The sequence below is a fragment of the Streptomyces sp. NPDC093568 genome, assembly GCF_044764945.1.
Lineage (GTDB): Bacteria > Actinomycetota > Actinomycetes > Streptomycetales > Streptomycetaceae > Streptomyces.
This window is the reverse complement of record NZ_JBIWJD010000005.1, coordinates 445,860-501,704: the sequence shown is the minus strand read 5'-3', so window position 1 is coordinate 501,704 and position 55,845 is coordinate 445,860. Positions and strand designations below refer to the sequence as shown.

Sequence of the window (55,845 nt, the reverse complement as noted above, 5' to 3'; positions counted from 1 at the left end):
CGCGCTCAGCCTGGTGCTCATCACCCTCGGCTCCGCGGCCCTGGTCTTCCGCCGCATCGCCCCCATCACGGTGCTCGCCCTCACCGGAGCCGTCTCCCTCGTGGAGTCCGTCACCGGCGACCCGCGCGCCCCGGTCGCCATGTCCGCGGTGATCGCCCTCTACACCGTCGCCTCCACCACCGACCGCACCACCACCTGGCGCGTCGGCCTGCTCACCATCACCGTCCTGACCGGCTCGGCGATGCTCGCCGGCCCCCTGCCCTGGTACGCCCAGGAGAACCTCGCCATCTTCGCCTGGACCGGCATCGGCGCCACCGCCGGCGACGCCGTCCGCAGCCGCCGCGCCGTCGTCCAGGCCATCCGCGAGCGCGCCGAGCGAGCGGAACGCACCCGCGAGGAGGAGGCCCGCCGCCGCGTCGCCGAGGAACGCCTGCGGATCGCCCGGGACCTGCACGACGTCGTCGCCCACCACATCGCCCTGGTCAACGTCCAGGCGGGCGTCGCCGCGCACGTCATGGACAAGCGCCCCGACCAGGCCAAGGAGGCCCTCGCCCACGTCCGCGAGGCCAGCCGCTCCGCGCTCAACGAACTGCGCGCCACCGTCGGCCTGCTGAGGCAGTCCGGCGACCCCGAGGCCCCCACCGAACCGGCCCCCGGCCTCGACCGCCTCGACGAACTCGCCGGCACCTTCCGCAGCGCGGGCCTGCGGGTCGAGGTGGCCCGTGCCGACCAGGGCACCACGCTCCCGGCGGCCGTGGACCTCGCCGCCTACCGCGTCATCCAGGAGGCCCTGACCAACGTGCAGAAGCACGCCGGCGCCGAGGCCAAGGCCGAGGTCAGTGTCGTCCGCGTCGGCCCGAACGTCGAGATCACCGTCCTCGACGACGGTGCCGGCGAGGACGACACGGGCGACGGCGGCGGCCACGGTCTGCTCGGCATGCGCGAGCGCGTCACCGCCCTGCGCGGCACCCTCACCACGGGCCCCCGCTACGGAGGCGGCTTCCGCGTCCATGCGATCCTGCCGGTCAAGAGCCGTACGCGCGCCGCGGAAGAGGCCGTATGACCACCGAGGGCGCGTTGGGCCAGCCGACAGACGAGGACCCCGCATGAGCATCCGTGTCCTGCTCGCCGACGACCAGGCCCTGCTGCGCAGCGCCTTCCGGGTACTGGTCGACTCCGAGCCCGACATGGAGGTCGTCGGCGAGGCGTCCGACGGGGCGGAGGCGGTGCGGCTGGCCAAGGAGCAGCGGGCGGACGTCGTGCTGATGGACATCCGGATGCCCGGCACGGACGGCCTCGCGGCGACCCGCATGATCAGCGCCGACCCGGCCCTCGCCCAGGTCCGCGTCGTCATACTGACCACGTTCGAGGTCGACGACTACGTGGTGCAGTCGCTGCGCGCCGGCGCCTCCGGCTTCCTCGGCAAGGGTTCCGAACCCGACGAACTCTTGAACGCCATCCGTATCGCGGCCGGCGGTGAGGCCCTGCTCTCCCCGGCCGCCACCAAGGGCCTGATCGCCCGCTTCCTCGCCCAGGGCGACGGCGCGGACGCCGACCGCGACCCGGCCCGCGCCGAGCGGCTCGGCGCCCTCACCGTGCGCGAGCGCGAGGTCCTCGTCCAGGTCGCCGCGGGGCACTCCAACGACGAGATCGCCGAGCGGCTGGAGGTCAGCCCGCTGACCGTGAAGACGCACGTCAACCGGGCGATGTCCAAGCTCGGCGCCCGTGACCGGGCCCAGCTCGTGGTGATCGCCTACGAGTCGGGGCTGGTACGTCCAAGGGTGGAGTGAGCTCGAGGGCGCGTACTGCGCCCGGAGTATGCGCCGTATAAGGAAATGGACCTGGGGTCTAGGAAATCCCGGGTCTCGATGGATCAGGGTGTTAGGGCGGGCGCTCACCTGTGTGCGGCGCTCATAGGTGTGCCACAGACACAGACGCCCTTGCCACTTCTGCCGCTCACAGAAGAGAGACCCTGACCCATGTCCTGGCTGTCCCGATTCAGCCTCGCCCAACGTGCCCTGATTGGCCTGATGTCGATCATCGCGATCGCCTTCGGAGCCATCGCGATACCCCAGCTCAAGCAGCAGCTGCTGCCCTCCATCGAGCTTCCCATGGTGTCCGTCCTCGCCCCTTACCAGGGCGCGTCGCCGGACGTCGTCGAGAAGCAGGTCGTCGAGCCGATCGAGGACAGCCTCGAGGCCGTCGACGGCATCACCGGCGTCACCTCCACCGCCAGCGAGGGCAACGCCGTGATCATGGCGTCCTTCGACTACGGCCCCGACACCCAGCAGCTCGTCGCCGATGTCCAGCAGGCCGTCAACCGGGCCCGCGTGCAGCTGCCCGACGACGTGGACCCGCAGGTCATCGCCGGTTCCACCGACGACATCCCGACCGTCGTCCTCGCCGTCACCTCCACCAAGGACCAGCAGGCCCTCGCCGACCAGCTCGACCGGACCCTGGTGCCGGACCTGAAGGACATCGACGGCGTCGGACAGGTCACCGTCGACGGTGTGCGCGACCTCCAGGTCACCGTCACGCCCAATGACGCCAAGCTGGCCAAGGCCGGCCTGACCTCGGCGGCGATCTCCCAGGCCCTCCAGGCCGGCGGCGCCACCGTGCCGGCCGGCTCCTTCGACGAGGACGGCAGCAACCGCACCGTCCAGGTCGGCGGCGGCTTCACCTCGGTCCAGCAGATCGAGGACCTGATGGTGACCGGTGAGCCCGGCTCCGGCAAGCCGGTCCGCCTCGGCTCCGTTGCCTCCGTGAAGCAGGAGCAGGCCCCGGCCGACTCCCTCACCCGCACCGACGGCAAGCCGTCCCTCGCCGTCGCCGTCACGATGGACCGCGACGGCAGCGCGGTCGCCATCTCCGACGCCGTCGAGGACAAGCTTCCGGAGATGCGCAAGGACCTGGGCTCGGACGCCACGGTCACCGTGGTCAGCGACCAGGGCCCGGCCGTGAAGAAGTCCATCGACGGTCTGACGACGGAGGGCGCGCTCGGCCTGCTCTTCGCGGTCCTGGTCATCCTGGTCTTCCTGGCGTCGATCCGCTCGACGCTGGTGACGGCGGTGAGCATCCCGCTGTCGGTCGTCCTCGCCCTGATCGTCCTGTGGACAAGGGACCTCTCCCTCAACATGCTGACGCTCGGCGCACTCACCATCGCCATCGGCCGGGTCGTCGACGACTCGATCGTGGTCCTGGAGAACATCAAGCGGCACCTCGGCTACGGCGAGGAGCGCCAGGCCGCCATCCTCAAGGCGGTCCGCGAGGTCGCCGGCGCGGTGACGTCCTCGACGCTCACCACGGTCGCGGTGTTCCTGCCGATCGGCCTGGTCGGCGGCATGGTGGGCGAGCTGTTCGGCTCGTTCAGCCTGACCGTGACGGCCGCGCTGCTGGCATCGCTGCTGGTGTCGCTGACGGTCGTCCCCGTCCTGTCGTACTGGTTCCTGCGCGCCCCGAAGGGCACCCCCGAGGACGCCGACGAGGCGCGCCGGATCGCCGAGGAGAAGGAGGCGAAGAGCAGGCTCCAGCGCCTCTACGTCCCCGTCCTGCGGTTCGCGACGCGGCGCAGGCTGACCAGCGTGCTGCTCGCGATCGTCGTGCTCGTCGGCACGTTCGGCATGGCGCCGCTGCTGAAGACGAACTTCTTCGACCAGGGCGAGCAGGAAGTCCTCACCGTCAAGCAGGAGTTGAAGCCGGGCACCAGCCTGGCCGCGACCGACGAGCAGGCGAAGAAGGTCGAGCGGCTGCTCGCCGACACCAAGGGCGTCAAGGACTACCAGGTCACCATCGGCTCGTCCGGCTTCATGGCGGCCTTCGGCGGCGGCACCGACACCAACCAGGCGTCGTACCAGGTGATGCTGGAGGACTCCGCGTCCTTCGACGACGTGCAGGACCGCATCGAGGCCGGCCTGAAGAAGCTGGACGGCGTCGGCACCACCACGATCGCCGCCGGCGACGGCTTCGGCGCCCAGGACCTGAGCGTCGTCGTGAAGGCGGCCGACGGGGATGTGCTGCGCAAGGCGTCCGAGCAGGTCCGTGAGGCGGTCGCGGGGCTGGACGACGTCACCGACGTCACCAGCGACCTGTCGCAGAGCGTGCCGCGCATCTCGGTCAAGGCCAACGACAAGGCGGCCGCGGCGGGCTTCGACGACCAGACCCTCGGCATGGCCGTCGCCCAGGCGGTCCGCGGCAACACGGCGGCCCGGGCGACCCTCGACGACACCGAGCGGGACGTGGTCATCAGGTCGGCGAAGCCGGCGACGACCCTGAAGCAGCTTCGGGACCTGCGTCTTGGCCCGGTGAAGCTGCGTGACATCGCGGACGTGAAGCTGGTGGACGGCCCGGTCTCGATGACCCGGATCGACGGCCAGCGCGCGGCCACGATCAGCGCGAAGCCGACCGGTGACAACACCGGCGCCGTGAGCGCGGACCTCCAGTCGAAGATCAACCAGCTGACGCTCCCGGCGGGCGCGACGGCCTCGATCGGCGGTGTCTCCGAGGACCAGGACGAGGCGTTCGTCAACCTGGGCCTGGCGATGCTCGCGGCCATCGCGATCGTCTTCATGCTGCTGGTGGCGACCTTCCGTTCGCTCGTCCAGCCGCTGATCCTGCTGGTCTCGATCCCGTTCGCCGCGACCGGTGCGATCGGCCTCCTGATCGCCACCGGCACCCCGATGGGCGTCCCCGCGATGATCGGCATGCTGATGCTGATCGGCATCGTGGTGACGAACGCGATCGTGCTGATCGACCTCATCAACCAGTACCGCGGGCAGGGTTACGGCGTCGTCGAGGCCGTGATCGAGGGCGGCCGCCACCGGCTGCGCCCGATCCTCATGACGGCCCTGGCGACGATCTTCGCCCTGCTGCCCATGGCCCTGGGCGTCACCGGCGAGGGCGGGTTCATCGCCCAGCCGCTGGCGGTCGTGGTGATCGGCGGCCTGATCACGTCCACCCTGCTGACCCTGCTCCTCGTCCCGACCCTCTACGCGATGCTGGAGCTCCGCAAGGAGCGCCGGGCGAAGAAGCGGGCGGCGAAGCGGGCGAAGAAGGCGGGCGAGAAGGCCGAGCCGGACTCGGCCTCGGACGAACCGGAGCCCGCGTCGGTCTGAATCGCGCCATCCCTGGCCGAATGACCACGGCGGCCGGGTCCCTAACCGGAAAGCACGGTTCGGGACCCGGCCGCCGCCGTTTTCCCGTTACGTATCCTGAGCCCCGGACTGCATCACGGGGGAGGGGATTCGGGCGTGCCGCTGCACAGGGACGATCCGAAGTCGATCGGCGGCTACAAGCTGGTCGACCGGCTCGGGTCCGGGGGCATGGGGATCGTCTACCGGGGCAGGTCGCGCTCCGGGCGTGAGGTCGCCGTCAAGGTGGTGCACGGTCAGTACGCCGAGGACCCGGTCTTCCGCGCCCGTTTCCGCCAGGAGATCGAGGCCGTCCGCAAGGTGAGCGGCGCCTTCACCGCGCCGGTCGTGGACGCCGACCCGGAGGCGGTACGGCCCTGGATGGCGACCCAGTACGTGCCCGGACCCTCGCTCGCCGCGCTGATCCGCGACCGGGGCCCGCTGAAGGGCACCGAACTGCGGAGGCTGGCCCTCGGGTTGGTGGAGGCGCTGCGGGACATCCACCGGGCGGGGGTGGTCCACCGGGACCTCAAGCCCGCGAACGTCCTGATGGCCGACGACGGTCCGCGCGTCATCGACTTCGGCATCTCCCGCGCGGCCGAGAACCACCACACCCTGACCGAGACCGGCCAGATGATCGGCACCCCGCCCTTCATGTCCCCGGAACAGCTCACCGACGCCCGCTCGGTGGGCCAGGCCTCCGACGTCTTCTCCGTGGGCGCCCTGCTCGTCTACACGATCACGGGCCGGGGCCCCTTCGACGCGGACAGCCCCTATCTGACGGCGTATCAGGTGGTGCACGACGCCCCCGTCCTGGACGGTGTGCCGCAGCCCCTCCAGGGGGTCCTGGAACGCTGCTTGGCCAAGGAACCAGCGGAGCGGCCCGGACTGGACGAACTGGCGCGGGAGTTCGTGGCCGTGCTGCCGGAGCCGGGCGAGGACGACGGGCCCACCGTGACGTTGCGCACGGACGATGTCGCCGTGGTCCGCACCCGGCCCGCCGCGGTCGACGAGCCCGTGGCTCCCGTTCGACGCCGCAGACGAGTACGCCCGTGGGCCGCGGCCGGCACGATCGGCGCCCTGGCGCTCGGGCTGACGGGATACCTGCTGATGGGGCCCGAGTTGGGGGACGACGCCGCCCGCAGGGGCGCCGACACCGCCGCCCCCTCCCGTTGGGCGGCGCTGCCGTCCGGCTGGAAGCCCTGGCAGACGACGGTGGACGCCACCGCCGTGCGCGGTGTGAAGCAGGGCACAGGCAGTGGAAGCGGGCTCGGCGGCGGTCCTCAGTGCCGACTGTACGAGGGTGCCCTCTACTGTGCGGGTGACAGTGTCCTGCCCATGCGCCTCGACGGGCCGACCGGACGGACCGCCTGGCGGGCCGACGCGTTGCCGTCCGGCCGGCGCCAGGGCACGTACACCTTCTCGGTCCTCGGTGTCGTGGACGACGCGATGCTGGTCCAGCAGGAATACACCCCCGTCGCGGGGGGCGACTCCGGCACCACGGTCGCCGCCCTCGACACCGGGACCGGTGAGCCGCTCTGGCATCGCACCCTGACCGCCGGTTCCATGGGCGCGACGGTCTCCGGCGGTCTCGTGGTCATGCCGACCGGCAGCGAGGGCGCGGTGGCCGCCCGCTCGCCGCGCACCGGCGCCGTGCGCTGGACGGCGGCGCTGCCGGCCGGGCAGTACTGCGACCCGACAGGCGTCGGTGCGGACCTCCTCCTGCGGTGCGTCCCGGAGATGACACCCTCCAAGGACGCGCTGCTCCTGACACTGGACCGGGCGGACGGCACGGCACGGCGCCTGACGGTGCCCAATCGCGGCAGCCTCGTCGGGACGTACGAGGGCCGCCTGCTCTTCCTCGACTTCGCCGAGGACGAACAGGGGAACGTGTCCGCGGGCGGCCTCCAGGGGCCGTTCTCCCGGATCCGGCTGGTCGACCCGGACACCGGTGAAAGCAGGTCGACGGAGCTGGCGGAGGAGTTCGAGGGCCGTGTCACGCTGGCGGGCGGCACGCTGTGGTTCGCCTCGTCGTCCGGCCAGGTGACGGCCGCTTCGGCTCGGACGGGCGAGCGGCTGTGGCAGACCCGGACCAGCCTGGAGCAGCCGAGCGCCGTGACGTACGACTCGCGCGCCCGCGTGGTCTACCTGGCCAGCGCGAGCGGCCGGGTCGCCGCCCTCGACACGAAGAAGGGCACGCCGTTGTGGGAGACCCTGCCGCGTGCCCGGCGAGTGACGAGTCAGGGAGCTCTCTCGCATGCCAGGTTGCTGCTCCACGAGGGCGCCCTGATCGCCGCCACTCCGGACGGCGACATCTTCACCCTCGACCCCGCTCACCCCGACCGGAAGCCCGTATCGGGGTGAGCGCTTCCGGCGCCGGCTACGGCAGCGCCAGCATCCGCTCCAGCGCCAGCTTCGCGAACGCCTCGGTCTCCTTGTCGACCTCGATCCGGTTGACCAGGTTGCCCTCGGCCAGCGACTCCAGGGCCCACACCAGGTGGGGCAGGTCGATGCGGTTCATGGTCGAGCAGAAGCAGACCGTCTTGTCGAGGAAGACGATCTCCTTGCCCTCCGGCGCGAAACGGTTCGCCAGCCGGCGTACGAGATTGAGCTCGGTGCCGATGGCCCACTTGGAGCCGGCCGGGGCGGCCTCCAGGGCCTTGATGATGTACTCGGTCGACCCGACGTAGTCCGCCGCGGCCACGACCTCGTGCTTGCACTCGGGGTGGACCAGGACGTTCACGCCCGGGATGCGCTCGCGCACGTCGTTGACCGAGTCGAGGCTGAAGCGGCCGTGCACCGAGCAGTGGCCGCGCCACAGGATCATCTTCGCCGCGCGCAGCTCGTCGGCCGTCAGCCCGCCGTTCGGCTTGTGCGGGTTGTAGACGACGCAGTCCTCAAGGGACATGCCCATGTCCCGGACGGCGGTGTTGCGGCCGAGGTGCTGGTCCGGCAGGAAGAGCACCTTCTCGCCCTGCTCGAAGGCCCAGTCCAGCGCGCGCTTGGCGTTGGAGGAGGTGCAGATCGTGCCGCCGTGCTTGCCCGTGAACGCCTTGATGTCCGCGGACGAGTTCATGTACGACACCGGCACGACCTGCTCGGCTATCCCGGCCTCGGTCAGCACGTCCCAGCACTCGGCGACCTGCTCGGCCGTGGCCATGTCGGCCATCGAGCAGCCGGCGGCGAGGTCGGGCAGGACGACCTTCTGGTCGTCGGACGTCAGGATGTCCGCCGACTCGGCCATGAAGTGCACACCGCAGAACACGATGTACTCGGCCTCCGGGCGCGCGGCGGCGTCCCGGGCCAGCTTGAACGAGTCACCGGTCACGTCCGCGAACTGGATGACCTCGTCGCGCTGGTAGTGGTGGCCGAGCACGAAGACCTTGCTGCCGAGCTTCTCCTTGGCCGCGCGGGCGCGCTCCACCAGGTCCGGGTCGGACGGCGAGGGAAGGTCGCCGGGGCACTCGACGCCGCGCTCGCTCCTGGGGTCGGCCTCACGGCCGAGGAGCAGCAGGGCGAGGGGCGTCGGCTGTACGTCGAGCTCCTGGGTCTGGGCGGTGGTCACGACACGCACCCTTTCTGTTCTGCGGCTCGCCGGCCCCGTGGATCCGGGTCCGGCGGGTCAAGCGGGACACCTTCTTCGACTTCTCGTCGAATTGACGCTATCTATCATAACTGGTTCACGTCAGTTTGACGATGGCCATCGTGTCGATGTGACGTGAATCCCGACACCTGGACGTCGATCCGCGTTACCGGGGTGTCGGCGGGCGTTGTCAGGTTGTCCACAGGGCGCTGTCCGCTCTGCCACGCATGTGCGAGCATGAAGACGACGAGCACGATGACGACAAGCATGAAGGCGACGAGTGTGAGTGCGCCGAGTGTGAAGGCGCCGAGCGTGAGGCATAGGCAATTCACGTGCCCGGCCCGGAATGAATCCGCGGCCCGGCCGGTTGCACTCGTCGGCAAGCAGTCTCCGTACAACCCGGGAGAGATGTAGATGTCCGTATCGGACGAGACCAGCACCGCCACCGACGGCATCATCCTGAGCGACGCCGCCGCGGCCAAGGTCAAGGCCCTGCTCGACCAGGAAGGCCGTGACGACCTCGCCCTGCGTGTCGCCGTTCAGCCGGGTGGCTGCTCGGGCCTGCGCTACCAGCTCTTCTTCGACGAGCGCTCGCTCGACGGCGACGTCGTCAAGGACTTCGGCGGCGTCAAGGTCGTGACCGACCGCATGAGCGCTCCGTACCTGGGCGGCGCGTCCATCGACTTCGTCGACACCATTGAGAAGCAGGGCTTCACGATCGACAACCCGAACGCGACGGGCTCCTGCGCCTGCGGCGACTCCTTCAGCTGAGTCCCGCTCACCCGCAGAAAGGCGGCGACCCCCTCCGACGGGGCCGCCGCCTTCCCGTGTCCATGGGCCCTTACCGGGCCCCGGACGTCTGCGGTTCGTCCGGGAGCCGCGTCCCGGGCTTCTCCAGCGGGACCTGCCGACCGTCCGAGCCCACGACCTCACGGTCGCCGAGCGGCTCGTCCAGCTGCACGGTCTTGTGGAACACCTTGGCGATCTGGATGCAGATCGTCTCCGGCTCCGTGGTCGAGGTCACCCGGACCGTCACCCGGTCCCCGCTCTCGCTCGCCGTCACCTCGTACTCGGAGCACACACCGCCCGTGAAGGCCACGGTCAGCTCCTTGCCGTCGGCGGTGTAGGCATCCACCGGCACGTTCTCCGTGATCGGCGACGACGTCGGCTCGTCCTTCGGTCCGGTCGGCCGCGGAGACGGCTGGTCCGTCGGCTCCGCAGGGGGCGTGGGCGCGGCCAGGTACTTCGGGTCGACCGCCGGATAGGTCACCGTGAAGCTGTCCTGCGCGCCCTGCGCCTTCACCTCGAACAGCCAGGACGGCACCAGCGCCTGCCGCGCGTTCACATAGTGCGCGGCCAGCCCGAACACCGCCTTCTCCACCGTGATGACCTCCCGCGGCGGCGCACTGGCCGAGGCCGCGGTGTCCGGCGAGGTCTCCGCACCGGTCGACGCCTGGTCACCACAGGGCGCCTCCAGGCGGTCCTTCAGCGGTACGGGGCTGGCGCAGCCGCCGATCCCCATGCGGTGGTCGGTCCCCGGCGCCGCGTTCATCAGATCGAGCGTCTTCTCGGCGTCCAGCACGGGGTACGTGTCCCCCTTCACCGGCGCCTTCAACTGGCCGCTTCCGCCCACCACTTCACCCTGGGCGTTCACGGTCACGCCGGTCGTCCAGCCGTACGTGGGCAGCCCGTCGACCACGGGGCTCGCGTTGACCACCCGCTGGGCGCCCATGACCTGGCTCGCGTCGAGCTTCGCGTCGTCCTGACCCACCGCCTTGAGCACCGGCGCGGCGGCCTTGCGCGCGACGGCCTCGCTCACCGGGTCGCCGGCCGGGTCGGCGGTCTTCGCGCAGACGGTGGTGCTCTGGCAGGCGTCGGGGCCGGCCGCGTACCGGTAGAACGTCCAGGTCCCCGGCGCCTGCTTGTTCACCTGCAGGCTGGGCCCCGACCCGTCGTTGGCCCCGACCTTCCAGGTCTGCCCCTGCGCCACCGGCTTCCCGTCCACGCCGAGCGCCTCGGCCAGCCGGGCCACCTCGGCCGCGCCGACCTCGCCCCCGGCCCGGTAGACCGGCGCCGACCCGGGCCCGTCCGGCAGGTCGCCGTCGGCCTTGTAGGTGACGCCGTAGGGGTTGGGCTCCCCGGGCGCGATGCCGTTCGTACCGCCGCCGCTCTCGGAGTAGCCGTCCAGCCGGAGCGGCGGGGGAGTGTCGTCGCCGGCCGCCCCGGACGACGTGTCGCCGCCGGACCCACCGGACGCGGTCGTGGCGAGGTAGGCACCTCCACCACCGACGAGCAGCACGGCGGCGGCGACGGAGGCGATGATCGCCGGCGACCGGCGCCGGGATCCGCCATGGGCGTCGTCCGGGCCGTCGTGCCGGACGCCGTGCCGGGCGCCGTGTCGGCCATCGTGCCGCTCGTCGTCCGGAGCGTCGTGACGGGCGCCGGTCTCGGGCAGCGCGCCGGAGGCGGGCTCCGGTTCGGCCGTCGTGTCGGAAGCGGCCTTCGGCCCGGCGGTCGTGTCGGGAGCCTGTTCGGGTGCGGCCGCGGTGTCGGAGGCCTGCTCCGGTTCGGCCGTCGTGTCGGAAGCGGCCTTCGGCCCGGCGGTCGTGTCGGGAGTCTGCTCGGGTGCGGCCCTCGTGTCGGGGGCCTGCTCCGGTTCGGCCGCCGTGTCGGAGGCGGCCTTCGGTTCGGCCGCCGCGTCAGGAGCACGCTCCGATCCGGCCCCCGCGTCGGAGGCCGGCTCCGATTCGGCCCCCGCGCCGGAGGCCCGCTCCGGCTCACCCGCCGCCTCCGGGGCCTGCTCCGGCTCCGGCCCGTCCTTCTCGGCGTCCGGTGCCTTCTCCGCCACGGGCTCGCGGGCTTCAGCGGCTTCGTCGGCCCCGGCGGAGTCGGGGGCGGACTCGGCGTCCTGCTCCGCCCGTGCCTCCTCCGGGTCCCTGCCGGAGGCGCCCGCGTCGTCGTTGTCGGGTCGCTCGGTGTTCACCGCATCGCTCCTTCGGCTGCGCACATGTCCCATGACCCTGACCCGGCCCTGTCAAAAAGCCGCCCATTGGGTCGTATCCCGCATCCCCTTTACGGGGGACAGCGATGGGACGCAGCGGGGGAGCGCACGGTTCCCTCAACGGCGCCGATTCGGCCGGACCGCGCCGGTCCGGCCGCCGGAGTTCACTCGATCGCCGGAATCAGATCGCCGGAATCGGATCGCTGGAATCAGTCGCCGTAGTCGGACATCGCGTCCAGCAGCCGCGCCGACTTCGACGGCACCGTCACTCCGTGGATGCGTGACGGGGAGACCGGACGGGAAAGGACCCGGTCAGGAGCGGCCCAGTGCGGAGCCATCCGCGCGCAGTCGCCGAGCAGTGACGCCAGGTCGACCTCCAGGTCGGCCGGAGCGGGCGCGCGGACCTCGAATTTCGTCATGGCGGCACCGTACGCACGCCGGAGCCCGCGAAGAAAGATCTACTATCGGGTAGTTTTGGCCACTTCTGCGTCCCGGTCACGAACGGTAGCGTGGAATGTCAATTCAACCTCCCCGCAGGAGACTCCACGCCGTGCGCATCGCAGTCACCGGCTCCATCGCCACCGACCACCTCATGACCTTCCCCGGCCGCTTCGCCGACCAGTTCGTCGCGGACCAGCTGCACACGGTCTCGCTCTCCTTCCTGGTCGACAATCTGGACGTACGCCGGGGCGGCGTAGGCGCGAACATCGCCTTCGGCATGGGCCAGCTGGGCACGAACCCGATCCTGGTCGGCGCCGCGGGCTCCGACTTCGACGAGTACCGGGCCTGGCTGGACCGGCACGGCGTCGACACCGGCTCGGTCCGTATCTCCGAGACCCTGCACACCGCCCGCTTCGTCTGCACCACCGACGCCGACCACAACCAGATCGGCTCGTTCTACACGGGTGCGATGAGTGAGGCCCGGCTGATCGAGCTGAAGACCGTCGCGGACCGCGTGGGCGGCCTCGACCTGGTCCTCATCGGCGCCGACGACCCGGAGGGCATGCTCCGCCACACCGAGGAGTGCCGCTCCCGCTCGATCCCCTTCGCCGCCGACTTCTCCCAGCAGATCGCACGGATGAACGGCGACGAGATCCGGATACTGCTGGACGGGGCGACCTACCTCTTCTCCAACGAGTACGAGAAGGGGCTCATCGAGTCCAAGACCGGCTGGAGCGACGAGGAGATCCTCGCCAGGGTCGGCCACCGGGTCACGACCCTCGGCTCGCGGGGCGTGCGGATCGAGCGCAAGGGCGAGGACCCGATCGAGGTCGGCTGCCCCGAGGAGGAGCGCAAGGCCGACCCCACGGGCGTCGGCGACGCCTTCCGCGCCGGGTTCCTGTCGGGTCTCGCGTGGGGCGTCTCCCTGGAGCGGGCCGCGCAGGTCGGCTGCATGCTGGCGACGCTCGTCATCGAGACGGTCGGCACCCAGGAGTACCAGCTGCGCCGGGCGCACTTCATGGACCGGTTCACCAAGGCGTACGGGCATGACGCGGGCGAAGAGGTCCGGGCTCACCTGAGCTGACGTCCGCCCCGGCGGATTCGCCGTCGGTAGGGGGCGCGTGGGAGCTGTTCGCACTCCCCGCGCCCCTGATCGCGTTCAGCTCACCCGGCGCACCAGGTACGCGGTCCCCCGCTCCGCCGCCTCCTCACCCACGTACTCCTGCCCCCGCATCGCGCACCACGCCGGGATGTCGAGGCGGGCCGCCTCGTCGTCGGCGAGGACCCGGACCAGTCCGCCCACCGGCACCTCGCCGATGACCTTGGCGAGTTCGATGACGGGGATCGGGCAGAGCTTGCCGAGGGAGTCGACGACCAGGACGTCGTCGCGTACGACCGTCTCGGCGACCGGCGCGCCCAGCTTCTCCCGCACCCCGGCCACCGCACCCGGCAGCACCTCGAGGAACCGCTCGACATCCGCCGCCGCCGTCCCGGCCGGCAGGGACACACGCACGTTCCCCTCGCTCAGCACCCCCATCGCCTTCAGCACATGGCTGGGCGTCAGCGTGCTGCTCGTACAGGACGAACCGGACGAGACCGAGAACCCGGCGCGGTCCAGCTCATGCAGCAGTGTCTCCCCGTCGACATAGAGACAGGAGAAGGTGACGACGCCGGGCAGCCGGCGCACCGGGTCGCCCACGACCTCCACATCCGGCACCAGCTCCGGCACCCGTGCCCGGATCCGCTCCGTCAGCTCCCGCAGCCGTACCGCCTCTTGGGCCGCCTCGGCCTGGACGGCCCGCAGCGAGGCCGCCGCCGCCACGATCGCCGGGATGTTCTCGAACCCGGCCGCCCGCCCCGACTCCCGCTCGTCCGAGGGCCCTTGCGCGGCGAACCGCACACCCTTGCGCACGACGAGCAGCCCGATGCCCGCCGGCCCGCCCCATTTGTGCGCACTCCCGGTCAACACCGACCAGTCGCCCTCTACACGCCCCCACCCGAGCGACTGCGCCGCGTCCACCAGCAGCGGCACCCCGGCCTCCCGGCACACGGCGGCCACCTCGGCCACCGGCTGTTCGGTACCCACCTCGTGGTTGGCCGACTGAAGGCAGGCGAGCGCGGTGTCCGGGCGAAGGGCATCCGCGTACGCCCCCACGGCCACCGCCCCGCCCCGGTCCACCGCCACCTGAGTGACCGAACCCCCGCCGGCCTCGTGCGCGTCAGCCGCATGGAGCACAGAGGAGTGTTCGACGGCGGACACGATCAGGTGGCTTCCGATCCGGCGACGGCCCGCCAACACGCCCGCGATGCCCGAGTGCACGGCCCGCGTGCCGGACGACGTGAAGGTCAGCTCGTCCGGTCGGCTGCCCACGGCCTCGGCAGCCGCTTCCCGAGCCGCGTCCAGCAACAACCGCGCCCGCCGTCCCTCCTGATAGAGGCGCGCGGGATCGGCCCACCCCTCGTCGAGGGAGGCCAGGAGCGCCTGCCGGGCAACGGGATGAAGAGGAGCACTGGAAGCAGCGTCGAAGTAGCCCACACGGCAACGCTAGACCGCCGCCGACTGCAACGCCCCAAAAGGGGCGCGGGGAACTGCGCGACCAGCCACGAACAACCCGCAGCCGCCAATTCAGCGAACCCCCCACCCCACTAGGCACCCCTCCCCGCGAACCCCCGGAGGGCGTCGGCTAGGGTTTGGTCCGCATAAACATCCAAACCCCTGCCCGACGCAGGGCGGCGACCGACCAGCGAGAAGGCCAGGCCGCAGCCGATCCGCGCGGGCGAGACTCTCGGGAAGGCGCTACGTGAGTCCCAACGGCTCCGACCGCTCGCCGCGGCGCCCGATGCGGCGGAAGCTGCTGCAAGGCATGACCGCGGGCCTGGTCCTGGCGACAGCCACCGGTTGCTCGTACAACTGGGAAGACTTCCCCCGCCTTGGTATGCCCACCCCGACCACGGAAGAGGCTCCGCGGATCCTCTCCCTGTGGCAGGGTTCCTGGGCGGCTGCGCTCGCCGTCGGCGTGCTGGTGTGGGGTCTGATCCTGTGGAGCGCCATGTTCCACCGGCGCAGCCGCACCAAGGTCGAGGTACCTCCGCAGACCCGGTACAACATGCCCATCGAGGCGCTGTACACGGTGGTCCCGCTCATCATCGTCTCGGTCCTGTTCTACTTCACGGCCCGCGACGAGTCGAAGCTCCTCAGCCTCAAGGACAAGCCCGACGTCACCGTCAACGTCGTCGGCTTCCAGTGGAGCTGGTGCTTCAACATGATCGCCGACGTGGAGGGCTCCACCGGCGACGCCAAGACCTCCAAGGAACTGTCGGCGATTCCGAACCGGTTCAAGGAGGACTTCCCGGCGAACGCCGGCGGTGTGTACGACTGCGGCACCCCCGGCACCCGGAACCCCCAGACGGGCAACCCGGGCCCGACCCTGTGGCTGCCCAAGGGCAAGACGGTCCGCTTCGTCCTCACCTCGCGTGACGTCATCCACTCCTTCTGGGTGGTGCCGTTCCTGATGAAGCAGGACGTCATCCCGGGCCACACCAACGCCTTCGAGGTGACCCCCAACCGGGAGGGCACCTTCCTGGGCAAGTGCGCCGAGCTGTGCGGCGTCGACCACTCCCGGATGCTGTTCAACGTGAAGGTCGTCTCCCCCGAGCGGTACGAGCAGCACCTCAAGGACCTCGCCAAGAAGGGGCAGACCGGTTACGTTCCCGCCGGCATCGCGCAGACGAGCCACGAGAAGAACCGGGAGACGACAAACCTGTGAGCATCCTCAACGAACCCCAGGGTGCCGCGGCAGCTGAGGACTCGTACGAGAACGAGCTGCCGGTCCGGCGCAGGCAACCCGGCAACGTCGTGGTCAAGTGGCTCACCACCACCGACCACAAGACGATCGGCACGCTGTACCTCGTCACGTCGTTCGCGTTCTTCGTGATCGGTGGCGTGATGGCGCTCCTGATGCGCGCCGAGCTCGCCCGGCCCGGTCTGCAGATCATGTCGAACGAGCAGTTCAACCAGGCGTTCACGATGCACGGCACGATCATGCTGCTGATGTTCGCGACGCCGCTGTTCGCCGGCTTCGCGAACTGGATCATGCCGCTGCAGATCGGCGCGCCCGACGTGGCCTTCCCGCGGCTGAACATGTTCGCCTACTGGCTCTACCTGTTCGGCTCGCTCATCGCGGTCGGTGGCTTCCTCACCCCGGACGGCGCGGCCGACTTCGGCTGGTTCGCCTACTCCCCGCTGTCGGACGCGGTCCGCTCGCCGGGCGTCGGCGCCGACATGTGGATCATGGGTCTGGCCTTCTCCGGCTTCGGCACCATCCTCGGCTCGGTCAACTTCATCACCACGATCATCTGCATGCGTGCCCCCGGCATGACGATGTTCCGCATGCCGATCTTCGTGTGGAACGTGCTGCTGACCGCGGTGCTGGTCCTGCTCGCCTTCCCCGTCCTCGCGGCGGCGCTCTTCGCGCTGGAGGCGGACCGCAAGTTCGGCGCCCATGTCTTCGATGCCGCGAACGGTGGAGCCTTGCTGTGGCAACACCTGTTCTGGTTCTTCGGGCATCCAGAGGTGTACATCATCGCGCTGCCGTTCTTCGGCATCATCAGTGAGGTCATCCCGGTCTTCTCCCGCAAGCCGATGTTCGGCTACATGGGTCTGATCGCGGCGACCATCGCGATCGCGGGTCTGTCCGTGACGGTGTGGGCCCACCACATGTACGTCACCGGCGGTGTACTGCTCCCGTTCTTCTCCTTCATGACGTTCCTCATCGCCGTCCCCACCGGCGTGAAGTTCTTCAACTGGATCGGAACGATGTGGAAGGGCTCGTTGTCCTTCGAGACACCGATGCTCTGGGCGGTCGGCTTCCTCATCACCTTCACCTTCGGCGGTCTGACGGGCGTCATCCTGGCCTCGCCGCCGATGGACTTCCACGTGTCCGACTCGTACTTCGTGGTGGCGCACTTCCACTACGTCGTCTTCGGCACCGTCGTCTTCGCGATGTTCTCCGGCTTCCACTTCTGGTGGCCGAAGATGACCGGCAAGATGCTCGACGAGCGCCTCGGCAAGATGACCTTCTGGACGCTGTTCGTCGGCTTCCACGGCACGTTCCTGGTCCAGCACTGGCTGGGCGCCGAGGGCATGCCGCGTCGTTACGCCGACTACCTCGCGGCCGACGGCTTCACCGCCCTGAACACGATCTCGACGATCAGCTCGTTCGTGCTCGGCGCGTCGCTGCTGCCGTTCTTCTACAACGTGTGGAAGACGGCGAAGTACGGCAAGAAGGTCGAGGTCGACGACCCGTGGGGCTACGGCCGCTCGCTGGAGTGGGCCACGTCCTGCCCGCCGCCGCGGCACAACTTCCTCACCCTGCCGCGGATCCGTTCCGAATCCCCGGCGTTCGACCTGCACCACCCTGAGATCGCCGCTCTCGACGAGCTCGAGAACGCGCCTCACGGTGACAAGGCTCTGGCTGGTGGCAAGGAGGTCGGCAAGTGAAGACTCAGGGCACGATGTTCACCTGGCTGAGCGTCTTCATCCTCGCCATGGCGGTCGTCTACGGCGTCTGGTCGAAGGAGCCCGCCGGTACCACGGCGCTCTTCCTGGCCTTCGCCCTGTGCATCATGATCGGCTTCTACCTGGGCTTCACCGCCCGGCGGGTCGACGCGGGCGCGCAGGACAACAAGGAAGCGGACGTCGCGGACGACGCCGGCGAGGTCGGGTTCTTCAGCCCGCACAGCTGGCAGCCGCTCTCCCTCGCCATCGGAGGAGCGCTCGCCTTCCTGGCGATCGCGGTCGGCTGGTGGCTGCTGTACTTCTCGTTCCCGCTGATGCTGGTCGGCATCTGGGGCTGGGTCTTCGAGTACTACCGCGGTGAGAACCGCACCCAGTAACACGAGCTGAGCTCACAGCGGAGCCCGGACACTCCATAGGAGGTCCGGGCTCCCTCGTTTGCAGCAACAGGCATCACCCGTACGTACCACTCGGCGCGCCGCCGCCGACGCCGCTTCCTAGCGTGAAGCCATGAGCAAAACACCGCGCACGAGCACCGTCATAGGCTGCACGCTCCTGCTGATCGCGCTCGGCGCGACCGCCGTCGGGTGCAGCAGCGACGGCAACCCGCTGGCCGCCGACCCGTACGACGCGGCCGACCAGATCGCCTTCAACGGCCCCTCGGGCGACGGCAAGAAGGCCGACCCCGACAAGCCCCTCGAGATCACCGCCGAGGACTCCGACGGCCGCATCACGGACGTCACCGCCAGGGACGCCGCAGGACGCTATGTCGCGGGCGAACTCTCCGCCGACGGCACCCGGTGGCACAGCACCTCTCCGCTGGCCGCCAACGCCCGCTACACGGTCCGCGTGAGCACCGAGGACGAGGACGGCGCCCCCGGCCGCAAGGTCCTCACCTTCGAGACCAGCAAGCCGACCTCCAAGAAGCACCTGACGGTGAAGTTCGGTCCCAAGGCGGGCAAGTACGGCGTCGGCCAGCCCATCACGGCCGAGCTGAGCCGCCCCGTCAAGGAGAGGAATCAACGCGCGACAGTCGAGCGGGCCCTCAAGGTCGAGTCCATACCCGCGGTCGACGGCGCCTGGCACTGGGTGGACGACAAGGAACTCCACTACCGGCCCAAGGAGTACTGGCCGGCCGGAGCGACCATTCAGGCCCGCAGCAACCTGGACGGCATCAAGATCGGCGACCGTCTGTGGGGCGGCAAGGTCAAGCCCCTGAAGATAACCATCGGCGACCAGGTCATCGCCGTCACCGACGCCTCGTCCCACCAGCTGACGCTCTACCGCAACGGCGAGGAGGTCCGGTCGATACCGGTCACCACCGGCAAGGCCGGCTTCGAGACCCGCAACGGAGTCAAGGTCGTACTGGGCAAGGAGTACTTCGTACGCATGCGCGGCACGAGCATAGGCATAGCGGAAGGCTCCTCCGAGTCCTACGACCTACCGGTCTACTACGCCACCCGGGTGACCTGGAGCGGCGAGTACGTCCACGCGGCCCCCTGGTCGGTCGGCTCCCAGGGCTCCGCCAACGTCAGCCACGGCTGCACCGGCATGAGCACCGCCAACGCCGAGTGGTTCTTCGACAACGTCCGCGAGGGCGACATCGTGAAGGTCATCAACTCGTACGGCAACACGATGGAACCGTTCGGCAACGGCTTCGGCGACTGGAACCTCGACTGGAAGAAGTGGCGAGGCGGCAGCGCCCTGGTGGCCGGCACGCCGGACGGCCCCGCACCGGAAGAGGCGGCACGGCTGAGGCCACGGGCCGTCTGAGCGACCCGCGGCTGCCCCACAACCCTCGGGATGGGCTCCTAGGCGCTCTGCAGCCTCTTCGTCCGCAGCAGGGAGGCCAGCGCCGCCGCGAACTCCACCGGCTCCACAGGCAGCGTCACAGCCGCCTCGGCCCGGCTCCAGGTCGCCAGCCACGCATCCTGCGGCCGCCCGATCAGCAGCAGCACCGGCGGGCAGTTGAACACCTCGTCCTTGATCTGCCGGCAGACCCCCATGCCCCCCATGGGCACGGCCTCACCGTCGAGCACGCAGACGTCGATCCCGCCCCTGTCCAGCTCCTTGATGACGGCGGCAGGCGTCGCGCACTCCACGAACTCCACCACAGGGACGTCCGGAGCAGGCCTCCGGCCCGTCGCCAACCTCACCTGCTCGCGGGTGTTGGAGTCGTCGCTGTAGACCAGCACCGTGGCGGTCGGCTGCATTGTTCCTCCGTGACGTCAGCGTCGTAAGGACAGGCCTGTTGGGCCGGATGCTACTCCCTTGAACACCACGTCAACACCGGTATGAACGGCCAAGACACTCCGAACGGCACCCCCCGGAGTGAGGGCGGGATAAGCGACCGACATAATGTCGGTCGTGGCGACAGCAACGACAGTAGAAACCGGGCACGCGCACCCGTCGGTCAACCGGCCGAACCTCACCAGCGTCGGAACCATCATCTGGTTGAGTTCCGAGCTGATGTTCTTCGCGGCCCTCTTCGCGATGTACTTCACCCTGCGATCGGTGACGGGCCCCGAGTTCTGGAGTGAGAAGGCCGAGGCCTTGAACTTCCCGTTCTCGGCGACGAACACCACGATCCTGGTGCTCTCCTCCCTCACCTGCCAGCTCGGCGTCTTCGCCGCCGAGCGCGGTGACGTGAAGAAGCTCCGGGGCTGGTTCATCGTCACCTTCATCATGGGTGCGATCTTCATCGGCGGTCAGGTGTACGAGTACACCGAGCTGGTCCGGCACGAGGGCATCTCGCTCTCGTCCGATCCGTACGGCTCGGTCTTCTACCTGACCACCGGCTTCCACGGCCTGCACGTGACGGGCGGTCTCATCGCCTTCCTGCTGGTCCTCGGCCGCACCTACGCGGCCCGGAGGTTCACACACGAGCAGGCGACCGCCGCGATCGTCGTGTCCTACTACTGGCACTTCGTCGATGTCGTCTGGATCGGCCTCTTCGCCACGATCTACATGATCAAGTAGTCGGGCCCGATCCCGCGCGTTCAACAAACGCACATACCAGAAGCATCGACGCAGAAGATCCTGACACCGGGGTAATCCGTGAAAAAGCTCTCCGCACGACGACGCCATCCGCTGGCGGCGGTCGTCGTCCTACTCCTCGCGCTGGCGTGCACGGGGGGGCTGTACGCCGTGTTCGCTCCCGCGGACAAGGCGCAGGCCGAGGAAACCGCCCAGTCCCTCACCATCGAGGAGGGCAAGAAGCTCTACACCGTCGGCTGCGCCAGCTGCCACGGAACCGATGGTCAGGGCACCTCTGACGGTCCGAGCCTGGTGGGCGTCGGCGCCGCCGCCGTCGACTTCCAGGTCTCGACGGGCCGTATGCCGGCCGCCACCTCCCAGGGCGCCCAGGTCCCGAAGAAGAAGAACATCTACTCGCAGGCCGAGATCGACCAGCTGGCGGCGTACATCGCCTCGCTGGGTGCCGGTCCGTCCGTCCCGACCGAGGAGCAGTACGGCCCCGAGGGAGCGGACATCGGCAAGGGCGGCGAGCTCTTCCGCAACAACTGCGCCCAGTGCCACAACTTCACCGGCAAGGGCGGCGCGCTGACGAAGGGCAAGTACGCACCGAGCCTCGAGGGCGTCGACCCCAAGCACATCTACGAGGCCATGCAGACCGGCCCGCAGAACATGCCGTCCTTCCCCGACACCACGCTGTCGGAGCAGAACAAGAAGGACATCATCGCGTACCTGCACGCGGTCAACAGTGACGAGACGGTCAACCCGGGTGGGCTGGAGCTGGGCGGCCTCGGGCCGGTCAGCGAGGGCCTGTTCTCCTGGATCTTCGGTCTCGGCGCCCTGATCGCGGTCGCCATCTGGGTCGCCGCTCGGACCGCAAAGGCCAAGAAGTCATGAGTAGCCAAGACATTCCAGAAGAGAACCTGCCCGCTGAGCAGGACGCCCGCGTAGCGGTAGCCGACGAGAAGCACCCCTTCGCCGACCCCGGCCTGCCGCCGCACGAGCACCGGATCCAGGACATCGACGAGCGGGCCGCCCGGCGGTCCGAGCGCACGGTCGCCCTGCTGTTCACGGTGTCGATGCTGGCCACCGTCGGTTTCATCGCGTCGTACGTCGCGATCCCGCACGACAAGGCGATCTTCGTCTTCCCGATCGGTCACCTCAACGCGCTGAACTTCGCGCTGGGCCTGACCCTCGGCGCGGCGCTGTTCTGCATCGGCGCGGGCGCGGTCCACTGGGCCCGCACCCTGATGTCCGACGTGGAGGTCGCCGACGACCGGCACCCGATCGCGGCGGAGCCCGAGGTCAAGGCCAAGGTCATGGCCGACTTCAAGCAGGGCGCCAAGGAGTCCGCGCTGGGTCGCCGCAAGCTGATCCGCAACACGATGTTCGGTGCGCTGGCCCTGTTCCCGCTCTCCGGCGTCGTCCTGCTGCGCGACCTCGGCCCGCTGCCCGGGACCAAGCTCCGCCACACGCTGTGGTCCAAGGGCAAGCTGCTCGTCAACATGAACACCAACGAGCCGCTGCGTCCCTCGGACGTCGCGGTCGGCTCCCTCACCTTCGCCAAGCCGGAGGGCCTCGAGGAGCACGACCACGACTTCCAGAACGAGATCGCCAAGGCCGCCCTGATGATCGTCCGGCTCCAGCCCGACGACATCAAGGACAAGCAAGAGCTCGACTGGTCCTACCAGGGCATCGTCGCGTACTCGAAGATCTGCACCCACGTCGGTTGCCCGATCTCCCTGTACGAGCAGCAGACGCACCACGTGCTCTGCCCCTGCCACCAGTCCACCTTCGACCTCTCCGACGGTGCCCGAGTGATCTTCGGTCCCGCCGGTCACGCCCTGCCGCAGCTGCGCATCGGTGTGAACGACGAGGGCTACCTCGAGGCGCTCGGCGACTTCGAAGAGCCCGTCGGTCCTGCATTCTGGGAGCGCGGATGAGCACCACAGAGACCACAGAGTCCCGCTCGCGCGGGAAGGCACCGGCCGGCGAGCGCGTCGCCGACTGGGCGGACGGCCGGCTCGGGATCTACTCCCTGGCCAAGGCCAACATGCGCAAGATCTTCCCCGACCACTGGTCGTTCATGTTGGGTGAGGTCTGCCTCTACAGCTTCATCATCATCATCCTCACGGGTGTGTACCTGACGCTGTTCTTCCACCCGTCGATGAACGAGGTGGAGTACCACGGCTCCTACGTCCCGCTCCAGGGACAGCTCATGTCGGAGGCGTTCAGCTCCACGCTGCACATCTCCTTCGACGTGCGCGGTGGTCTGCTCATCCGGCAGATCCACCACTGGGCCGCGCTGATCTTCCTCGCGGGCATGTTCGTGCACATGATGCGCGTGTTCTTCACGGGCGCGTTCCGCAAGCCGCGTGAGATCAACTGGCTGTTCGGCTTCCTGCTGTTCGTCCTGGGCATGTTCACCGGTTTCACCGGCTACTCGCTCCCGGACGACCTGCTCTCCGGCACCGGTGTCCGCTTCACCGAGGGCGCGATCCTGTCCATGCCGATCGTCGGCACGTACATCTCGTTCTTCCTCTTCGGCGGCGAGTTCCCGGGCACCGACTTCGTGGCCCGCTTCTACTCGATCCACATCCTGCTGCTGCCGGGCATCATGCTCGGCCTGGTGGTCGGCCACCTGATCCTGGTCTTCTACCACAAGCACACGCAGTTCGCGGGTCCCGGAAAGACCAACAAGAACGTCGTCGGCATGCCGCTGCTGCCGGTCTACATGGCCAAGGCCGGAGGCTTCTTCTTCCTGGTCTTCGGTGTCATCGCGGTGATCGCGGCGATCGCGCAGATCAACCCGATCTGGGCCATGGGCCCCTACCGGCCGGACCAGGTGTCCACGGGCGCCCAGCCCGACTGGTACATGGGCTTCGCCGAGGGTCTGGTCCGGTACATGCCGGGCTGGGAGGTCAACTTCTGGGGTCACACGCTCGTCCTGGGCGTGTTCATCCCGCTGGTGCTCTTCGGCCTGGTCCTGATGGCGATCGCGGTCTACCCGTTCATCGAGTCCTGGGTCACCGGCGACAAGCGCGAGCACCACATCCTGGACCGCCCGCGCAACGCCCCGACGCGTACCGCGTTCGGCGTCGCCTGGGTCACGGTGTACATGATCGGCCTGGTCGGCGGTGGCAACGACCTGTGGGCCACCCACTTCCACCTGTCGATCAACGCGGTCACCTGGTTCGTCCGGATCGGGTTCTTCGCCGGACCGGTCCTCGCGTTCATCATCACCAAGCGGATCTGCCTCGGCCTGCAGCGCCGGGACAAGGACAAGGTGCTGCACGGCCGCGAGTCGGGCATCATCAAGCGCCTGCCGCACGGTGAGTTCATCGAGGTCCACGAGCCGCTCAGCCAGGACGCGCTGTACACGCTCACCGCGCACGAGCAGTACCAGCCGGCCGAGATCGGCCCGACGGTCGACGAGAACGGCGTCGAGCGCAAGGTGAAGGGCTCCGAGAAGCTGCGCGCCAAGCTCAGCAAGTCGTACTTCGGCGAGGACGGCCAGATCCCCAAGCCGACCGTCGAGGAGTACAAGGAGATCACGAGCGGCCACGGCCACCACTGATCGCCTGCCACGCCACGGTTGAGGGCCCCGTCCGTTGTACGGACGGGGCCCTTCGCCGTGCCCGGGGCTGGATAGGGTGGACCTCGTTGAGACTCATGTCCCGCAGTGCGGGACACCTGACCCTGGAGCGGCTTATGAGCGCTGTGACCCCCGCCGGAGGCGACACCGCGGCGGCCCGCTCCTGGCCCCTGCTGCTGAACGGCCTGCTGAACGGCTCCGACCTGTCCGCCGACGACACCGCCTGGGCGATGGACCTGATCATGCGCGGCGAGGCGACGGACGCGCAGATCGCCGGCTTCGTCGTGGCGCTGCGTGCCAAGGGCGAGACGGTGGAGGAGATCACCGGGCTGGTCCGGACGATGTACGCGCACGCGAACGTGATCGAGGTGCCGGGGGAGACCGTCGACATCGTCGGCACCGGCGGCGACGGCGCGAAGACCGTCAACATCTCCACGATGTCGGCGATCGTCATCGCCGGCACGGGCGCGAAGGTCGTCAAGCACGGCAACCGGGCGGCGTCCTCGGCGTCGGGTGCCTCGGACGTGCTGGAGAAGCTCGGCGTCAATCTGGAACTGCCGGTCGGGCGGGTGGCCGAGGTCGCCGAGGAGGCCGGGATCACCTTCTGCTTCGCGGTGAAGTTCCACCCCGCGCTGCGGCATGTGGCGGCGGCCCGCGGCCAGTTGGGCATCCGGACCACCTTCAACGTGCTCGGTCCGCTGACCAACCCGGCGAAGGTGAAGGCCCAGGCGGTCGGCGTGGCCGACCCGCGCATGGCGCCGATCGTCGCGGGTGTCTTCGCCGAGCGCGGCAACTCCTCGCTGGTGTTCCGCGGCGACGACGGGCTCGACGAGCTCACCACCACCGCCACGTCCCGGGTATGGGTCGTGCGCGACGGCAAGGTGACCGAGGAGGCCTTCGACCCGCGCGACGTCGGCATCGAGTTGGTGCCGGTGGAGGCGCTGCGCGGCGCCGACGCGTCCTACAACGCGGAGGTCGCCCGCCGTCTGCTGGACGGCGAGACGGGCCCGGTGCGGGACGCCGTCCTGCTGAACTCGGCGGCGGCGCTGGTGGCGCTGGAGCCCGGCGACGCGCCGCTGACGGAGCAGATCCGCGCCGGCATGGCGAAGGCGGCGGAGTCGATCGACTCGGGGTCCGCGAAGCGGACGCTGGAGCGTTGGGTCGCTGCGAGCAACCGCTAGCGCGCGAGATCGTCCCGCGATCCGGACACGGGTTGCGGGACGACGATCATTTCACGTACGTTCCTGTACCAGGTCATGAGTGACAGTCATGAGGCCCCGGCCGACTGTCCGGCAACCCTCCGTCCGTGGCGGGGTGCCCCGGGTGAAGACCAGGCCGTAGGCAGCGAAGTCTGCGGCAAGCGCGGGCCCCTCTCGAAACCAGGGGTCCTGGTCGTTCGAGGGAGTCTTCCGTGAGCAAGCGAATGCGATAGGGCTGCTGAGCCCCGCCTCCGCGCACCCTTTTCTCTTTCCCGCATGTCTTCAACCGGCATGCCCTTCACGGGAGTTCCCCCATGTCTGTCTCCACCGCTGCCGCCGCCCAGACCATTTGCGCCCCCCTGCCCGTTCTGGGCCGGGATGTCACCGTCCCGCTCGTCACCGGCGGCGAGGTCACCTACGCCGCGCTCGACTACGCCGCCAGCGCCCCCGCCCTCCAGCGTGTCTGGGACGACGTCGCCGCCTACGCGCCGTACTACGGCAGCGTTCACCGCGGCGCCGGGTACCTCTCGCAGCTCTCCACCGACCTGTTCGAGAACGCCCGCCGGACGGTCGCCGAGTTCCTGGACTGCCGCGACGACGACCAGCTGGTCTTCACCCGGTCCACCACCGACTCGCTCAACCTCCTCGCCGCCGCCCTCCCGGCCGACTGCCAGGTCTTCGTCTTCGAGACCGAGCACCACGCCTCCCTGCTGCCCTGGCGCGACGCCCGCGTCACCTACCTCAACGCGCCCCGCACCCCCCGCCAGGCCGTCGAGACCCTGGAGCGCGCCCTCGCCGACCGCGACCCCTACGGCCCGGCCCTGGTCTGCGTCACCGGCGCCTCGAACGTCACCGGCGAGCTGTGGCCGGTACGGGAACTGGCGGCGGCCGCGCACGCACACGGCGCCCGGATCGTCCTGGACGCCGCCCAGCTGGCCCCCCACCACCCGGTCTCCGTCCGCGACCTCGACGTCGACTGGATCGCCTTCTCCGGCCACAAGCTGTACGCCCCGTTCGGCTCGGGCGTCCTGGCCGGCCGTGCCGACTGGCTGCGCGAGGCGGAGCCGTACCTCGCGGGCGGCGGTGCCAGCCGCAAGGTCACCCGGCGTGAGGACGGGGGAGTGGACGTCGACTGGCACGACAGCGCCGCCCGCCACGAGGCCGGCTCCCCGAACGTCATCGGCGCCTACTCCATCGCCTCCGCCTGCAAGGCCCTCACCGAGGCCGGGTTCGACGACCTCGTCGCCCGCGAGCAGTACCTGATCGAGAAGGTGCGGGCCGGTCTCGCCGAGGTGCCGGACGTCCGCGTCCTCTCCCTCTTCGGCGACGACGCCCCGCGCGTCGGCGTGATCTCCTTCGTCGTCGACGGCTGGAACAGCTCCCACTTCGCCGCCGCCCTCTCCGCCGAGTACGGCATCGGAGTGCGGGACGGGCTGTTCTGCGCCCACCCGCTGGTGCGGACCCTGCTGGGCAGCGACCCGCAGGCCCAGGGCGAGTGCGGGGCCCCGGAGGCGGCGCCGGGCGAGAAGTCCCTCAACGCGATCCGGGTGAGCTTCGGCGCCGGTACGCCCGACGAGCACGTCGAGCGGTTCGTGAACGCCGTGCAGGAGCTCGTCACGGACGGCGCCCGCTGGAACTACCGCACCGAGGACGGCCGTTGCGTGCCGGACACCTCCGCGTGAGCCGGTAGCCGGGCGCCCAGCAGATTCATCCGCAGGGCGCGTTCGGTCCCGTCCGTGAGGAGTTCGGAGGCCCGCACCAGGGCCTCCGCCAGGGCCATCGGCGCCGGCAGGATGCCGCTGAACGCGTCGACGCCGGGAACGCCCTGCGCGCCCTCGCCCAGCGTGCCCGCCGGCACGAGCACCGGGCGGCCGCGGAGCTTGGCCCGGCGGGCCACCTCGGCCGGGACCTTGCCCTTGGGCGTGTGGTGGTCCAGGGCGCCCTCGGCGGTGACGATGAGGTCGGCACGGGCGAGGCGGGCCTCGAGGCCGAGGTGGTCGAGCAGGACGTCGAAGCGGGGGAAGAGCCGGGCGCCGAGCGCGGCGAGGCCCGCGCCCAGGCCGCCGGACGCTCCGGTGCCGGGGCCGTGGTGCAGGTCGGTGCCCACGGCCCCAGGTCGCGGGTGAGGGCGTCCGCCCAGTTCACCAGCCCGGCCGATAGTTGCTCGACCTGCGCGGGCGTCGCCCCCTTCTGCGGGCCGAAGACGCGCGCCACGCCGCATGCGCCGCACAGCCAGTCGCGGGGCTGTCGGTCACCGGCGGGCGGGAGACGACCTCGTCGTTCGGCGCGGGTGCGGGCCGGGCGGGCGTCGGTGTGGGGGAGCCGCTGTCCAGCTCCACCCTGGGCGGGCCCCCGGGCGACTTCGGCTGGTCGGTGAGGGCGAAGCTGGTCGCGGCGATGTCCAGGGGGATCGCCACTACGGCGGCCAGTGCCGCGATCCGGTGCGAGAAGGCCGTACGGGAGGCCCGCCAGCGCTGCGCCATGCCGTGCCGCACCGCCTCCGACGATCCTGCCCGGGTCGCCCGGCGGCGACGACGAGCTCAGGACGAGGAACTCCTCATCCTGAGCCGTGCACCGGGTCTCAGCTGTCCAGGCCGATGGCGAAGGCCGCCTCGATGTCGTGCTGCGAGTACGTACGGAACGCCACGTGCGTGTCCGTCCCCTCGACGCCGGGGATCTTGCTGATCCGCCCGGGGATGACCTCGGCCAGGTCCTCGTGCTCCTTCACGCGCACCATCGCGATCAGGTCGTAGGTGCCGGTGACGGAGAAGACCTCGGTCACGCTCTCCAGCGAAGCGATCCGCTCCGCGATCTCGGGGATCCGGTCCACGCTGGTCTTGATCAGGACGATCGCGGTGATCACGGCTGGTTCTCTCCCTCGGGGGCCGGAGCTGGGGCGGCTTTCACTCTAGTCGGCCGCCCGAAGCGGGCCCACGCGTAGCCGAAGCCCAGTCCGAAGCCCACCAGGTGCGCCAGATACGCCACCCCCGGCCCCTGGCCCGCACGCCCCGCGGCCACCCACTGCAGCGCCACCCAGAAGGGCAGCACGACCCAGGCCGGGAAGCGCAGCGGCAGGAAGAACAGGAACGGCAGCAGGCTTGTCACCCGCGCCGCGGGGAAGAGGAACAGCAGGGCGCCGAGGACCGCCGAGATCGCCCCGGACGCGCCGACCAGGGACTGGGTGGAGTCGTCGTTGGCTGCGGCGTAGCCCAGCAGGGCCAGATAGCCGCACCCGAGGTAGAAGAGCGTGAACTGGACGCGGCCCATCCGTTCCTCGGTCATCACGCCGAAGACGTAGAGGAAGAGCATGTTGCCGAGCAGGTGCACCCAGCTGCCGTGCACGAAGAGGGCCGTCGCGGGGGTGAGGGCGGCCCGCGCCGAGCCCTCGAAGAGCTCCTCGGGCACGACGCCCCAGCGGTGGAAGTAGGCCCGCTGTGCGGCCGCCAGCCCCTCGCCGGAGCCGTACACCGGATTGAGCCCCGCCGCCGGGCCCACCAGGAACAGCAGGCAGCACAGGACGATCAGCCCGTACGTCACCGGCGTCGACGAGCGCAGGACGGCTCGGACCGATCGGCCCGCTCTGCCGCACCGGGCTCCGAAACACGCCACGCTCCAGTTGCCGATCATGAACACAGAGCATGACGTAACGGGACGCAGCCGCGCAGAGCGCCTCGCCGCCGGGGACGGACGGGCGGCGAGTACCCGCCAGGCCGTAGGGTTACGAGCCACACGCACCGGGGACTCCGGTCACGGACACTGGAAGGAAGTGGACGGTCACGATGACGGTTCCCCTGCCGACCGCCACGACGCGGTGGCGCTGCACCCTCTGTGGCAATCTCACGCGGTTCGACGTGACGCGTTCGTCCAAGGTCGTGGAGTACGTCCACCTCGATCTGGCCGGCGAGCCGAAGGTCGAGGAGCGCGAGGTGCTCAGTGAGACGATCGAGTCGGTGCGCTGCCGCTGGTGCAACGCGGTGGACAAGGTGGAACTCGTGGACAGGCCGGGCGCCGGCTCCTGACGAGGGGGGACGGCCCCCGCACGGATAGTGGGGTGTGACGGATGGTGGAGACACAAGGCGGGGGGCCGGGCGACGGCGCCGCTGAGGTGCTCGACCGTCCGCTGCCCGACGGCGTGCGGCGCAGGGTCGTCCAGATCGTGTCCGACGGCTTCGGCGGGCTGACCGTCGGCGAACTGCCCGCGCAGCTTCGGCAGTACGCCAGATTCGCGCCGAACCGGCGGGCCAAGTTCGCCGGCAACGCGATGGCCGCCGCGATGGAGACGGATCCGCTGTTCCGCCAGCGCATCGGGGAGAAGCTCAGAGAGGCCCAGCCGGAGCTGACCGGCGCCCTCGACTCCGGCTCGGCGCCTGCGGCCGCGGACCCGCTCGACGTGGCGGCCGCGGCCTATGTTCTGCGGCCCACCGGCTGGGTCAAGCTGGTCACGGCGGCCGGCGAGGAGGCCCAGCGCGCCGACGCCGAGCGCGCCGACGAGGAGACCCGGGCCGAGCTGGAGCGGCTGCGCGAGGAGCTGGCGCACGCCCGGGAGCACACCCGGGACGAGACCGAGCGGCTGCGCACCGAGCTGGACGCGGCGAAGAAGGAAGCCGAATCGCTTCACCGGAAGCTGCGCTCCGCCCTCAGCGACGTCAAGCGCGGCGAGGCCGCCCTGCGCAAGGTCCAGGGCGAGATCGAGGGCGTGCGCGCCGAGGGCCACGCGCAGGTCTCCGCGGCCGAGAGCGAGACCCGGCGGCTCAAGGCGCGGCTCGGGGAGGCCGAGGCCGCCCTGGAGGCCACGCGCAGAGCGGCACGCGAGGGGCGCAGTGTCGAGGACATGCGCGTCCGGCTGCTTCTGGACACCCTTCTGGACGCCACTCAAGGGCTGCGCCGGGAACTGGCGTTGCCGCCGGTGTCCGTACGACCCGCCGAGACGGTGGACGCGGTCGAACCGGGACGAATGACCCCGAAGGACATCGCCGCGCGGGCGCTGTCCGAGGACGACCCCGCGATCCTCGACCAGCTCCTCGCCCTGCCCCAGGCGCACTTGGTGGTCGACGGCTACAACGTCACCAAGACCGGCTATCCCCAGATGCCGCTGGAGAAGCAGCGCCTGCGGCTCCTCGGCCAGCTCTCGCAGCTCGCCGCGCAGACCGGCGCCGAGGTCACCTGTGTCTTCGACGGGGCCGAACTCGCCGCGCCGGTCCTGCTCGCGCCGCCGCGCGGGGTGCGGGTGCTGTTCTCCAAGCCCGGTGTGACCGCCGACGAGCTGATCCGCCAGCTGGTGCGCGCCGAGCCGCCGGGCCGGCCGGTCATCGTCGCCTCGACCGACCGCGAGGTCGCCGACGGGGTGGCCAAGGCCGGCGCCCGACCGGTGGCTTCTGCGGTGCTTCTGAAGCGCCTGTCCTAGATAGGCCAACGTACGGACCCAATGCCCGAATTGGCAGGTCCGTCACGCAACGTAGCGTCAACCGCGCATCACGCCATGTGAGTTGTGTGTAAAGAATGATGTGTGTGACGAGATTTTTCCTGTGAGGATTTGATCTGATCACAAGAGGGTCACTAGGGTCTGGCGTCGAACCTCCGAGCGGGTGATCACTCACAAGAAGGGTTTCACCTCAGTGGCGTCCCACCGTCGACCGAAGCAGCCGAGCCGAGCGCGCGTGACCGTGCTCACCACCGCGGCGGCTGCAGCCGTGGCCATCAGTTCGCAGGCGGCCAACGCGGCCCCCAGCGAGAAGCCGAGCAAGGACGAGGTCAAGGCCAAGGTCGACAAGCTCTACGAGCAGGCCGAGCAGGCCACCGAGAAGTACAACGGGGCCAAGGAGAAGCAGGAGAAGCTCCAGAAGGAGATCTCCACCATCCAGGACAACGTCGCGCGCGGTCAGGAAGACCTGAACGAGCTGCGCGACTCGATGGGCCTGGCGGCCGCCGCCCAGTACCGCACGGGCAGCATCGACTCCTCCGTCCAGCTGTTCCTGTCGTCCGACCCGGACGACTACCTGGACAAGGCCTCCACGATGGACCAGCTGAGCGCCCAGCAGGTCGACCAGCTGAAGAAGGTCCAGGACAAGCAGCGCGAACTCGCCCAGCAGCGCGCCGAGGCCGCCGACAAGCTCAAGGACCTCTCCTCTACCCGGACCGAACTGGGCAAGAAGAAGAAGGAAGTCCAGGCCAAGCTCGCCGAGGCCCAGAAGCTGCTCAACAGCCTCACGGCCGCCGAGAAGGCCGCCCTCGCCGCGCAGGAGGAGCGCGCCAGCCGCTCCTCCGCCGACCGCGTCGACCTCGGCAACACCGGCTCCGCCTCCGGCCGCGCCATGGCCGCCTTCCAGGCCGCCCAGAGCCAGCTCGGCAAGCCGTACGTCTACGGCGCCACCGGCACCGCCTCCTACGACTGCTCGGGCCTGACCTCCTGGGCCTACGCCCAGGCCGGTGTCTCCATCCCCCGCACCTCGCAGGCCCAGGCAAGCGCCGGCACGCACCTGTCGATGAGCGAGCTCAAGGTCGGTGACCTGGTCATCTTCTACGGCGACCTGCACCACGTCGGCCTCTACGCCGGCAACGGCCAGATCATCCACGCCCCGCGCAGCGGCACGGTCGTCCGCTACGAGTCGATCAACAACATGCCGTTCCAGTTCGGCGTCCGCATCTGATCCCGGCCGAGCGCCCGCAAGATCAACACAGCGTGCCGCCCGAACGAGGGAATTACGGCACCGCCGACTGACCCCACGCCCCGCCCATGACCTGCGTCAGAGGCGGGGCGTCACTTTGTGTGCTCACGGCGGTCGTTGGTCGCGGCCCCCGCACGGAGCTACTGTCTGCCGCGTTTCCCCGTCGCCGGTGTTCCGGCCACCGGGGAAGGTCCCTGTCCGCCAGCGGAAGGAGAGCGGCTTCCCGTGGTGTCCCATCGTCGTCTTGCATCGCCCGGGTTCGACCGGGGCGCGGGCGCAGCGCTCTGCGTCATGTCGGCCGCCGCCGCGGCCCTCGGGGTCACGTCGGCCACGGCCGCGCCACAGGACGACACCCGGGCCAAGGTGGACCGTCTCTACGAGGACGCCGAGAAAGCCACCGAGGCCTACAACAGGGCCGACGAGCGCGCCGACCAGCTCCGTGAGCAGGTGAGCCGGGCGCAGGACCGGATCGCGCGCAAGCAGGAGGACATCAACTCCATGCGGGAGGTGCTCGGTTCGCTGGCCGGCGCGCAGTACCGCTCCGGCGGCCTCGACCCCTCCCTAGCGCTGCTGCTCTCCGACAACCCCGAGGACTACCTCGACAAGGCCGCCGCGCTCGCCCGGATCAGCGCCCACCAGGCCGGCGAGCTGAAGAAGCTCCAGCACGCCATGCGCCAACTCGCCCAGGAGCGCGGCGAGGCGGCCGGCAAGCTCGTCGAGCTGGAGAAGAGCCGCAAGGCCGTCGCCGGTCACAAGCGGACCGTGGAGCGCAAGCTCGCCGAGGCGCGCCGGCTGCTGAACTCCCTCACCGCGAGCGACCGCGCCGCCTACGACCGCGCCTCCCGCTCCGGCCGCTCCGGCATGCCGGGCTTCGAGGGCTTCGGCGGCGCCGTCCCCGCCTCGGGCCGCGCGGCGGCCGCCGTCGCCGCCGCCCAGTCGGCGCTGGGCAGACCGTACATCTGGGGCGCCAACGGGCCCTCCGGCTTCGACTGTTCGGGCCTGGTCCAGTGGTCGTACGCCCAGGCCGGCGTCTCCCTGCCCCGCACCTCGCAGGGGCAGCGGTACGCCGGGCGGCAGGTCCCGATCTCCGAGGCCCAGCCCGGCGACATCGTCACCTACCGCTCCGACGCCAGCCATGTCGGGATGTACATGGGCAACGGCCAGGTCATCCACGCGCCCTACCCGGGAGCGCCCGTGCGCTACGACCCGGTGGGCATGATCCCCGGAGCGACGGTCACCAGGGTCTGACCCGAAAGCCGCTGCCGCCGTACGATCGGGAAGTGGCTGGTCGATGGGCGTCGGGAACGCGGGTCGTCGTGGCGCTGTGCCTGCTGCTCGTCGGCCTGGTGGGCTGCGGCGGGCGGCCCGCGACCGACAGCGCCAAGGCCGACGTCCAGAGCCTGCTCGACCGGCGGGCCGCCGCGACGGTCGGCCGTGACGAGGCGGCGTATCTGCGCACGGGCGCACGGGACCGGTTCGACAACCTGCGGGCGGTGCCCCTCGCCGCCTGGTCGTACCACCTGACCGGCCTGCGCCGCACCGGCGACACCGCCCTCGCCGACGTCGAGCTGCGCTATCGGGTCGAGGGCTACGACCGCTCCCCGGTCCGGGTCGGCCGCACGCTGAGCCTGGCGCTGGACGCGCAGGGCCACTGGTACGTCGAGTCCGAGCGGCCCGCGAAGGGCTCCGCGCAGCAGCTGTGGGACCAGGGCGAGGTGAGCGTCGTACGCGGCGCGGACAGCCTCGTCCTGGGCGTCGGACAGCCCGCCGACCGGCTGCGCCGCTACGCGCGGCTGGCCGATCACGCGGTGCCGGCCGTGTCCCAGGCGTGGGGCCCGGACTGGGCCCGGCACGTCGTCGTCCTCGTACCGGATTCGCTGACCGGCATGGCGGGGCTGCTCGGCGCGCCCGCCTCCTCCTACCGCGGGATCGCCGCGGTCACCACCGGCGAGACCGGCGCCCCCGCGACGGCCCCCGCGGACCGGATCATCCTCAACCCCGACGCGTACGGCGTCCTCGGCGAGACCGGCAAGCAGGTCGTCCTCACCCACGAGACCACCCATGTCGCCACCCGCGCCCACACCACCGCCGCCACCCCGCTGTGGCTCTCGGAGGGCTACGCCGACTGGATCGGCTACCTCGGCAGCGGCCGCTCCGCGTCCGAGGCGGCCCCCGAACTGCACCGCGCGGTGTCCGACGGCGAGACACCGCTGGGCCTCCCGTCCGACGCGGACTTCGGCTTCGCGGGCGACGCGACCAGGCTGGCGCGGGCCTACGAGGGCGGCTGGATGGCCTGCCGCATGATCGCCGACCACTGGGGCGAGGTCAGGCTCGCCGAGTTCTACCGCGCGGTGGGCGCCCACGAGCGGCGGGCCGGGGCGGTCGAGGGGGCGCTGAAGGACGTGCTCGGGACATCGCTGGAGGAGTTCACCGGGCAGTGGCGGCAGTACCTGCTCGCGCAGCTCGGCTGAACCGGGACCGTGCGCTCTCAGGAGGGCAGGGACGTTTCCCTGGCGCGGGTGGGCTGGGCCGGCACGAGGACCGGGGCCGCTCGGACCGCCGTCGCGCGCCAGAGCACGCGGGCCGCGAGGACGGTCGCGAGGACCAGCAGGCCGTTGCGCGCGAACAGGAGGCTCACCCCGAGGGCGTCGCTCGCGACGACGTGCGCGAACCAGACCGGGAACTCCAGGACCGTGACGAGGCACGCCGCGAGGACGAGGGCGACCGGGATTCTCATCCGGCTCTCGCGGAAGCACAGGCACACCGCCGCGAGACCGACCAGCCACACCAGGTACTGCGGGCTGATCACCCGGCTGGTGGTCACGAACATCAGCACGGCCACGAACGCCGCGTCCGCGAGCGTGTGCGGCTGGAAGCGGCGGGCCCGCAGCCGCCACAGCACCAGCCACCCGAAGGCGAGCCCGCTCAGGGCGAGGGCGGCGGTGCTGACGACGTCGACGTACGGGCCGAGGAACTCCACCGAGCCGTAGTTCAGCAGCACCTGGCCCTCCCAGCCGTACTGCCGGGCCACATGGAAGACCAGCGCGCCCAGGGACTCCACCTCGGTGCCCCGGTCGCGCTGAAAGGTCAGGAAGGTGAAGGCGCCGGGCATGGCGAGGGCGAAGCCGGCCGACACCGCGCCGGCGGTCAGTACGGCGGACACCCAGGCGCGGCGCCCACGGGCCGCCACCAGCAGCAGCACCGGCCACACCTTCAGCATCGCCCCGAACGCCGCCAGCGCCCCCAACAGCCGGGGATGGCGGGCACCCGCGAGCAGCGCGGCCACGGCGACCGCGGTGACCATCACGTCGTAGCGCGCGTACACGGTCGGTCCGAGCAGCGGTACGCCCGCCACCCACACCCAGGCCCCGCGCGGGGTGAGGCCGGGGCGCAGGCCCGCGTACAGCAGGAGCAGCAGGACCGCCAGGTCGGCGGTGAAGGCCAGGACGAAGAAGGCGGACGGGTAGTCCAGCCAGAACACCAGCGCGGGGGAGAGCACCGGCAGGGCCGCGGCGGGCGGGTACTGCCAGGTGACGTCGTGCAGCGGGAACGTTCCGGTGCGCAGCACCTCGTACCAGCCCTGGTAGATCACCGACACGTCACTGGTGACGTCCGGGCCGGGGAAGACGTACACCTTGAACACGAACAGCAGCAGGGCCACCCTGGTCAGCGCCCAGACGCCCAGAAGCCACGCCAGGGACAGCCGCGTGCCCGTCGTCTCCACCGGATCCCCTGCCGTTCGCTTCCCGCCTTGAAAGGAACATGATGTCGTGTCCAGCTGTGTGCGGGCCACAGACGTGGCCGGGCCCGGGCTGTGAACAGCGGCTTCGGTAAGGTTCGCGGCGATGCACAAGACCCTGATCGTCACCAACGACTTCCCGCCCCGCCCCGGCGGCATCCAGGCGTTCCTGCACAACATGGCGCTGCGGCTCGACCCCGAGCGGCTGGTCGTCTACGCCTCCACCTGGAAGCGCGGCCGCGAGGGCGCCGAGGCCACGGCCGCCTTCGACGCCGAGCAGCCCTCCACGGTCGTACGGGACCGTACGACGATGCTGCTGCCGACGCCCGGGGCGACCCGGCGCGCGGTCGGGCTGCTGCGCGAGCACGGCTGTACGTCGGTGTGGTTCGGGGCCGCCGCACCGCTCGGCCTGATGGCCCCGGCGCTGCGCAAGGCGGGCGCCGAGCGGCTGGTGGCCACGACCCACGGTCACGAGGCGGGGTGGGCCCAGCTGCCCGCGGCCCGGCAGCTGCTGAGGCGGATCGGGGAGTCGACGGACACCATCACCTACCTCGGCGAGTACACGCGCTCGCGGATCGCGACCGCGCTGACGCCGGACGCCGCCTCGCGGATGGTGCAGTTGCCGCCGGGGGTCGACGAGAAGACGTTCCATCCGGGATCGGGCGGCGACGAGGTGAGGGCGCGGCTCGGGCTGACCGACCGGCCGGTGATCGTGTGCGTGTCCCGGCTGGTGCCGCGCAAGGGGCAGGACACGCTGATCCTGGCCATGCCCCGCATCCTGGCCGCCGAGCCGGAGGCCGTGCTGCTGATCGTCGGGGGCGGGCCCTACGAGAGCGAGCTGCGCAAGCTGGCGGCCGAGACCCGGGTGGCCGGCTCCGTGCGCTTCACCGGCGCCGTGCCGTGGTCCGAACTGCCCGCCCATTTCGGCGCCGGCGACGTCTTCGCGATGCCGTGCCGTACCCGCCGGGGCGGCCTCGACGTCGAGGGTCTCGGCATCGTCTACCTGGAGGCCTCGGCGACAGGGCTGCCGGTCGTCGCGGGCGACTCGGGCGGGGCGCCGGACGCGGTGCTGGACGGGGAGACCGGCTGGGTGGTGCGGGGCGGCTCCGTGGAGGACACCGCCGAGCGGGTCGTCGCCCTGCTCGGCGACGCCGAGCTGCGCCGCAGGATGGGGGAGCGGGGCCGGGAGTGGGTCGAGGAGAAGTGGCGCTGGGACCTGCTGGCGGAGAAGCTCAAAGCTCTGCTGTGACGCAGGTTCCCGGCAGCTGACCGGACGTCACACGAAGGCGCGGGCCCTCGTCGAGGACCCGCGCCGTGAACTCGTGTGCCAGCGGGGCTACTTCTGGTAGATCGCCTCGATCTCGTCCGCGTAGTCCTTCGCCACGACGTTGCGCTTGAGCTTCAGCGACGGCGTCAGGTGACCCGAGTCCTCGGTGAACTGGGCGGGCAGAATGCGGAACTTGCGCACCGACTCCGCCTTCGACACCGCGGCGTTGCCGTCGTCGACCGCCGACTGGATCGCGGCGAGCAGGTCCGCGTCCTCGCGCAGCGAGACCGCGGTGGAACCGGCCGGCTTGCCGTGGTCGGCGCACCAGCGCTCCAGGAACTCCTCGTCGATGGTGACCAGCGCGCCGACGAACGGCCGCCCGTCGCCGACCACCATGCACTCCGCGACCAGCGCGTGCGCCCGGATGCGGTCCTCGATCACGGCCGGGGCGACGTTCTTGCCGCCCGCGGTGACGATGATCTCCTTCTTGCGGCCGGTAATCCGGAGGTAGCCGTCCTCGTCGAGGGTGCCGATGTCACCGGTGTGGAACCAGCCGTCGGCCAGCGCCTCCTCGGTCGCGCCCGGGTTGTTCCAGTACTCCTTGAACAGGTGCTCGCCGTGCAGCAGCACCTCCCCGTCGTCCGCGATCCGCACGACCGAGCCCGGCAGCGGCTGGCCGACCGTGCCGATCTTCTGGCGGTCCCAGGGGTTGAAGGCGGTCGCGGCGCACGACTCGGTCAGGCCGTAGCCCTCCAGGACCGTGAAGCCGATGCCGCGGAAGAAGTGCCCGAGCCGCTCGCCCAGCGGGGCGCCGCCGGAGATGGCGTACTCGCCCTTGCCGCCGAGCACCGCGCGCAGCTTGCTGTAGACCAGCTTGTCGAAGACCTTGTGCTTGATCTTCAGACCGACGGCCGGGCCGGACGGGGTGTCCAGCGCCTTGCTGTAGGCGATCGCCGTGTCCGCGGCCTTGTCGAAGATCTTGCCCTTGCCGTCGGCCTGCGCCTTGGCGCGCGCCGAGTTGTAGACCTTCTCGAAGACCCGCGGGACGCCCAGGATCAGCGTCGGGCGGAACGAGGCCAGCTCGTCGGTGAGGTTCTTGATGTCCGGGACGGTGCCCAGCTTGATCGGCGCCATCATCGGCGCGACCTGCACGAGGCGGCCGAAGACGTGCGCGAGCGGCAGGAAGAGCAGGACCGAGCACTCGCCGGTGCGGAACAGGGGCCGCAGCCGCTCGACGATGTTGCCGCACTCCGCGAAGAAGCTGCGGTGGGTCAGCACACAGCCCTTCGGGCGGCCGGTGGTGCCCGAGGTGTAGACGATGGTCGCCGGGTCGTCGGCCTTCGCCCGCGAGCTGCGCTCCTCGACGGCCGCGTCGCTGATGTCCTGGCCGAGCCGGCCCAGCTCCTCGACGCCGCCGCCGTCGATCTGCCACACGTGCTTGAGCGCGGGCAGCCGGTCGCGCACCGACTCGACGGCGGCGGTGTGCCCGTCCAGCTCCGTGATCATGGCGGTCGCGCCCGAGTCGCCGAGGATCCACTGCACCTGCTCCGGCGAGCTGGTCTCGTACACCGGGACGGTGACCGCGCCCGCGGACCAGATCGCGAAGTCCAGCAGGGTCCACTCGTAGCGGGTGCGGGACATCAGGCCCACCCGGTCGCCCGGCTGGACCCCGGCGGCGATGAGCCCCTTCGCGGCCGCGCGCACCTCGGCGAGGAAGGTGGTGGCAGAGACGTCCTGCCAGGCACCGCCGACCTTGCGGGCGATGACGGCCACGTCCGGGTGCTGCGCGGCGTTTCTGCGGACGATGTCGGTCAGATTCCCGTCCGCAGGGACCTCGTACAAAGCCGGAAGGCTGAACTCGCGCAAGACTGCTGCTCCTCATAGGGCGCCGGCGCCACGACGTTGTGTGATGCGACGGTGCGGTCCAAGGCTCGGGCAAGTGCTCGCGGATTCACATGTTGAAATCCAGAGCACGACTGGACCGACCGGACGTTACCCGCCGGTATGGCTTCTTCGACAGGGGGTCCCGGCGAGATGTTCGCTGCGTCACACGGCTGGTGCTTCACGAATTGGTGCTTCTGCGCGCACAGTAGTCGAGCGGTCTGACAACTGGCCAGTAACCGTCGGTTCGGCCGCCACTGTTCACGTATGCCGCACACGCCTACCCTTGATCGTCATGGCACCGACACCGACGGGAAACAGCAGGACGCGCGTCCATGTGGTCAGCGATGTGCACGGCAACGCCCGCGACCTGGCCAGGGCCGGTGAGGGCGCGGACGCCCTGATCTGCCTGGGCGACCTGGTGCTGTTCCTGGACTACGCCGATCACTCGCGCGGCATCTTCCCCGACCTGTTCGGGGTGGAGAACGCCGACCGCATCGTGGAACTGCGCACCGCCCGGCGCTTCGAGGAGGCGCGGGCGTTCGGGGCGCGGTTGTGGGCCGGGATCGGCTCGGACCGGCGGGCCGCGATCGAGAAGGCGGTGCGCAAGCAGTACGCCGAGTTGTTCGCCGCGTTCCCGACGCCGACGTACGCCACCTACGGCAATGTCGACATGCCGCCGTTGTGGCCGGAGTACGCCGGGCCGGGCACCACCGTGCTGGACGGGCAGCGGGTCGAGATCGGCGGCTGGACCTTCGGCTTCGTCGGCGGCGGCCTGCGCACCCCGATGCGCACGCCGTACGAGATCGGCGACGAGGAGTACGCGGCGAAGATCGAGGCCGTCGGGGAGGTGGACGTGCTGTGCACGCACATCCCACCGGAGGTCCCGGAGCTGGTCTACGACACGGTCGCGCGGCGTTTCGAGCGGGGGAGCAAGGCGCTGCTGGCGGCGATTCGCCGGACGCGTCCCCGTTACTCCCTGTTCGGCCATGTCCACCAGCCGCTCGCCCCGCGGATGCGGATCGGGGCGACCGAGTGCGTGAACGTGGGGCACTTCGCCGCCTCGGGCAAGCCGTGGGCGCTGGAATGGTGAGCGGCGCACCGGGTTCCGGACAGCTGCGCAGGTGGGGGTGAACTCGGCCGGCCGGGCGCGCGGTAGCCTTCACGCTGCGCACGCGTGCGCACCATGACTTCCTACCGGCCCGCATCTGGAGGAGCCACAGCGATGGCGGAACACACCAGCTCGAGCATCACGATCGAGGCGGCACCGGCCGATGTGATGGGGGTGATCGCCGACTTCGCCCGCTACCCGGACTGGACCGGCGAGGTGAAGGAGGCGGAGGTCCTCAAGACCGACGACCAGGGCCGCGCCGAGCAGGTCCGGCTCGTCATGGACGCCGGGGCGATCAAGGACGACCAGGTGCTGGGGTACACCTGGACCGGTGAGAACGAGGTCTCCTGGACCCTGGTGAAGTCCCAGATGCTGCGCTCCCTGGACGGCTCGTACCTCCTGAAGCCGGCGGGCGCGGGGTCGACCGAGGTCACCTACCAGCTCACGGTCGACGTCAAGATCCCGATGCTCGGCATGATCAAGCGCAAGGCCGAGAAGGTCATCATCGACCGGGCGCTGGCGGGGCTGAAGAAGCGGGTGGAGTCGGGTAAGTAACGGTTCGCGGCGGTACGTGGGGGTACGCGAAACCGGCCCGAACTCCGACGTCCGTTACGGTTCACCCCCATGCGCACCATCCTGATCACCGGCCCCGGCGGCAGCGGCCGTACCACCGTCGCCGCCGCCACCGCGCTCGCCGCCGCCCGTGAAGGCACCCGCACCCTCGTCCTCGGCGCCGACCGCACCGACACCCTGGGCGCGGCGCTCGGCGTGAGCACGGGACCGGCGCCGACCGCGGTCACCGAGAACCTCACCGCCTGGCGCCCCGACGCCGCCGGTGGGTTCCGGGACGACCTCGAGGCCTTCCAGGAGCGTGCCACCGCCGCCCTCGACCTCCTCGGAGCCTCCCGGCTCGACCCGGAGGAGGTCACCCCGCTCCCCGGCGCCGAGGAGCTCTCGCTGCTCCGCGCCCTGCGGGACGCGGCGCTCGCCGAGGCCCACGACCTCCTCGTCGTCGACCTGCCCGCCACCTCGCACGCCCTCGCCCTGCTCTCCCTCCCCGAGGAACTGCGCCGCTATCTGCGCCGGCTGCTCCCGCCCGAGCGGCAGGCGGCCCGCGCGCTGCGCCCCGTCCTCGGGCGGCTGGCCGGCGTCCCGATGCCCGCGGAGTGGCTGTACGAGACCGCCGCCCGCTGGGACGTGGAGCTGGCCGCCGTGGAGGCCGTGGTCGCCGACCGGCACACCGTGGTACGGCTCGTCGCCGAACCCGGACCGGGCGGCGCCGACGCCGTGCGCGCCGCCGGCCTCGCCCTCGCCCTGCGCGGTCTGCGCCCCGACCTGCTGATCGCCAACCGCGTCCTGCCGGAGACGGAAGCCGCGCCCGGCAGCTGGCTCGCCGGGCCCGTCGCCCAGCAGCGCAAGGTCCTGGAGGAGTGGCGGGCGGAGGGCTACGACGTCCACGGCGTCGCCCACCTCGGACGGGACCCGCGCGGCGCCGACGACCTCGCCGCGCTCGCCGTCCCCGCCGTCAACGCCACGTCGTCCACCGTCGAGTGGCCCGTCACCGACCGGCTCGCCGAGGACGGCGTCCTCGTCTGGCACCTGCCGCTGCCCGGCGCCGCCCGCGACGAGCTCGACCTCGTCCGGCGCGGCGGCGAACTCGTCGTCACCGCCGGGCAGTTCCGGCGCATCGTGCCGCTGCCGTCCGCCCTGCGCCGGTGCGCCGTGGACGGGGCCGCGCTGCGTGACGGCGAGCTGCGGATCCGGTTCGCGCCGGATCCGGATCTGTGGCCCCGGACCCGGTGAAGCAGCTACGCCCGTTCGGGTAACGTCGTAGAGACGAACCGTAGTCAGGAGTCCGTCATGAGCGAAGAGCTCCCCCCGTCCGAGGGCACCCAGCACGAGCCCGTCGACGAGGTACGGGCGACCGACGCCGACGCCTGGGCGACGGCGTGCGCCGAGGACCTCGCGGAGGAGAAGGCCCGCCGCCGCACCCAGTACGGGCCGCCCCCGGGCTCGGCCGCAGAGGAACTGCGCAAGCTCGTCGACACCGTCGCGGACAAGCTGTCGACCCTGCAGTCCCCGCTGCTCGGCGCGGTCGCCGGACCCGCCGCCCAGCAGGTGGTCAAGCAGGTCGTGCAGCAGGCCAAGGCCGCCGTCGAGCCCGTCATCGACCGCAACCCGGACGTCTTCGACCACCTCGCCGCGGCCGGCAACGAACTCCTCGCCGCCTACCGCTCCGCGGTCCAGAACCAGGAACGGCGCTGGACGACCGGCCAGGCCGGCACCCAGGAACTGGACGAGCTCGACGACGACAAGCGCGACCCGGGCGAGGGCACCGGTCCCGGCCAACGCATCGATTTGGACTGAACACCGTCGGTGGCGGCGCCTCGGGTACGGTTGCCCATAGCGGGGCTCGACCGAAACTGAGGGATTCATGGGACTCACCATCGGCGTCGACATCGGCGGTACCAAGATCGCGGCCGGTGTGGTCGACGAGGAAGGCAACATCCTCTCGACCCACAAGGTGCCGACCCCGGGCACGCCCGACGGGATCGTGGACGCCATCGCCTCCGCCGTCGAGGGAGCACGGGCCGGGCACGAGATCGTGGGAGTGGGCATCGGTGCGGCCGGTTACGTGAACCGGCAGCGCTCCGAGGTCTACTTCGCGCCGAACATCGACTGGCGCAACGAGCCGCTGAAGGAGAAGGTCGAGACCCGCGTCGGCCTCCCGGTCGTCGTGGAGAACGACGCCAACGCGGCCGCGTGGGGCGAGTACAAGTTCGGCGCCGGCAAGGGCCACCGCAACGTCATCTGCATCACGCTGGGCACCGGCCTCGGCGGCGGCATCATCATCGGCAACAAGCTCCGCCGCGGGCACTACGGCGTCGCCGCCGAGTTCGGCCACATCCGGATGGTCCCAGACGGCCTGCTCTGCGGCTGCGGCTCGCAGGGCTGCTGGGAGCAGTACGCCTCCGGCCGCGCCCTGGTCCGTTACGCCAAGCAGCGCGCCAACGCCACCCCGGAGAACGCCGAGATCCTGCTGGGCCTCGGCGACGGCAGCCCCGAGGGCATCGAGGGCAAGCACATCTCCATGGCCGCCCGCCAGGGCGATCCGGTCGCCGTCGACTCCTACCGCGAGCTCGCCCGCTGGGCCGGCGCCGGCCTCGCCGACCTGGCCTCCCTGTTCGACCCGTCCGCCTTCATCGTCGGCGGCGGCCTCTCGGACGAGGGCGAACTGGTCCTCGACCCGATCCGCAAGTCCTACAAGCGCTGGCTGGTCGGCGGCAACTGGCGCCCGGTCGCCGACGTCATCGCCGCCCAACTGGGCAACGACGCTGGCCTGGTGGGCGCGGCGGACCTGGCCCGGGAGCCCGACCCGATCATGTAAGCGTGGTCGACCGGTCCTGCTCAGGGGCGCGGGGAGGTGCGCGACCAGCCACGACGAACCGGCAGTCGCACACGAGCCTCGCGCCCCGAGCCATTGGGCGTACATTGATCGGCATGGCGCTGCTGCCCGACTCCCGTACCGAGCCCGACGGATCAGCCCTCATCCGCGTCCTCAGCTACAACATCCGCTCCATGCGCGACGACACCGACGCCCTCGCCCGCGTCATCACCGCCTGCGACCCCGACCTGGTCCTCATCCAGGAAGCCCCCCGCTTCTTCCGCTGGCGCAAGAAGCTCGCCCGCCTGGCCCGCGCCGCGAACCTCGTCGTCCTCACCGGCGGCGCCACGGCCGCGGGCCCGGCGATCCTGTGCAATCTCAGGGCCACCGTGGAACGCAGCGAGGACGTACTCCTCCCGCTCACCCCCGGACTGCACCGGCGCGGCTTCGCCACGGCGGTGGTCCGCTTCGGCGGCGCCCGCCTCGGCGTGCTCTGCTGCCACCTCTCCCTGCAGCAGGACGAACGCTACGAACAGGGCGGCATGCTGCTCGACCGCCTCGCCGCTCTGGGCGTGGAACACGCGATCGCGGGCGGCGACCTCAACGACCGCCCCACCGGCCGCACCTTCAGCCGCCTCGCCGACAGCCTCCAGGACTGCTGGGCCACCGCCCCCTGGGGCAGCGAGTACACCTGGACCCCGTCCGACCCCTACCAGCGCATCGACGCGATCTTCGCGACCAAGGGCATCGAGGTGCTCGGCTGCGGGGTCCCCGTCGACCAGCCCGGCATCACACAGACAGACCTGAGGGCGGCCACGGACCACTTTCCGGTCCTCGCCGCCCTCAGAATCCCCGCGTCCTAGACGACGGCTCCGCGCCCGGGATCGTCGTCGTCCTCGTCGTCCGTCCGCATCCGCGTCACCAGCGTGGCGAACCCGCCCAGGAACCCGCCGATGCCGAGCGTGGCCAGCCACCACGTCATGTCCCAGCCCAGCAGCACGGCGAGCAGCAGCAGGATCGGCCCGCCGATCACCGCGAGCCAGGCGAACTTCGCGGTCGCGTCGGCGGCCGGCAGGGGCGGCGGCTCCGGCGGGACGAAGTGCCCCTCGTCGTCGCTGTCGAAGTCGTCCTCGGACGGCTCGGGCACGCTGTAGTCGCGCGGGCCGACGCCGGGCGCGAAGGCCACCGAGCTGCCCAGCGGCTTGGCCGGCTTGTCCGCGCCGGACTCCTCGTCCTTCCGCGCCGCCGCGCCCTCGTCGTCGGGGGAGTCCTTCGACTCCTCCGGGTTCTCGGCCGCCGGGGCGCCCGCCTCGTCGTTCGGCTCGGGTGCCGGCAGCGCCAGGTCCTCGACCGACTTGAAGGGCCTCGAGCCCGGAGGGTCCTTCGGCTCCTCGCCGTACCCGGCGACGATCGCCGCCCAGGCGGCGTCCTCGTCGAACGGGACGTGCTGCTCTTCCGGCTCGCGATCGTCGCGGTCCTCGCGCCTCTCACGGTCGGAGTCGTGCTCAGCCACGTGCAGTCGTCCCTTCTCTGCCGACGCCGGTCGCGACCCGGCCGATGAATCCGAGGCTCTCCTCGAAGATCCGGTCCGCGTCATGGTCCAACGTCGCCACGTGATAACTCTGTTCCAGCACGATCTCCGTTACGTCCGTGGAAGACACCCGGCTCAGGATCCGCTCCGAATCCACCGCCGGCACGGTGTGGTCCTGCCGGCTGCGCAGGAGCAGCAGCGGCTGGGTGACCTGCGGCAGCTCGCGGTCGACCTGCCCGAAAAATTTCCGCAGGGAGTGGGCCGAGTGCAGCGGCACCCGGGCGTAGCCCAGCTCGACCGGGCCCTCCTTCGCGATGTCACTGACGATCCCCGGCGCCGTACGGACGAAGTGGCGGGAGACCGGGAGGGTGTACGCGGCGAGGCCGTGCACCTTGTTCGCCGGGTTGACCAGCAGCACGCCCGCCACGCCCTCGCCGTGCTTGGCGGCGAGCCTGAGCGCCAGCGCGCCGCCCATGGACAGTCCGCCCACGAAGACCCGCTCGCAGCGGTCGCGCAGGTTGCGCAGCTCGCGGTCCACCTCGGCGTACCAGTCCTGCCAGCCGGTGAGCCGCATGTCCTCCCAGCGCGTGCCGTGCCCCGGGAGCAGCGGCAGCGAGACGGTGTGCCCGTGCTCGGCGAGGTGCTCCGCCCAGGGGCGCAGCGACTGGGGGGAACCGGTGAAGCCGTGGCAGAGCAGGACCCCGATCTCCCCGCCCTCGTGGCGGTACGGCTCGGCTCCAGGAAGGACCGGCACCTTACGGTCTCCTGTTCTTGAGAGTGACGACACAGCCAGGTGTGCTTCACCGTACGCGACCGCACTGACACCGACCAGGGCCGTCGGGCTCATTGACAGTGCTCCGGGTTAAGGTCTGATCGACACAAACAGGAGGCACTCGGTTGTTGTACGGCGCGATGAAGGTGACCATCGGGGGACCGCTGAAGGTCGCCTTCAGGCCCTGGGTGGAAGGCCTGGAGAATGTCCCCGCCGAGGGCCCCGCGATTCTGGCGAGCAACCACCTCTCGTTCTCCGACTCGTTCTTCCTGCCCGCGGTCCTCGACCGCAAGGTGACCTTCATCGCGAAGGCCGAGTACTTCACCACCCCCGGCGTCAAGGGCAGATTGACGGCCGCCTTCTTCAAGGGCGTCGGCCAGCTGCCCGTGGACCGCTCGGGGGCGCGCGGCGCGGGTGAGGCCGCCGTCAAGAGCGGCATAGACGTCCTGGAGCGCGGTGAGCTGTTCGGCATCTATCCCGAGGGCACCCGCTCGCCCGACGGCCGGCTCTACCGGGGCAAGCCCGGCGGCCTCGCGCGCGTGGCGCTCGCCACCGGAGCTCCGGTCATTCCGGTCGCGATGATCGACACGGAGAAGATCCAGCCGCCGGGCAAGGTCATGCCCAAGCTGATGCGGCCGGGCATCCGGATCGGCAAGCCCCTGGACTTCAGCCGGTACCAGGGCATGGAGCACGACCGCTTCGTGCTCCGGGCGGTGACCGACGAGGTCATGTACGAGATCATGAAGCTCTCCGGCCAGGAGTACGTCGACATGTACGCGACCGCTGCCAAGCGGCAGATCGCGGACGCGGCGAAGGCCGAGAAGGAACAGTCGAAGAAGACGAAGTAGGTCGCGGCACAGGCGGGGTTCACAACAGGGGGGTGGGGGCATGGCCAGGCGTGAGCGGGTCATGAGGATGTCCGTGGAGCAGCCGCTGTGGCGCGCGCTCACCGGCTACCGGGTGCTGACCATGGTGTACGCCATCGGTCTCTTCGTCAGCGCCTACGACGAGGTCGCCCGCCCCTGGGTCGCCATCGCCTACTACGCCGTACTGGCCGTGTGGACGCTGGCCACCCTGCCGCGCGTCGCGAACGCCGCGAGCTGCACCAAGCGCTTCCTGACCGCCGACCTCACCATCGCCCTGGCCGGCATCCTGCTGACCCGCATCGCCGAGTCGCCCGAGCGGATCGAGGCCGGGGCGCCGACCCTGCCGTCGATATGGACGGCGGGGTCCGTACTCGCGTTCGCCATCAAGGGCGGCTGGCGCTGGGCCGCGTTCGCCTCGACGCTGGTCGCCGCCGCCAACCTGGTGCACCGCTCCGGCGTACCGACCCGCGACACCGTCCACATGGTGCTGCTGGTCTGGATCGCCTCCATCGCCATCGGGTACGTCGTCGAGGTAGCCCGCGCCTCCGAGCGCACCCTCGCCCGCGCCCTGGAGATCGAGGCGGCGACCCGCGAGCGCGAACGCCTCGCCCGGGACATCCACGACAGCGTCCTGCAGGTGCTGGCGATGGTGCAGCGGCGCGGCGCCGTCATCGGCGGTGAGGCGGCCGAGCTGGGCCGGATGGCCGGCGAGCAGGAGGTGGCGCTGCGCACGCTGGTCTCGGGCGGACTGGTGCCCGTCTCGCGGGTGTCGGAGGACGCCGCCGAGGGAGCCGTGGTCCGGGCCGTGGAGGAGCCGGACGACTCCGCCGGGAGCGTCGACATCCGCGCGCTGCTCGCCCCGTACGCCGGGGCGAAGGTGAGCCTCGCGGAGCCGGGCGCGCCGGTGGCGCTGAGCCCGGTCGCCGCGCGGGAGCTGGCCGCCGCCGTCGGGGCCGCGCTGGACAACGTCCGCAGGCACGCGGGGGAGCAGGCGCGCGCGTGGATCCTCGTCGAGGACGAGCCCGGCGAGGTGATCGTCACCGTGCGGGACGACGGCCCCGGCATCCCCGCGGGCCGGCTCGCCCAGGCCGAGGGCGAGGGACGGCTCGGAGTCGCCCTGTCGATCCGGGGGCGGCTGCGCGACCTCGGCGGCACCGCCGAGCTGATCTCGGTGCCGGGACAGGGCACCGAGGTGGAACTGAAGGTACCGAAGGACAGCGACGCTGCCCGGGGGAAGGCGGAACGGCGATGACGGACACCACGGGCGCGGAGCAGGCCCCCATAAAGGTGATGGTGGTCGACGACCACCCCATGTGGCGCGACGCGGTCGCCCGTGACCTGGCCGAGTCGGGCTTCGACGTGGTCGCCACGGCCGGGGACGGCGAGCAGGCGGTACGCCGTGCCAAGGCCGCAGCTCCTGACGTCCTCGTGCTCGACCTGAACCTGCCCGCCAAGCCCGGCGTCCAGGTCTGCAAGGAGCTCGTCGGCCACAACCCGGCGCTGCGCGTCCTCGTCCTGTCCGCGAGCGGGGAGCACGCCGACGTGCTGGAGGCCGTGAAGTCGGGCGCGACCGGGTACCTGCTGAAGTCGGCGTCCACGGAGGAGCTGCTGGACGCGGTGCGCCGCACCGCCGTCGGCGACCCCGTGTTCACGCCCGGTCTCGCCGGCCTGGTCCTCGGCGAGTACCGCCGCCTCGCCTCCGAACCGGCTCCCGCCGCCCAGGACACCGACCAGCCGGGCGCCCCGCAGCTCACCGACCGTGAGACGGAGGTGCTGCGCCTGGTCGCCAAGGGCCTGAGCTACAAGCAGATCGCCGAACGCCTGGTCATCTCCCACCGCACGGTCCAGAACCACGTGCAGAACACCCTCGGCAAGCTCCAGCTGCACAACCGCGTGGAGCTGGTGCGGTACGCGATCGAGCGCGGGCTCGACGACGAGTGATCCGGTGCCACCGGCTTGACGCCGCGTAAACCGAATACCCGGCGGTTCACCGGAATTGCCGTTCCTACCCATCCCGTTGTGACCTGGCTCACCATTAGCGTGGCCTCACCAGGCAACCGCGGCGAAGGGACATTTCCATGCGGGTCGGAGTACTGACCGGAGGCGGCGACTGCCCCGGTCTCAACGCCGTCATCCGGGCCGTCGTCCGCAAGGGCGTACAGGAGTACGGCTACGACTTCGTCGGCTTCCGGGACGGCTGGCGAGGTCCGCTCGAGAACGACACCGTCCGTCTCGACATCCCCGCCGTGCGCGGCATCCTGCCCCGCGGCGGCACCATCCTCGGCTCCTCGCGCACCAACCCCCTCAAGCAGGAGGACGGCATCCGGCGCATCAAGGAGAACCTCGCCAAGCAGGAGGTCGAGGCGCTCATCGCCATCGGCGGCGAGGACACCCTCGGCGTCGCCGCCCGCCTCTCCGACGAGTACGGCGTGCCCTGCGTGGGTGTGCCCAAGACGATCGACAACGACCTGTCCGCCACCGACTACACCTTCGGCTTCGACACCGCCGTCGGCATCGCGACGGAGGCCATCGACCGGCTGCACACCACCGCCGAGTCCCACATGCGTGTCCTGGTCTGCGAGGTGATGGGCCGTCACGCCGGCTGGATCGCCATCCACTCCGGGCTGGCCGGCGGCGCCAACGTCATCCTGATCCCCGAACAGCGCTTCGACGTCGACAAGGTCTGCGCCTGGATCACCTCCCGCTTCAAGGCGTCGTACGCCCCGATCGTGGTCGTCGCCGAGGGCGCGATGCCGAAGGACGGCGACATGGTGCTGAAGGACGAGTCGCTGGACTCCTTCGGACACGTCCGGCTCTCCGGGGTCGGCGAATGGCTGGCCAAGGAGATCGAGAAGCGCACGGGCAAGGAAGCCCGCACGACGGTCCTCGGGCACATCCAGCGCGGCGGCACCCCGAGCGCCTTCGACCGCTGGCTGGCCACCCGGTTCGGGCTGCACGCCATCGAGGCGGTCCGCGACGGCGACTTCGGCAAGATGGTCGCCCTGCGCGGCACGGACATCGTCCGCGTCCCGATCGCGGAGGCCACGGCCAAGCTGAAGACGGTGGACCCGAAGCTGTACGAGGAGGTCGGGGTCTTCTTCGGCTGAGCGGACCGGCCGCCGCCCGCCCGGCGGCAGGGGGCCGTGGGCCGTATATTCGGCCCATGGCCCCAGGAACGGGAGCAGCCTCGGAGATTCTCGCCTTCGGCGTGCAGGCGGACGAGAAGCCCATGATCGAACGGGCCTTCCAGGGCCATCACGAGGTCCGCTGCCTGGACGTCTTCCTCAACGAGGACACCGCCCCCATCGCCACCGGCCACGAGATCGTCTGCACCAGCGTCAACTGCGACCTCGGCAGCCACGTCCTGCAGACCCTGGCGGCCGGCGGCACCCGCATGGTCGCGCAGCGCTCCACGGGCTTCAACAACATCGACCTCAAGGTCGCCCAGCGCCTGGCGATGACCGTGTCCCGCGTCTCGTACTACTCGCCCCACTCCGTGGCCGAGTTCGCCTGGACCCTCGCCATGGCGGTCAACCGCCGGATCGTGCGCGCCTCCACGCGCACCCGCGATTTCGACTTCCGCCTCGACGGCCTGATGGGCCGCGACATGCACGGCCGCACCGCGGGCGTCCTCGGCACCGGGAAGATCGGCGAGGCCTTCGCCCGCATCGCCCACGGCTTCGGCATGAAACTGCTCGGCTGGGACATCGCCGAGAACCCCGCCTGCATGCAGCTCGGCATGCGCTACGTCCCCAAGGAACGCCTGCTCGCCGAGTCCGACCTGGTCAGCCTGCACGTCCCGCTGATGCCCGAGACCAGCCGGCTGATCGACGCCTACGCACTGAGGTCGATGAAGGACGACGCGATCCTGGTCAACTCCAGCCGCGGCGGCCTCATCGACACCGCGGCCCTCGTCGCCGAACTGCGCGAGGGCCGCTTCACGGGCGTCGGCCTCGACGTCTACGAGGCGGAGGCCGGGCTCTTCTTCCTCGACAAGTCCCTCCACGCCGTCGAGGACGACACCCTGGCCCGCCTCGTCACCTTCCCGAACGTCCTGGTCACCTCGCACCAGGCGTACTACACCGAGGACGCGGTCGGTCAGATCGTCGAGGCCACGCTGAAGAACGTCCTCGACTACACGGCGGGCCGCCGTTCGGAGAACGTGCTCGTGCCGCGCAACTGAGCCATCAGATCGCGTACGACGCCGGCGCCGTTCAGCGTCAGGACCGACTCGGGGTGGAACTGCACGCCGGCGAACCCGGGGCCGCGCACCGCGTGCACCTCGCCGTTGCCGGACCGGCTGACCTCGACGCCGTGCTCGGCGAGTTCCGCGCGCGCCTCGTCGTCGCAGCGCGCCACGAAGCTGTTGTAGAAGCCGACCGTCTCCGGCCGCCCGAACAGGTCGATCGTGGTCTGGGCGCCCTGGTAGGGCACTTCCTTGCGCACGATGTCCAGCCCGAGCTCGACCGCGATCAGCTCATGGCCGAGGCAGACACCGAGGACGCCGTGCCGGTGGTTGCGGATCACCTCGGCGGCGAGGTCGCGCAGGAAGCCCATCTTCGGGTCGGTGAGGTCGCGCGGGTCCCCGGGCCCGGGACCGAGCACCACCGGGCCCTCGTGCGCGAGCACGGCGTCCCGCAGTCCGGGCTCGTCGTAGCGCCGCACGGTGACGTCGAGGCCGCTCGACCGCAGCACATGGGCCAGCATCGCGGTGAAGGTGTCCTCACCGTCGACGACCAGGGCGTGTCCGGCGAGCTCTCCGGACCGCTCCTGCATCCGCAGCCAGAACGGGGCCAGGGAGGCCCGGCGCCCGTCGAGCGCGGCCCGCACGCGCGGGTCGTCGGCCAGACGTGCGCGCGCGTGCTCGTCCCGGGGCCGGGACGGCCGTACGCCCAGGGCCGCCAGCACTCCCGCCGCCTTGGCGTGGGTCTCCGCGACCTCGCTCTCCGGGTCCGAGCCGCGCACCAGCGTGGCGCCGACCGGCACCCGCAGCCCGCCGGCCGCGTCGATGTCGGCCGTGCGGATCAGGATGGGTGAGTCGAGGGTCTGGGCACCGCCCGCATCCCGGCCGATCAGCGCCAGCGCGCCCGCGTAGTACCCACGCCCGCCGACTTCGTGCCGTTCGATGACCCGGCACGCGTTCTGCACCGGCGAGCCGGTGACGGTGGCCGCGAACATGGTCTCCCGCAGCACCTCCCGCACGTCCAGCGAGGACTTCCCGCGCAGCTCGTACTCGGTGTGCGCGAGGTGCGCCATCTCCTTCAGCCGGGGCCCGACGACGACCCCGCCCATGTCGCCGACGGTGCACATCATCTTGAGCTCCTCGTCGACGACCATCGACAGCTCCTCGATCTCCTTGCCGTCGGCCAGGAAGCCGAGCAGGTGCTCGGGCGTCGGTCCCTCGGCGGGATAGCGGTACGTCCCGCTGATCGGGTTCATGACGACGGTCCCGCCGGACATCCGCACGTGCACCTCCGGGCTCGCCCCGACCAGCGTCCGTTCCCCGGTGTGCACCACGAACGTCCAGTACGCGCCCCGCTCACCCTCCAGCAGCCGCCTGAACAGCGCCAGCGCGTCGGCACGGGAGAACCCCGGGATCGCGCCCTCGTACGTCCTCCGGATCACGAAGTTCGCGCCCTCGCCCTGCCCGATCTCCTCCCGCAGCACGCGCCCGACGATCTCCGCGTACTCCTCGTCGCCGACGTCGAAGCCACCGCCCTCGACCCGCACGTCGTGCGCCGGCAACAGCTCCAGGGCCTCGGCCAGCGGGATGCCGTACGACTCCTCGGGGGTCAGCACCGTCAACGGTGTGCCGTCGTCGCGTACGTCGAAGCCGCGTTCGCGGATCTGCCGGAAGGGGACGAGCGCGAGGCCCTCCTCCGGGAGGCCGGCGAGGCGGTCGTGGTCGGTGACCGGGCCGATCAGGACCTCGATCAGGTCGTGGTCGTGGCCCGGGGTGCGGCGGCGCAGCAGCGCGAAGGGGCGGGGGTCGTGCAGGAGCTGTGCCAGGTCCATGGTTCCTCTTCCTCGATGTCCATCGATGTCGGTCGATGTCGGTGAGGAACGGACCCCGGAAACGCCGAAGGCCGCCCCTCGGGCGGCCTTCGCGAAGTCTTTCGTACGCGCAGTCAGCGGGCCGCCGGATGAGCGGTCCACCACCAGTTCTGGGTCGAGTGCGCGAACATGCGAGGCACCCTACCCCATGTCCGAGTCGTGTACCTCGTGTCTCAATTGATGGGCATGGGGCAGGACGCCCGACACGACCCCGTAATGTTGAGGTCGTGACCGTGAACGCTAAGCCCAGCGCGAGCGCTGGCAACACCTGGCGAAACCTGCCCGCGGCGCAGCAGCCCGAGTACCCCGACACCGAGGCTCTGCGCGCAGTCGTTGCGGACCTCGAGTCGTATCCGCCGCTCGTCTTCGCGGGCGAGTGCGATCAGCTGCGCGCCCGGATGGCGGCCGTCGCCAAGGGAGAGGCGTTCCTCCTCCAAGGCGGCGACTGCGCCGAGGCCTTCGACGCGGTGTCCGCGGACCAGATCCGCAACAAGCTCAAGACGCTGCTCCAGATGGGCGCCGTGCTGACGTACGCCGCCTCGGTGCCGGTCGTGAAGGTCGGCCGCATCGCCGGCCAGTACTCCAAGCCGCGCTCCAAGCCGACCGAGACCCGCGACGGCGTGACGCTGCCGACCTACCGCGGCGACTCCGTCAACGGCTTCGACTTCACCGAGGCCGCCCGCGTCCCGGACCCCGAGCGGCTGAAGCGGATGTACAACGCCTCCGCGTCCACGCTCAACCTGGTCCGCGCGTTCACCACCGGCGGCTACGCCGACCTGCGTCAGGTGCACGCCTGGAACCAGGACTTCGTGAAGTCCTCGCCGTCCGGCCAGCGCTACGAGCAGCTCGCGCGCGAGATCGACAACGCGCTGAACTTCATGCACGCCTGCGGGGCCGACCCGGAGGAGTTCAAGACGGTCGAGTTCTACTCCTCGCACGAGGCGCTGCTCCTCGACTACGAGTCGGCGCTGACCAGGGTCGACTCCCGCACCGGCCAGCTGTACGACGTCTCCGGGCACATGGTGTGGATCGGTGAGCGCACCCGGCAGCTGGACGGCGCGCACATCGAGTTCGCCTCGAAGATCCGCAACCCGATCGGCATCAAGCTCGGCCCGACGACGACGGCCGAGGAGGCGCTGCAGTACATCGAGCGCCTGGACCCGGAGCGCGAGCCGGGCCGGCTGACCTTCATCGTCCGCATGGGCGCCGACAAGATCCGCGACCGGCTTCCCGAGCTGGTCGAGAAGGTCACGGCGTCCGGCGCGACGGTGGCCTGGGTGACCGACCCGATGCACGGCAACACCTTCGAGGCGGCCTCCGGTCACAAGACCCGCCGCTTCGACGACGTGCTCGACGAGGTCAAGGGCTTCTTCGAGGTCCACAAGGGCCTCGGCACCCACCCGGGCGGCATCCACGTGGAGCTCACCGGCGACGACGTCACCGAGTGCGTGGGCGGCGGCGACGAGATCTTCGTCGACGATCTGCACCAGCGTTACGAGACGGCCTGCGACCCGCGTCTGAACCGCAGCCAGTCGCTTGACCTGGCGTTCCTCGTCGCGGAGATGTACAGGGACCAGTAACGGGTTCGCCTGTTACGAAGAGGTGCAGTGGGGCGCGGATCACATACGATCCGCGCCCCGCCCCACTTTTACGGCTCCTGCGTGGCGGGTAAGGTTAGGTTAGCCTCACCGATCAAGGGGATGGCACATCGATCCCACCGGGAGGTGAACCGCGTGTACGTCTGCAGTTGCTTCGGCATCACCGAGCAGCAGGTCAAGAAGCACGCGGAGGACGGTGCCTGCACCCCCCGCCAGATAGCCTCGGCCTGCAAGGCGGGCACCGACTGCGGATCGTGTGTGCGGCGCATTCAGGCGCTTCTCGGCAGGGACACATGCCCCCGGCGTGAGCTGGCCGACCGGGGCAAGCCGGTGCTCGCGGAGCTCGAGGACGCGGCCTAGCCAGGCCCTGTCGTCCGGATCAGCTGGGCTGCTCGATCTGCTGCGCGAGGTAGAGCGCCTCGCCGAGCTTCTCGATGAGCTCCAGCTGGGTGTCCAGGTAGTCGATGTGGTGCTCCTCGTCCTCGAGGATCGACTCGAAGAGATTCGCGGACGTGATGTCACCCTTGCTGCGCATGACCTCGATGCCGCGCTTGAGGCGGTCGATCGCCTCCACCTCGACCTGCCGGTCGGCCTGGAACATCTCGGTCACCGTCTGGCCGACGCGCACATGGAACAGCCGCTGGTAGTTGGGCAGGCCGTCCAGCATGAGGATGCGTTCGGTGAGCTTGTCCGCGTGCTTCATCTCGTCGATGGACTCTTCACGCGTGTACTTGGCGAGCTTCGTCCAACCCTTGTTGTCCTGGATGCGGTAGTGCAGCCAGTACTGGTTGATCGCGGTGAGCTCGCCGGTCAGCTGCTCGTTCAGGAATTCGAGGACCTCGGGGTCGCCCTGCATCGCAGAGGCTCCTTCCAAGCGGGGGAACTGGCAGGTTGCGCCGCATGATTGCACCGGCGAGAAAGATCGTCCAGTAAGTCTTCACTTAGTAAGTAAGTGCATGCTTAGTCCGTTTTGAAATGGATTGCGGAGGGTGCGGTCAGGTGCACTGCTTCGGGTCTGTCAGGATGGAGTCATGGGTCAGCCGGTGGAGCGCGAAGGTGGAGCAGCAGCACACTCCGAGCTTCCGCCGGGACAGCGGCTGCAGCGCGGCTGGCCGGTCACGCACTACGGCCCGGTCCCGAAGTTCCGGCCCGAGCGCTGGGAGTTCAGGGTCTTCGGGTCCACCGCCGACGGCGAGAAGCACTGCTGGACCCATGAGGAGTTCACGGCTCTGCCGTACACCACCGTCGTCGCCGATCTGCACTGCGTCACGAAGTTCAGCATGCTCGGTGCGGAGTGGGGCGGCATCCCGGCCCGGACGATCCTGGAGATCGCGCCGCCCGCGCCCGCTGTCACCCATGTGATGGTCTGGGCGGAGTACGGCTTCAGCTCCAACCTCCGGCTGGACGACTTCGCCGCCGAGCGCACGATCTTCGCCACCCACAAGGACGGCGAGCTGCTCACGGCGGAGCACGGCTTCCCGCTCCGCCTCGTCGTCCCCCATCTGTACGCCTGGAAGGGGCCCAAGTGGGTCCGCGGCGTGGA

Annotated in this window: 52 protein-coding genes, 1 pseudogene and 1 riboswitch (2 of these 54 running past the window's edge); of the genes and pseudogenes, 36 read left to right on the top strand and 17 right to left on the bottom strand. The window is 70.5% G+C overall.

Annotated features, from left to right (window positions below; all coding sequences use genetic code 11):
- The 4 genes from ACIRD7_RS22980 to ACIRD7_RS22965 form a co-directional block, all read left to right on the top strand.
- Positions 1–1,063, top strand: partial view of a sensor histidine kinase gene (locus ACIRD7_RS22980; protein WP_403456094.1) — the 3' portion only. It extends 155 nt beyond the left edge of the window; 1,063 of the gene's 1,218 nt are visible here — the last part of the coding sequence; the start codon falls outside the window, past its left edge; the stop codon is at positions 1,061–1,063.
- Between the two features lie 43 nt (positions 1,064–1,106).
- The gene (locus ACIRD7_RS22975; RefSeq protein WP_403456091.1) at positions 1,107–1,790 is read left to right on the top strand and encodes a response regulator; all 684 of its coding nucleotides are present in this window, start codon (positions 1,107–1,109) and stop codon (positions 1,788–1,790) included.
- 189 nt (positions 1,791–1,979) lie between these two features.
- Positions 1,980–5,111: an efflux RND transporter permease subunit gene (locus ACIRD7_RS22970; protein ID WP_403456089.1), complete on the top strand. Its 3,132-nt coding sequence runs from the start codon at positions 1,980–1,982 to the stop codon at positions 5,109–5,111.
- A 135-nt stretch (positions 5,112–5,246) separates the two neighbouring features.
- Positions 5,247–7,490, top strand: coding sequence for a PQQ-binding-like beta-propeller repeat protein (locus ACIRD7_RS22965; protein WP_403456087.1), 2,244 nt, complete (start codon positions 5,247–5,249; stop codon positions 7,488–7,490).
- Between the two features lie 16 nt (positions 7,491–7,506).
- Here ACIRD7_RS22965 and nadA read toward each other — a convergent pair whose 3' ends face one another.
- Together nadA and ACIRD7_RS22955 are read right to left on the bottom strand one after the other, a co-directional pair.
- Entirely contained in the window at positions 7,507–8,691 is a 1,185-nt protein-coding gene (gene nadA / locus ACIRD7_RS22960; protein WP_403456085.1) for a quinolinate synthase NadA, read from the bottom strand.
- Between the two features lie 104 nt (positions 8,692–8,795).
- The gene (locus tag ACIRD7_RS22955; protein ID WP_403456082.1) at positions 8,796–9,155 is read right to left on the bottom strand and encodes a hypothetical protein; all 360 of its coding nucleotides are present in this window, start codon (positions 9,153–9,155) and stop codon (positions 8,796–8,798) included.
- Here ACIRD7_RS22955 and ACIRD7_RS22950 point away from each other — a divergent pair.
- The gene (locus tag ACIRD7_RS22950) at positions 9,124–9,480 is read left to right on the top strand and encodes an iron-sulfur cluster assembly accessory protein (RefSeq protein ID WP_030951236.1); all 357 of its coding nucleotides are present in this window, start codon (positions 9,124–9,126) and stop codon (positions 9,478–9,480) included. The genes ACIRD7_RS22955 and ACIRD7_RS22950 overlap by 32 nt on opposite strands.
- A 70-nt stretch (positions 9,481–9,550) precedes the next feature.
- On the opposite strand, the gene ACIRD7_RS22945 is transcribed toward ACIRD7_RS22950, so the two are convergent.
- Complete coding sequence (locus tag ACIRD7_RS22945) at positions 9,551–11,692, bottom strand: hypothetical protein (RefSeq protein ID WP_403456080.1); 2,142 nt, start codon at positions 11,690–11,692, stop codon at positions 9,551–9,553.
- Between the two features lie 227 nt (positions 11,693–11,919).
- Positions 11,920–12,129 (bottom strand): hypothetical protein, encoded by a 210-nt coding sequence (locus tag ACIRD7_RS22940; RefSeq protein WP_030967407.1) that lies wholly within the window; start codon positions 12,127–12,129, stop codon positions 11,920–11,922.
- 131 nt (positions 12,130–12,260) lie between these two features.
- Between ACIRD7_RS22940 and ACIRD7_RS22935 the strand changes: the two genes are divergently transcribed.
- Positions 12,261–13,235 (top strand): carbohydrate kinase family protein, encoded by a 975-nt coding sequence (locus tag ACIRD7_RS22935; RefSeq protein ID WP_403456077.1) that lies wholly within the window; start codon positions 12,261–12,263, stop codon positions 13,233–13,235.
- Between the two features lie 75 nt (positions 13,236–13,310).
- Here the strand turns inward: ACIRD7_RS22935 and ACIRD7_RS22930 are convergent, their stop codons facing one another.
- Complete coding sequence (locus ACIRD7_RS22930) at positions 13,311–14,687, bottom strand: cysteine desulfurase/sulfurtransferase TusA family protein (protein WP_403456075.1); 1,377 nt, start codon at positions 14,685–14,687, stop codon at positions 13,311–13,313.
- Positions 14,688–14,952: 265 nt separating this feature from the next.
- On the opposite strand from ACIRD7_RS22930, the gene coxB reads away from it, so the two are divergent.
- The 4 genes from coxB (at position 14,953) to ACIRD7_RS22910 (ending at position 19,439) form a co-directional block, all read left to right on the top strand.
- Complete coding sequence (gene coxB / locus ACIRD7_RS22925; RefSeq protein ID WP_403456073.1) at positions 14,953–15,918, top strand: cytochrome c oxidase subunit II; 966 nt, start codon at positions 14,953–14,955, stop codon at positions 15,916–15,918.
- Positions 15,915–17,651: a cytochrome c oxidase subunit I gene (ctaD, locus tag ACIRD7_RS22920; RefSeq protein WP_403456071.1), complete on the top strand. Its 1,737-nt coding sequence runs from the start codon at positions 15,915–15,917 to the stop codon at positions 17,649–17,651. The genes coxB and ctaD overlap by 4 nt, the downstream gene beginning before the upstream one ends.
- Complete coding sequence (locus ACIRD7_RS22915; RefSeq protein ID WP_403456069.1) at positions 17,648–18,046, top strand: cytochrome c oxidase subunit 4; 399 nt, start codon at positions 17,648–17,650, stop codon at positions 18,044–18,046. Before ctaD ends, ACIRD7_RS22915 begins: the two co-directional genes overlap by 4 nt.
- Positions 18,047–18,176: 130 nt before the next feature.
- Positions 18,177–19,439 (top strand): Ig-like domain-containing protein, encoded by a 1,263-nt coding sequence (locus tag ACIRD7_RS22910; protein ID WP_403456067.1) that lies wholly within the window; start codon positions 18,177–18,179, stop codon positions 19,437–19,439.
- A gap of 38 nt (positions 19,440–19,477) precedes the next feature.
- Here the strand turns inward: ACIRD7_RS22910 and ACIRD7_RS22905 are convergent, their stop codons facing one another.
- The gene (locus ACIRD7_RS22905; protein ID WP_403456065.1) at positions 19,478–19,879 is read right to left on the bottom strand and encodes a hypothetical protein; all 402 of its coding nucleotides are present in this window, start codon (positions 19,877–19,879) and stop codon (positions 19,478–19,480) included.
- Positions 19,880–20,024: 145 nt separating this feature from the next.
- Between ACIRD7_RS22905 and ACIRD7_RS22900 the strand changes: the two genes are divergently transcribed.
- The 6 genes from ACIRD7_RS22900 to ACIRD7_RS22875 all read left to right on the top strand — a co-directional run bounded on the left by ACIRD7_RS22900 (position 20,025) and on the right by ACIRD7_RS22875 (position 27,115).
- On the top strand, positions 20,025–20,645 hold the full coding sequence (locus ACIRD7_RS22900; RefSeq protein ID WP_380851080.1) for a heme-copper oxidase subunit III: 621 nt from the start codon (positions 20,025–20,027) through the stop codon (positions 20,643–20,645).
- 78 nt (positions 20,646–20,723) lie between these two features.
- On the top strand, positions 20,724–21,536 hold the full coding sequence (locus ACIRD7_RS22895; RefSeq protein ID WP_403456062.1) for a c-type cytochrome: 813 nt from the start codon (positions 20,724–20,726) through the stop codon (positions 21,534–21,536).
- Positions 21,533–22,582 (top strand): Rieske 2Fe-2S domain-containing protein, encoded by a 1,050-nt coding sequence (locus tag ACIRD7_RS22890; protein WP_403456059.1) that lies wholly within the window; start codon positions 21,533–21,535, stop codon positions 22,580–22,582. Before ACIRD7_RS22895 ends, ACIRD7_RS22890 begins: the two co-directional genes overlap by 4 nt.
- Positions 22,579–24,216 carry a cytochrome bc complex cytochrome b subunit gene (locus tag ACIRD7_RS22885; protein WP_403456057.1) on the top strand — a complete coding sequence of 546 codons (1,638 nt, stop codon included), beginning with the start codon at positions 22,579–22,581 and terminating at the stop codon, positions 24,214–24,216. Before ACIRD7_RS22890 ends, ACIRD7_RS22885 begins: the two co-directional genes overlap by 4 nt.
- A 134-nt stretch (positions 24,217–24,350) precedes the next feature.
- Positions 24,351–25,415, top strand: coding sequence for an anthranilate phosphoribosyltransferase (gene trpD, locus ACIRD7_RS22880; protein ID WP_403456055.1), 1,065 nt, complete (start codon positions 24,351–24,353; stop codon positions 25,413–25,415).
- 71 nt (positions 25,416–25,486) lie between these two features.
- A riboswitch (SAM riboswitch) is annotated at positions 25,487–25,603 on the top strand.
- A gap of 144 nt (positions 25,604–25,747) precedes the next feature.
- Positions 25,748–27,115, top strand: coding sequence for an aminotransferase class V-fold PLP-dependent enzyme (locus ACIRD7_RS22875; RefSeq protein WP_403456053.1), 1,368 nt, complete (start codon positions 25,748–25,750; stop codon positions 27,113–27,115).
- On the opposite strand, the pseudogene ACIRD7_RS22870 reads toward ACIRD7_RS22875, so the two are convergent.
- From ACIRD7_RS22870 to ACIRD7_RS22855, 4 genes and pseudogenes are all read right to left on the bottom strand, one after another.
- A pseudogene (locus tag ACIRD7_RS22870) lies at positions 27,070–27,677 on the bottom strand (glycerate kinase); the annotation flags it as partial. The gene ACIRD7_RS22875 and the pseudogene ACIRD7_RS22870 overlap by 46 nt on opposite strands.
- On the bottom strand, positions 27,575–27,916 hold the full coding sequence (locus ACIRD7_RS22865; protein WP_403456052.1) for a hypothetical protein: 342 nt from the start codon (positions 27,914–27,916) through the stop codon (positions 27,575–27,577). The gene ACIRD7_RS22865 and the pseudogene ACIRD7_RS22870, both read right to left, overlap by 103 nt.
- 98 nt (positions 27,917–28,014) lie before the next feature.
- A complete protein-coding gene (locus ACIRD7_RS22860; protein WP_328428302.1) occupies positions 28,015–28,296 on the bottom strand; it encodes an Lrp/AsnC ligand binding domain-containing protein in 282 nt (93 codons plus the stop codon).
- Positions 28,293–29,060: a rhomboid family intramembrane serine protease gene (locus ACIRD7_RS22855; protein ID WP_403456050.1), complete on the bottom strand. Its 768-nt coding sequence runs from the start codon at positions 29,058–29,060 to the stop codon at positions 28,293–28,295. The genes ACIRD7_RS22860 and ACIRD7_RS22855 overlap by 4 nt, the downstream gene beginning before the upstream one ends.
- A gap of 152 nt (positions 29,061–29,212) precedes the next feature.
- Between ACIRD7_RS22855 and ACIRD7_RS22850 the strand changes: the two genes are divergently transcribed.
- The 5 genes from ACIRD7_RS22850 to ACIRD7_RS22830 all read left to right on the top strand — a co-directional run bounded on the left by ACIRD7_RS22850 (position 29,213) and on the right by ACIRD7_RS22830 (position 34,569).
- Entirely contained in the window at positions 29,213–29,452 is a 240-nt protein-coding gene (locus ACIRD7_RS22850) for a hypothetical protein (RefSeq protein WP_062702813.1), read from the top strand.
- A gap of 41 nt (positions 29,453–29,493) precedes the next feature.
- Entirely contained in the window at positions 29,494–30,837 is a 1,344-nt protein-coding gene (locus tag ACIRD7_RS22845; RefSeq protein WP_403456047.1) for an NYN domain-containing protein, read from the top strand.
- Positions 30,838–31,048: 211 nt separating this feature from the next.
- Complete coding sequence (locus ACIRD7_RS22840) at positions 31,049–32,080, top strand: NlpC/P60 family protein (protein ID WP_403456046.1); 1,032 nt, start codon at positions 31,049–31,051, stop codon at positions 32,078–32,080.
- Between the two features lie 309 nt (positions 32,081–32,389).
- Positions 32,390–33,346, top strand: a complete 957-nt coding sequence (locus tag ACIRD7_RS22835; protein WP_403456044.1) for an NlpC/P60 family protein — start codon at positions 32,390–32,392, stop codon at positions 33,344–33,346.
- A gap of 32 nt (positions 33,347–33,378) precedes the next feature.
- Complete coding sequence (locus ACIRD7_RS22830) at positions 33,379–34,569, top strand: hypothetical protein (RefSeq protein ID WP_403456041.1); 1,191 nt, start codon at positions 33,379–33,381, stop codon at positions 34,567–34,569.
- A 17-nt stretch (positions 34,570–34,586) separates the two neighbouring features.
- On the opposite strand, the gene ACIRD7_RS22825 is transcribed toward ACIRD7_RS22830, so the two are convergent.
- Positions 34,587–35,822, bottom strand: a complete 1,236-nt coding sequence (locus ACIRD7_RS22825) for a glycosyltransferase 87 family protein (RefSeq protein ID WP_403456040.1) — start codon at positions 35,820–35,822, stop codon at positions 34,587–34,589.
- A 121-nt stretch (positions 35,823–35,943) separates the two neighbouring features.
- Here ACIRD7_RS22825 and ACIRD7_RS22820 point away from each other — a divergent pair, with 121 nt between their 5' ends.
- The gene (locus ACIRD7_RS22820) at positions 35,944–37,086 is read left to right on the top strand and encodes a glycosyltransferase family 4 protein (protein ID WP_403456039.1); all 1,143 of its coding nucleotides are present in this window, start codon (positions 35,944–35,946) and stop codon (positions 37,084–37,086) included.
- A gap of 87 nt (positions 37,087–37,173) precedes the next feature.
- On the opposite strand, the gene ACIRD7_RS22815 is transcribed toward ACIRD7_RS22820, so the two are convergent.
- Positions 37,174–38,970 (bottom strand): AMP-dependent synthetase/ligase, encoded by a 1,797-nt coding sequence (locus ACIRD7_RS22815; protein ID WP_403456037.1) that lies wholly within the window; start codon positions 38,968–38,970, stop codon positions 37,174–37,176.
- A gap of 310 nt (positions 38,971–39,280) precedes the next feature.
- Here ACIRD7_RS22815 and ACIRD7_RS22810 point away from each other — a divergent pair, with 310 nt between their 5' ends.
- The 6 genes from ACIRD7_RS22810 to ACIRD7_RS22785 all read left to right on the top strand — a co-directional run bounded on the left by ACIRD7_RS22810 (position 39,281) and on the right by ACIRD7_RS22785 (position 44,344).
- Positions 39,281–40,078 carry a metallophosphoesterase gene (locus ACIRD7_RS22810; RefSeq protein ID WP_403456036.1) on the top strand — a complete coding sequence of 266 codons (798 nt, stop codon included), beginning with the start codon at positions 39,281–39,283 and terminating at the stop codon, positions 40,076–40,078.
- Positions 40,079–40,210: 132 nt separating this feature from the next.
- Entirely contained in the window at positions 40,211–40,651 is a 441-nt protein-coding gene (locus tag ACIRD7_RS22805) for an SRPBCC family protein (protein WP_403456034.1), read from the top strand.
- 69 nt (positions 40,652–40,720) lie between these two features.
- Positions 40,721–41,899 (top strand): ArsA family ATPase, encoded by a 1,179-nt coding sequence (locus ACIRD7_RS22800; protein WP_403456033.1) that lies wholly within the window; start codon positions 40,721–40,723, stop codon positions 41,897–41,899.
- Positions 41,900–41,956: 57 nt separating this feature from the next.
- A complete protein-coding gene (locus ACIRD7_RS22795) occupies positions 41,957–42,463 on the top strand; it encodes a DUF5304 domain-containing protein (protein WP_403456030.1) in 507 nt (168 codons plus the stop codon).
- Between the two features lie 67 nt (positions 42,464–42,530).
- The gene (locus tag ACIRD7_RS22790; protein WP_403456028.1) at positions 42,531–43,484 is read left to right on the top strand and encodes an ROK family glucokinase; all 954 of its coding nucleotides are present in this window, start codon (positions 42,531–42,533) and stop codon (positions 43,482–43,484) included.
- Positions 43,485–43,597: 113 nt separating this feature from the next.
- Complete coding sequence (locus ACIRD7_RS22785; RefSeq protein WP_403456026.1) at positions 43,598–44,344, top strand: endonuclease/exonuclease/phosphatase family protein; 747 nt, start codon at positions 43,598–43,600, stop codon at positions 44,342–44,344.
- On the opposite strand, the gene ACIRD7_RS22780 is transcribed toward ACIRD7_RS22785, so the two are convergent.
- Both ACIRD7_RS22780 and ACIRD7_RS22775 read right to left on the bottom strand, forming a co-directional pair.
- A complete protein-coding gene (locus tag ACIRD7_RS22780) occupies positions 44,341–44,994 on the bottom strand; it encodes a hypothetical protein (RefSeq protein ID WP_403456024.1) in 654 nt (217 codons plus the stop codon). The genes ACIRD7_RS22785 and ACIRD7_RS22780 overlap by 4 nt on opposite strands.
- Positions 44,987–45,766 (bottom strand): alpha/beta hydrolase, encoded by a 780-nt coding sequence (locus ACIRD7_RS22775; RefSeq protein ID WP_403456023.1) that lies wholly within the window; start codon positions 45,764–45,766, stop codon positions 44,987–44,989. The genes ACIRD7_RS22780 and ACIRD7_RS22775 overlap by 8 nt, the downstream gene beginning before the upstream one ends.
- 158 nt (positions 45,767–45,924) lie before the next feature.
- On the opposite strand from ACIRD7_RS22775, the gene ACIRD7_RS22770 reads away from it, so the two are divergent.
- From ACIRD7_RS22770 to ACIRD7_RS22750, 5 genes are all read left to right on the top strand, one after another.
- On the top strand, positions 45,925–46,632 hold the full coding sequence (locus ACIRD7_RS22770; RefSeq protein ID WP_403456404.1) for a lysophospholipid acyltransferase family protein: 708 nt from the start codon (positions 45,925–45,927) through the stop codon (positions 46,630–46,632).
- A 40-nt stretch (positions 46,633–46,672) separates the two neighbouring features.
- Entirely contained in the window at positions 46,673–47,902 is a 1,230-nt protein-coding gene (gene macS / locus ACIRD7_RS22765; protein WP_403456020.1) for a MacS family sensor histidine kinase, read from the top strand.
- Positions 47,899–48,591 (top strand): response regulator, encoded by a 693-nt coding sequence (locus ACIRD7_RS22760; protein WP_403456017.1) that lies wholly within the window; start codon positions 47,899–47,901, stop codon positions 48,589–48,591. The genes macS and ACIRD7_RS22760 overlap by 4 nt, the downstream gene beginning before the upstream one ends.
- A 137-nt stretch (positions 48,592–48,728) precedes the next feature.
- Positions 48,729–49,757, top strand: coding sequence for a 6-phosphofructokinase (locus tag ACIRD7_RS22755; protein WP_393508225.1), 1,029 nt, complete (start codon positions 48,729–48,731; stop codon positions 49,755–49,757).
- A 56-nt stretch (positions 49,758–49,813) separates the two neighbouring features.
- The gene (locus tag ACIRD7_RS22750) at positions 49,814–50,833 is read left to right on the top strand and encodes a 2-hydroxyacid dehydrogenase (RefSeq protein ID WP_403456015.1); all 1,020 of its coding nucleotides are present in this window, start codon (positions 49,814–49,816) and stop codon (positions 50,831–50,833) included.
- Here the strand turns inward: ACIRD7_RS22750 and ACIRD7_RS22745 are convergent.
- Entirely contained in the window at positions 50,785–52,665 is a 1,881-nt protein-coding gene (locus ACIRD7_RS22745) for an anthranilate synthase family protein (RefSeq protein WP_403456012.1), read from the bottom strand. The two genes, ACIRD7_RS22750 and ACIRD7_RS22745, sit on opposite strands and share 49 nt — an antisense overlap.
- Positions 52,666–52,778: 113 nt before the next feature.
- Positions 52,779–52,835 (bottom strand): trp operon leader peptide, encoded by a 57-nt coding sequence (locus tag ACIRD7_RS22740; RefSeq protein ID WP_078516689.1) that lies wholly within the window; start codon positions 52,833–52,835, stop codon positions 52,779–52,781.
- 96 nt (positions 52,836–52,931) lie between these two features.
- Between ACIRD7_RS22740 and ACIRD7_RS22735 the strand changes: the two genes are divergently transcribed.
- Positions 52,932–54,284, top strand: a complete 1,353-nt coding sequence (locus ACIRD7_RS22735; RefSeq protein ID WP_403456010.1) for a class II 3-deoxy-7-phosphoheptulonate synthase — start codon at positions 52,932–52,934, stop codon at positions 54,282–54,284.
- Between the two features lie 120 nt (positions 54,285–54,404).
- Entirely contained in the window at positions 54,405–54,662 is a 258-nt protein-coding gene (locus ACIRD7_RS22730) for a bacterioferritin-associated ferredoxin (RefSeq protein ID WP_403456009.1), read from the top strand.
- Positions 54,663–54,681: 19 nt separating this feature from the next.
- On the opposite strand, the gene bfr is transcribed toward ACIRD7_RS22730, so the two are convergent.
- Entirely contained in the window at positions 54,682–55,158 is a 477-nt protein-coding gene (gene bfr, locus ACIRD7_RS22725; protein WP_403456007.1) for a bacterioferritin, read from the bottom strand.
- A gap of 175 nt (positions 55,159–55,333) precedes the next feature.
- Between bfr and ACIRD7_RS22720 the strand changes: the two genes are divergently transcribed.
- Positions 55,334–55,845, top strand: partial view of a sulfite oxidase-like oxidoreductase gene (locus tag ACIRD7_RS22720; protein ID WP_403456005.1) — the 5' portion only. It continues 121 nt past the right edge of the window; the window shows 512 of its 633 coding nt (coding positions 1–512); the start codon lies at positions 55,334–55,336; the stop codon falls past the right edge of the window.

Bases quoted from the DNA above. Each gene is read 5' to 3' on its own strand.
- ACIRD7_RS22785 (WP_403456026.1), top strand. From the start codon at position 43,598: ATGGCGCTGCTGCCCGACTCCCGTACCGAGCCCGACGGATCAGCCCTC.
- ACIRD7_RS22900 (WP_380851080.1), top strand. From the start codon at position 20,025: ATGTCGGTCGTGGCGACAGCAACGACAGTAGAAACCGGGCACGCGCAC.
- ACIRD7_RS22970 (WP_403456089.1), top strand. From the start codon at position 1,980: ATGTCCTGGCTGTCCCGATTCAGCCTCGCCCAACGTGCCCTGATTGGC.
- ACIRD7_RS22885 (WP_403456057.1), top strand. From the start codon at position 22,579: ATGAGCACCACAGAGACCACAGAGTCCCGCTCGCGCGGGAAGGCACCG.
- ACIRD7_RS22835 (WP_403456044.1), top strand. From the start codon at position 32,390: ATGTCGGCCGCCGCCGCGGCCCTCGGGGTCACGTCGGCCACGGCCGCG.
- ACIRD7_RS22755 (WP_393508225.1), top strand. From the start codon at position 48,729: ATGCGGGTCGGAGTACTGACCGGAGGCGGCGACTGCCCCGGTCTCAAC.
- ACIRD7_RS22845 (WP_403456047.1), top strand. From the start codon at position 29,494: ATGGTGGAGACACAAGGCGGGGGGCCGGGCGACGGCGCCGCTGAGGTG.
- ACIRD7_RS22890 (WP_403456059.1), top strand. From the start codon at position 21,533: ATGAGTAGCCAAGACATTCCAGAAGAGAACCTGCCCGCTGAGCAGGAC.
- ACIRD7_RS22790 (WP_403456028.1), top strand. From the start codon at position 42,531: ATGGGACTCACCATCGGCGTCGACATCGGCGGTACCAAGATCGCGGCC.
- ACIRD7_RS22770 (WP_403456404.1), top strand. From the start codon at position 45,925: ATGAAGGTGACCATCGGGGGACCGCTGAAGGTCGCCTTCAGGCCCTGG.
- macS (WP_403456020.1), top strand. From the start codon at position 46,673: ATGGCCAGGCGTGAGCGGGTCATGAGGATGTCCGTGGAGCAGCCGCTG.
- ACIRD7_RS22795 (WP_403456030.1), top strand. From the start codon at position 41,957: ATGAGCGAAGAGCTCCCCCCGTCCGAGGGCACCCAGCACGAGCCCGTC.
- trpD (WP_403456055.1), top strand. From the start codon at position 24,351: ATGAGCGCTGTGACCCCCGCCGGAGGCGACACCGCGGCGGCCCGCTCC.
- ACIRD7_RS22875 (WP_403456053.1), top strand. From the start codon at position 25,748: ATGTCTGTCTCCACCGCTGCCGCCGCCCAGACCATTTGCGCCCCCCTG.
- ACIRD7_RS22905 (WP_403456065.1), bottom strand. From the start codon at position 19,879: ATGCAGCCGACCGCCACGGTGCTGGTCTACAGCGACGACTCCAACACC.
- ACIRD7_RS22910 (WP_403456067.1), top strand. From the start codon at position 18,177: ATGAGCAAAACACCGCGCACGAGCACCGTCATAGGCTGCACGCTCCTG.
- ACIRD7_RS22975 (WP_403456091.1), top strand. From the start codon at position 1,107: ATGAGCATCCGTGTCCTGCTCGCCGACGACCAGGCCCTGCTGCGCAGC.
- ACIRD7_RS22850 (WP_062702813.1), top strand. From the start codon at position 29,213: ATGACGGTTCCCCTGCCGACCGCCACGACGCGGTGGCGCTGCACCCTC.
- ACIRD7_RS22760 (WP_403456017.1), top strand. From the start codon at position 47,899: ATGACGGACACCACGGGCGCGGAGCAGGCCCCCATAAAGGTGATGGTG.
- ACIRD7_RS22820 (WP_403456039.1), top strand. From the start codon at position 35,944: ATGCACAAGACCCTGATCGTCACCAACGACTTCCCGCCCCGCCCCGGC.
- ACIRD7_RS22865 (WP_403456052.1), bottom strand. From the start codon at position 27,916: ATGGCGCAGCGCTGGCGGGCCTCCCGTACGGCCTTCTCGCACCGGATC.
- ACIRD7_RS22950 (WP_030951236.1), top strand. From the start codon at position 9,124: ATGTCCGTATCGGACGAGACCAGCACCGCCACCGACGGCATCATCCTG.
- ACIRD7_RS22800 (WP_403456033.1), top strand. From the start codon at position 40,721: ATGCGCACCATCCTGATCACCGGCCCCGGCGGCAGCGGCCGTACCACC.
- ACIRD7_RS22730 (WP_403456009.1), top strand. From the start codon at position 54,405: ATGGCACATCGATCCCACCGGGAGGTGAACCGCGTGTACGTCTGCAGT.
- bfr (WP_403456007.1), bottom strand. From the start codon at position 55,158: ATGCAGGGCGACCCCGAGGTCCTCGAATTCCTGAACGAGCAGCTGACC.
- ACIRD7_RS22855 (WP_403456050.1), bottom strand. From the start codon at position 29,060: ATGATCGGCAACTGGAGCGTGGCGTGTTTCGGAGCCCGGTGCGGCAGA.
- ACIRD7_RS22810 (WP_403456036.1), top strand. From the start codon at position 39,281: ATGGCACCGACACCGACGGGAAACAGCAGGACGCGCGTCCATGTGGTC.
- ACIRD7_RS22940 (WP_030967407.1), bottom strand. From the start codon at position 12,129: ATGACGAAATTCGAGGTCCGCGCGCCCGCTCCGGCCGACCTGGAGGTC.
- ACIRD7_RS22750 (WP_403456015.1), top strand. From the start codon at position 49,814: ATGGCCCCAGGAACGGGAGCAGCCTCGGAGATTCTCGCCTTCGGCGTG.
- ACIRD7_RS22805 (WP_403456034.1), top strand. From the start codon at position 40,211: ATGGCGGAACACACCAGCTCGAGCATCACGATCGAGGCGGCACCGGCC.
- ACIRD7_RS22745 (WP_403456012.1), bottom strand. From the start codon at position 52,665: ATGGACCTGGCACAGCTCCTGCACGACCCCCGCCCCTTCGCGCTGCTG.